Source organism: Mycolicibacterium holsaticum DSM 44478 = JCM 12374 (assembly GCF_019645835.1).
GTDB classification, from domain to species: domain Bacteria; phylum Actinomycetota; class Actinomycetes; order Mycobacteriales; family Mycobacteriaceae; genus Mycobacterium; species Mycobacterium holsaticum.
Genome location: NZ_CP080998.1, coordinates 4,333,772 through 4,389,649, shown reverse-complemented (window position 1 = coordinate 4,389,649; position 55,878 = coordinate 4,333,772). Strand labels below are relative to the sequence as shown.

Annotated in this window: 60 protein-coding genes (2 of these 60 only partly in view); 47 read left to right on the top strand and 13 right to left on the bottom strand. The window is 67.1% G+C overall.

Annotated elements, in window-relative coordinates; genetic code table 11:
• The 16 genes from rpsC to K3U96_RS21060 form a co-directional block, all read left to right on the top strand.
• Positions 1-679 carry the 3' portion of a 30S ribosomal protein S3 gene (rpsC, locus tag K3U96_RS21135; RefSeq protein ID WP_220690979.1) on the top strand. The gene continues 188 nt to the left of window position 1, outside the view, so the window shows 679 of its 867 coding nt (coding positions 189-867); its start codon lies beyond the left edge, outside the window; the stop codon is at positions 677-679.
• A gap of 2 nt (positions 680-681) precedes the next feature.
• Positions 682-1,098, top strand: coding sequence for a 50S ribosomal protein L16 (gene rplP / locus K3U96_RS21130; protein ID WP_046753689.1), 417 nt, complete (start codon positions 682-684; stop codon positions 1,096-1,098).
• Entirely contained in the window at positions 1,098-1,331 is a 234-nt protein-coding gene (rpmC, locus tag K3U96_RS21125; RefSeq protein ID WP_064345597.1) for a 50S ribosomal protein L29, read from the top strand. The genes rplP and rpmC overlap by 1 nt, the downstream gene beginning before the upstream one ends.
• Positions 1,331-1,645, top strand: coding sequence for a 30S ribosomal protein S17 (gene rpsQ / locus K3U96_RS21120; protein ID WP_069407588.1), 315 nt, complete (start codon positions 1,331-1,333; stop codon positions 1,643-1,645). Before rpmC ends, rpsQ begins: the two co-directional genes overlap by 1 nt.
• A gap of 261 nt (positions 1,646-1,906) precedes the next feature.
• The gene (locus tag K3U96_RS21115) at positions 1,907-3,505 is read left to right on the top strand and encodes a ferritin family protein (protein ID WP_220690978.1); all 1,599 of its coding nucleotides are present in this window, start codon (positions 1,907-1,909) and stop codon (positions 3,503-3,505) included.
• 6 nt (positions 3,506-3,511) lie between these two features.
• Entirely contained in the window at positions 3,512-4,663 is a 1,152-nt protein-coding gene (locus K3U96_RS21110; RefSeq protein ID WP_220690977.1) for a ferritin family protein, read from the top strand.
• Complete coding sequence (locus tag K3U96_RS21105) at positions 4,660-5,073, top strand: MmoB/DmpM family protein (RefSeq protein ID WP_069407585.1); 414 nt, start codon at positions 4,660-4,662, stop codon at positions 5,071-5,073. The genes K3U96_RS21110 and K3U96_RS21105 overlap by 4 nt, the downstream gene beginning before the upstream one ends.
• The gene (locus K3U96_RS21100) at positions 5,070-6,098 is read left to right on the top strand and encodes a 2Fe-2S iron-sulfur cluster binding domain-containing protein (RefSeq protein ID WP_220690976.1); all 1,029 of its coding nucleotides are present in this window, start codon (positions 5,070-5,072) and stop codon (positions 6,096-6,098) included. The genes K3U96_RS21105 and K3U96_RS21100 overlap by 4 nt, the downstream gene beginning before the upstream one ends.
• Positions 6,095-6,640, top strand: a complete 546-nt coding sequence (locus tag K3U96_RS21095; protein WP_220690975.1) for a methane monooxygenase — start codon at positions 6,095-6,097, stop codon at positions 6,638-6,640. The genes K3U96_RS21100 and K3U96_RS21095 overlap by 4 nt, the downstream gene beginning before the upstream one ends.
• 17 nt (positions 6,641-6,657) lie before the next feature.
• Positions 6,658-8,184 (top strand): sodium:solute symporter family protein, encoded by a 1,527-nt coding sequence (locus K3U96_RS21090; protein WP_220690974.1) that lies wholly within the window; start codon positions 6,658-6,660, stop codon positions 8,182-8,184.
• Between the two features lie 25 nt (positions 8,185-8,209).
• Positions 8,210-8,563 carry a hypothetical protein gene (locus tag K3U96_RS21085; protein WP_220690973.1) on the top strand — a complete coding sequence of 118 codons (354 nt, stop codon included), beginning with the start codon at positions 8,210-8,212 and terminating at the stop codon, positions 8,561-8,563.
• 11 nt (positions 8,564-8,574) lie between these two features.
• Positions 8,575-9,879: an LLM class flavin-dependent oxidoreductase gene (locus K3U96_RS21080; protein WP_220693621.1), complete on the top strand. Its 1,305-nt coding sequence runs from the start codon at positions 8,575-8,577 to the stop codon at positions 9,877-9,879.
• 220 nt (positions 9,880-10,099) lie between these two features.
• The gene (locus K3U96_RS21075; protein ID WP_230982227.1) at positions 10,100-11,935 is read left to right on the top strand and encodes a hypothetical protein; all 1,836 of its coding nucleotides are present in this window, start codon (positions 10,100-10,102) and stop codon (positions 11,933-11,935) included.
• On the top strand, positions 11,932-13,458 hold the full coding sequence (locus K3U96_RS21070; protein WP_220690972.1) for a hypothetical protein: 1,527 nt from the start codon (positions 11,932-11,934) through the stop codon (positions 13,456-13,458). The genes K3U96_RS21075 and K3U96_RS21070 overlap by 4 nt, the downstream gene beginning before the upstream one ends.
• Entirely contained in the window at positions 13,455-14,933 is a 1,479-nt protein-coding gene (locus K3U96_RS21065; RefSeq protein ID WP_220690971.1) for a glycosyltransferase, read from the top strand. The genes K3U96_RS21070 and K3U96_RS21065 overlap by 4 nt, the downstream gene beginning before the upstream one ends.
• A gap of 47 nt (positions 14,934-14,980) precedes the next feature.
• The gene (locus K3U96_RS21060) at positions 14,981-16,615 is read left to right on the top strand and encodes a glycosyltransferase family protein (RefSeq protein ID WP_230982226.1); all 1,635 of its coding nucleotides are present in this window, start codon (positions 14,981-14,983) and stop codon (positions 16,613-16,615) included.
• Positions 16,616-16,629: 14 nt separating this feature from the next.
• Here K3U96_RS21060 and K3U96_RS21055 read toward each other — a convergent pair whose 3' ends face one another.
• Positions 16,630-17,319 (bottom strand): TetR/AcrR family transcriptional regulator, encoded by a 690-nt coding sequence (locus K3U96_RS21055; RefSeq protein WP_069405578.1) that lies wholly within the window; start codon positions 17,317-17,319, stop codon positions 16,630-16,632.
• A 274-nt stretch (positions 17,320-17,593) separates the two neighbouring features.
• Here K3U96_RS21055 and K3U96_RS27165 point away from each other — a divergent pair, with 274 nt between their 5' ends.
• The 15 genes from K3U96_RS27165 (at position 17,594) to sppA (ending at position 28,301) form a co-directional block, all read left to right on the top strand.
• The gene (locus K3U96_RS27165) at positions 17,594-17,890 is read left to right on the top strand and encodes a DUF2306 domain-containing protein (RefSeq protein ID WP_308206808.1); all 297 of its coding nucleotides are present in this window, start codon (positions 17,594-17,596) and stop codon (positions 17,888-17,890) included.
• 33 nt (positions 17,891-17,923) lie between these two features.
• Positions 17,924-20,275, top strand: a complete 2,352-nt coding sequence (locus K3U96_RS21045) for an arylsulfatase (protein WP_220690969.1) — start codon at positions 17,924-17,926, stop codon at positions 20,273-20,275.
• Between the two features lie 26 nt (positions 20,276-20,301).
• Entirely contained in the window at positions 20,302-20,994 is a 693-nt protein-coding gene (locus K3U96_RS21040) for a hypothetical protein (RefSeq protein WP_069405580.1), read from the top strand.
• A 4-nt stretch (positions 20,995-20,998) separates the two neighbouring features.
• Positions 20,999-21,883, top strand: a complete 885-nt coding sequence (locus tag K3U96_RS21035; protein ID WP_220690968.1) for a formylglycine-generating enzyme family protein — start codon at positions 20,999-21,001, stop codon at positions 21,881-21,883.
• 239 nt (positions 21,884-22,122) lie between these two features.
• Complete coding sequence (gene rplN, locus K3U96_RS21030) at positions 22,123-22,491, top strand: 50S ribosomal protein L14 (protein ID WP_069405582.1); 369 nt, start codon at positions 22,123-22,125, stop codon at positions 22,489-22,491.
• Positions 22,492-22,812, top strand: coding sequence for a 50S ribosomal protein L24 (rplX, locus tag K3U96_RS21025; protein WP_069405583.1), 321 nt, complete (start codon positions 22,492-22,494; stop codon positions 22,810-22,812).
• Positions 22,809-23,408 carry a 50S ribosomal protein L5 gene (gene rplE / locus K3U96_RS21020; RefSeq protein ID WP_069405584.1) on the top strand — a complete coding sequence of 200 codons (600 nt, stop codon included), beginning with the start codon at positions 22,809-22,811 and terminating at the stop codon, positions 23,406-23,408. The genes rplX and rplE overlap by 4 nt, the downstream gene beginning before the upstream one ends.
• Before the next feature lie 5 nt (positions 23,409-23,413).
• Complete coding sequence (locus K3U96_RS21015; protein WP_069405585.1) at positions 23,414-23,599, top strand: type Z 30S ribosomal protein S14; 186 nt, start codon at positions 23,414-23,416, stop codon at positions 23,597-23,599.
• Between the two features lie 128 nt (positions 23,600-23,727).
• On the top strand, positions 23,728-24,126 hold the full coding sequence (gene rpsH / locus K3U96_RS21010) for a 30S ribosomal protein S8 (RefSeq protein WP_069405603.1): 399 nt from the start codon (positions 23,728-23,730) through the stop codon (positions 24,124-24,126).
• A 13-nt stretch (positions 24,127-24,139) separates the two neighbouring features.
• Positions 24,140-24,679 carry a 50S ribosomal protein L6 gene (rplF, locus tag K3U96_RS21005; RefSeq protein WP_069405586.1) on the top strand — a complete coding sequence of 180 codons (540 nt, stop codon included), beginning with the start codon at positions 24,140-24,142 and terminating at the stop codon, positions 24,677-24,679.
• A 2-nt stretch (positions 24,680-24,681) separates the two neighbouring features.
• The gene (rplR, locus tag K3U96_RS21000; RefSeq protein ID WP_069405587.1) at positions 24,682-25,086 is read left to right on the top strand and encodes a 50S ribosomal protein L18; all 405 of its coding nucleotides are present in this window, start codon (positions 24,682-24,684) and stop codon (positions 25,084-25,086) included.
• A gap of 25 nt (positions 25,087-25,111) precedes the next feature.
• Positions 25,112-25,771, top strand: a complete 660-nt coding sequence (gene rpsE / locus K3U96_RS20995) for a 30S ribosomal protein S5 (RefSeq protein WP_110917329.1) — start codon at positions 25,112-25,114, stop codon at positions 25,769-25,771.
• Between the two features lie 2 nt (positions 25,772-25,773).
• Positions 25,774-25,956 (top strand): 50S ribosomal protein L30, encoded by a 183-nt coding sequence (rpmD, locus tag K3U96_RS20990; RefSeq protein ID WP_069405589.1) that lies wholly within the window; start codon positions 25,774-25,776, stop codon positions 25,954-25,956.
• Positions 25,953-26,396, top strand: coding sequence for a 50S ribosomal protein L15 (gene rplO, locus K3U96_RS20985; protein WP_220690967.1), 444 nt, complete (start codon positions 25,953-25,955; stop codon positions 26,394-26,396). The genes rpmD and rplO overlap by 4 nt, the downstream gene beginning before the upstream one ends.
• Positions 26,397-26,504: 108 nt before the next feature.
• Positions 26,505-28,301 (top strand): signal peptide peptidase SppA, encoded by a 1,797-nt coding sequence (gene sppA, locus K3U96_RS20980; protein ID WP_220690966.1) that lies wholly within the window; start codon positions 26,505-26,507, stop codon positions 28,299-28,301.
• A gap of 24 nt (positions 28,302-28,325) precedes the next feature.
• Here sppA and K3U96_RS20975 read toward each other — a convergent pair whose 3' ends face one another.
• Both K3U96_RS20975 and K3U96_RS20970 read right to left on the bottom strand, forming a co-directional pair.
• On the bottom strand, positions 28,326-28,979 hold the full coding sequence (locus K3U96_RS20975) for an L-fuculose-phosphate aldolase (RefSeq protein WP_220690965.1): 654 nt from the start codon (positions 28,977-28,979) through the stop codon (positions 28,326-28,328).
• Entirely contained in the window at positions 28,976-29,953 is a 978-nt protein-coding gene (locus K3U96_RS20970; protein WP_069405593.1) for an NAD(P)-dependent oxidoreductase, read from the bottom strand. The genes K3U96_RS20975 and K3U96_RS20970 overlap by 4 nt, the downstream gene beginning before the upstream one ends.
• Positions 29,954-29,983: 30 nt before the next feature.
• Between K3U96_RS20970 and K3U96_RS20965 the strand changes: the two genes are divergently transcribed.
• A complete protein-coding gene (locus K3U96_RS20965; protein ID WP_220690964.1) occupies positions 29,984-31,309 on the top strand; it encodes a xylulokinase in 1,326 nt (441 codons plus the stop codon).
• Between the two features lie 43 nt (positions 31,310-31,352).
• On the opposite strand, the gene K3U96_RS20960 is transcribed toward K3U96_RS20965, so the two are convergent.
• The 3 genes from K3U96_RS20960 to K3U96_RS20950 are packed head-to-tail and all read right to left on the bottom strand — an operon-like array spanning position 31,353 to position 34,078.
• Positions 31,353-32,249, bottom strand: a complete 897-nt coding sequence (locus K3U96_RS20960) for a class I SAM-dependent methyltransferase (RefSeq protein ID WP_220690963.1) — start codon at positions 32,247-32,249, stop codon at positions 31,353-31,355.
• 9 nt (positions 32,250-32,258) lie between these two features.
• Positions 32,259-33,155 carry a class I SAM-dependent methyltransferase gene (locus tag K3U96_RS20955; RefSeq protein ID WP_069405596.1) on the bottom strand — a complete coding sequence of 299 codons (897 nt, stop codon included), beginning with the start codon at positions 33,153-33,155 and terminating at the stop codon, positions 32,259-32,261.
• Positions 33,152-34,078, bottom strand: a complete 927-nt coding sequence (locus tag K3U96_RS20950) for a class I SAM-dependent methyltransferase (protein WP_220690962.1) — start codon at positions 34,076-34,078, stop codon at positions 33,152-33,154. The genes K3U96_RS20955 and K3U96_RS20950 overlap by 4 nt, the downstream gene beginning before the upstream one ends.
• Before the next feature lie 257 nt (positions 34,079-34,335).
• Here K3U96_RS20950 and secY point away from each other — a divergent pair, with 257 nt between their 5' ends.
• From secY to K3U96_RS20900, 10 genes are all read left to right on the top strand, one after another.
• Complete coding sequence (secY, locus tag K3U96_RS20945; RefSeq protein WP_069405598.1) at positions 34,336-35,673, top strand: preprotein translocase subunit SecY; 1,338 nt, start codon at positions 34,336-34,338, stop codon at positions 35,671-35,673.
• The gene (locus K3U96_RS20940) at positions 35,670-36,218 is read left to right on the top strand and encodes an adenylate kinase (RefSeq protein ID WP_069405599.1); all 549 of its coding nucleotides are present in this window, start codon (positions 35,670-35,672) and stop codon (positions 36,216-36,218) included. The genes secY and K3U96_RS20940 overlap by 4 nt, the downstream gene beginning before the upstream one ends.
• A gap of 3 nt (positions 36,219-36,221) precedes the next feature.
• On the top strand, positions 36,222-37,019 hold the full coding sequence (map, locus tag K3U96_RS20935) for a type I methionyl aminopeptidase (protein WP_069405600.1): 798 nt from the start codon (positions 36,222-36,224) through the stop codon (positions 37,017-37,019).
• A 148-nt stretch (positions 37,020-37,167) separates the two neighbouring features.
• Positions 37,168-37,692, top strand: a complete 525-nt coding sequence (locus K3U96_RS20930; protein ID WP_069405601.1) for a sigma-70 family RNA polymerase sigma factor — start codon at positions 37,168-37,170, stop codon at positions 37,690-37,692.
• Complete coding sequence (locus K3U96_RS20925) at positions 37,689-38,399, top strand: anti-sigma factor family protein (protein WP_069408218.1); 711 nt, start codon at positions 37,689-37,691, stop codon at positions 38,397-38,399. Before K3U96_RS20930 ends, K3U96_RS20925 begins: the two co-directional genes overlap by 4 nt.
• Before the next feature lie 74 nt (positions 38,400-38,473).
• Complete coding sequence (locus K3U96_RS20920; RefSeq protein ID WP_220690961.1) at positions 38,474-40,174, top strand: thiamine pyrophosphate-binding protein; 1,701 nt, start codon at positions 38,474-38,476, stop codon at positions 40,172-40,174.
• Positions 40,152-40,817: a DUF8713 domain-containing protein gene (locus K3U96_RS20915; protein ID WP_220690960.1), complete on the top strand. Its 666-nt coding sequence runs from the start codon at positions 40,152-40,154 to the stop codon at positions 40,815-40,817. Before K3U96_RS20920 ends, K3U96_RS20915 begins: the two co-directional genes overlap by 23 nt.
• Positions 40,818-40,823: 6 nt before the next feature.
• Entirely contained in the window at positions 40,824-41,834 is a 1,011-nt protein-coding gene (locus K3U96_RS20910) for a 3-oxoacyl-ACP synthase III family protein (RefSeq protein ID WP_220690959.1), read from the top strand.
• Positions 41,834-42,865, top strand: coding sequence for a pyridoxal phosphate-dependent aminotransferase (locus tag K3U96_RS20905; protein WP_220690958.1), 1,032 nt, complete (start codon positions 41,834-41,836; stop codon positions 42,863-42,865). The genes K3U96_RS20910 and K3U96_RS20905 overlap by 1 nt, the downstream gene beginning before the upstream one ends.
• 39 nt (positions 42,866-42,904) lie before the next feature.
• Positions 42,905-43,426, top strand: a complete 522-nt coding sequence (locus tag K3U96_RS20900) for a MarR family winged helix-turn-helix transcriptional regulator (RefSeq protein ID WP_275080528.1) — start codon at positions 42,905-42,907, stop codon at positions 43,424-43,426.
• A 51-nt stretch (positions 43,427-43,477) separates the two neighbouring features.
• Here the strand turns inward: K3U96_RS20900 and K3U96_RS20895 are convergent, their stop codons facing one another.
• The gene (locus K3U96_RS20895; RefSeq protein WP_069407361.1) at positions 43,478-44,719 is read right to left on the bottom strand and encodes a GAF domain-containing sensor histidine kinase; all 1,242 of its coding nucleotides are present in this window, start codon (positions 44,717-44,719) and stop codon (positions 43,478-43,480) included.
• Positions 44,716-45,381: a response regulator gene (locus K3U96_RS20890; protein WP_069407362.1), complete on the bottom strand. Its 666-nt coding sequence runs from the start codon at positions 45,379-45,381 to the stop codon at positions 44,716-44,718. The genes K3U96_RS20895 and K3U96_RS20890 overlap by 4 nt, the downstream gene beginning before the upstream one ends.
• A gap of 104 nt (positions 45,382-45,485) precedes the next feature.
• Between K3U96_RS20890 and K3U96_RS20885 the strand changes: the two genes are divergently transcribed.
• From K3U96_RS20885 to K3U96_RS20865, 5 genes are all read left to right on the top strand, one after another.
• Positions 45,486-46,289 carry an HAD-IA family hydrolase gene (locus K3U96_RS20885; RefSeq protein WP_069407363.1) on the top strand — a complete coding sequence of 268 codons (804 nt, stop codon included), beginning with the start codon at positions 45,486-45,488 and terminating at the stop codon, positions 46,287-46,289.
• A 48-nt stretch (positions 46,290-46,337) separates the two neighbouring features.
• Positions 46,338-47,024 (top strand): nitroreductase family protein, encoded by a 687-nt coding sequence (locus tag K3U96_RS20880; protein ID WP_069407364.1) that lies wholly within the window; start codon positions 46,338-46,340, stop codon positions 47,022-47,024.
• 158 nt (positions 47,025-47,182) lie between these two features.
• A complete protein-coding gene (locus K3U96_RS20875; RefSeq protein ID WP_220690957.1) occupies positions 47,183-49,426 on the top strand; it encodes a molybdopterin-containing oxidoreductase family protein in 2,244 nt (747 codons plus the stop codon).
• 127 nt (positions 49,427-49,553) lie between these two features.
• Positions 49,554-50,519, top strand: a complete 966-nt coding sequence (locus K3U96_RS20870; protein ID WP_084223659.1) for a spirocyclase AveC family protein — start codon at positions 49,554-49,556, stop codon at positions 50,517-50,519.
• Positions 50,520-50,542: 23 nt separating this feature from the next.
• Positions 50,543-51,097 (top strand): TetR/AcrR family transcriptional regulator, encoded by a 555-nt coding sequence (locus tag K3U96_RS20865; protein ID WP_131815163.1) that lies wholly within the window; start codon positions 50,543-50,545, stop codon positions 51,095-51,097.
• 28 nt (positions 51,098-51,125) lie between these two features.
• Here the strand turns inward: K3U96_RS20865 and mmsB are convergent, their stop codons facing one another.
• The 5 genes from mmsB to K3U96_RS20840 form a co-directional block, all read right to left on the bottom strand.
• A complete protein-coding gene (gene mmsB, locus K3U96_RS20860; RefSeq protein WP_220690956.1) occupies positions 51,126-51,998 on the bottom strand; it encodes a 3-hydroxyisobutyrate dehydrogenase in 873 nt (290 codons plus the stop codon).
• A gap of 12 nt (positions 51,999-52,010) precedes the next feature.
• Positions 52,011-53,189, bottom strand: coding sequence for an acyl-CoA dehydrogenase family protein (locus tag K3U96_RS20855; RefSeq protein WP_220690955.1), 1,179 nt, complete (start codon positions 53,187-53,189; stop codon positions 52,011-52,013).
• Between the two features lie 7 nt (positions 53,190-53,196).
• A complete protein-coding gene (locus K3U96_RS20850; RefSeq protein ID WP_220690954.1) occupies positions 53,197-54,717 on the bottom strand; it encodes a CoA-acylating methylmalonate-semialdehyde dehydrogenase in 1,521 nt (506 codons plus the stop codon).
• Between the two features lie 78 nt (positions 54,718-54,795).
• Positions 54,796-55,428, bottom strand: a complete 633-nt coding sequence (locus tag K3U96_RS20845; protein ID WP_069408140.1) for a class I SAM-dependent methyltransferase — start codon at positions 55,426-55,428, stop codon at positions 54,796-54,798.
• A gap of 63 nt (positions 55,429-55,491) precedes the next feature.
• Positions 55,492-55,878, bottom strand: partial view of an AMP-binding protein gene (locus tag K3U96_RS20840; RefSeq protein ID WP_230982225.1) — the final stretch only. Its footprint extends 1,551 nt past the window's final position; only the last 387 of its 1,938 coding nucleotides appear in the window; its start codon lies beyond the right edge, outside the window; its stop codon occupies positions 55,492-55,494.

The following is a 55,878-nucleotide window of genomic DNA, read 5'->3' as shown; positions in this document are numbered from 1 at the left end:
ACGCGTCGACATCCACACCGCCCGGCCGGGCATCGTGATCGGCCGCCGCGGCACCGAGGCCGACCGCATCCGCGCGGACCTGGAGAAGCTGACCGGAAAGCAGGTTCAGCTCAACATCCTCGAGGTGAAGAACCCGGAGTCGGTGGCGCAGTTGGTGGCCCAGGGTGTCGCCGAACAGCTGAGCAACCGTGTCGCGTTCCGTCGCGCCATGCGCAAGGCCATCCAGTCCGCGATGCGCCAGCCCAACGTCAAGGGCATCCGCGTGCAGTGCTCGGGCCGTCTCGGCGGCGCCGAGATGAGCCGTTCGGAGTTCTACCGCGAGGGCCGGGTGCCGCTGCACACGCTGCGCGCCGACATCGACTACGGCCTGTACGAGGCGAAGACGACGTTCGGCCGTATCGGCGTGAAGGTGTGGATCTACAAGGGCGACATCGTCGGCGGTAAGCGCGAGTTGGCGGTGGCCCCGCCCTCGGAGCGGCCCCGCCGCGAGCGTCCGACGGGAACCCGGCCGCGCCGTAGCGGTGCGTCGGGTACCACCGCGACAGGCACCGAAGCCGGTCGCGCCGCTACCGGCGCCGAAGCCGCGCCTGCGGTGGCCGAAGCTCCAGCTTCGGCGGCAGACACCTCAGCCGCTGCCGGTGCCGCCGCGGAGACGACGACTGAGAACACGGAGAGCTGACAATGCTGATCCCTCGTAAGGTCAAGCACCGCAAGCAACATCATCCGAGGCAACGCGGTCTCGCCAGCGGCGGCACCACGGTGAGCTTCGGTGACTACGGCATCCAGGCACTGGAGCACGCCTACATCACCAACCGGCAGATCGAGTCCGCTCGTATCGCCATCAACCGGCACATCAAGCGTGGCGGCAAGGTGTGGATCAACATCTTCCCGGACCGTCCGCTGACCAAGAAGCCCGCCGAGACCCGCATGGGTTCGGGTAAGGGTTCACCGGAGTGGTGGGTGGCCAACGTCAAGCCGGGCCGGGTGCTGTTCGAGTTGAGCTACCCCGACGAAGAAACCGCGCGGGCCGCACTGACCCGTGCGATCCACAAGTTGCCGATCAAGGCCCGCATCGTTACCCGAGAGGAGCACTTCTGATGGCTGTGGGAGTGACGCCGGGCGAACTGCGCGAACTGACCGACGACGAACTCAAGGAGCGGTTGCGCGAGTCCAAGGAAGAGCTGTTCAACCTGCGCTTCCAGATGGCGACCGGCCAACTGAGCAACAACCGGCGGCTTCGCACGGTGCGTCAAGAGATCGCGCGGGTGTACACCGTGCTGCGCGAACGTGAGTTGGGCCTGGCTTCCGGGCCCGTAGGTGAGGATTCGTGATGGCTTCCAAACAAGACCAGGCAAAGCCCAAGGGGCCCAAGCGCACTCCGCGCGCCGAAGAGCAGCGCGGGCGCCGCAAGACCGCCATCGGTTACGTGGTGAGCGACAAGATGCAGAAGACGATCGTGGTCGAGCTGGAAGACCGTAAGAGCCACCCGCTCTACGGCAAGATCATCCGCACCACCAAGAAGGTCAAGGCGCACGACGAGAACGGCGACGCCGGCATCGGCGACCGCGTCTCGCTGATGGAGACCCGTCCGCTGTCGGCCACCAAGCGCTGGCGGCTGGTCGAGATCCTCGAGAAGGCCAAATAACCACATAACGTCCAGCGCGCGCTGGACGACTGCGACAGCCCCCGGCACCACGGTGTGCGGGGGCTTTTCGCGCTCCGAGGTGTCGGGTTGACGCTCACCTTCTGCCGCCTCGCGTAACGAAACCGACAATCTTCCCGCACCGGGCAGAAACGCGCCACTTGGACGGCCGGTTCGGTTCATGACGAATCAAACGATTACCGTGCGACCGCTTGCTGCCTAACGTCGCTCTGGTTACGTCGCCGTCCCAAGCTAGGAGCGTTGATGACTGTCATTCCCGGTGGATTGAGGGTGCCCACCCCGCGTGAGGTCAAGGTGGGCGCGCAGGACGTTCACCGCTGGATTCAGGACATGGGATGGGAAGTTCCCGACGGTCGCTCCAAATACCCGACCAAGTACGAGTTCGACGGCGGAACGCGTGAACAGTTCAAGCTGATCGTCGGTGAGTACTGCCGGATGGAGACCGAAAAGGACGACCGGCAGTACGGTTCGCTGCTGGACAGCCTGGCCCGCCTGCAAGCCGGCAGCCGCATCGAGCCCCGGTGGGCCGAGGCGATGAAGTTCGTCACCACGTTCCTCGAACTCGGCGAGTACTCGTCGATCGGGGGTTCGGCCATGCTGTTGGACGCCGTGGTCTCACCCGAACAGCGCAACGGCTACCTCGCCCAGGTCGAGGACGAGGTGCGGCACACGAATCAGCTTGGTTACCTGAAGAAGTACTTCGCATCCCAGTACTACGACCCCGCCGGGTTCACCGGTTCACGCGGTCACCGGCACGGCAACCCGCTGTTCTGGAGCAACCGCCAGCAGGCATGCGAGACGTTCGTGTCCGGCGACCCGGTACTGATCTCACTGAACCTGCAGATGGTCGCCGAGGCGTGCTTCACCAATCCGCTGGTGGTGGCCATGACCGAATGGGCCGCCGCCAACGGCGACGAGGTCACCCCGACGGTGTTCCTGTCTATCCAGTCAGATGAGCTGCGCCACATGGCGAACGGGTATCAGACGATCGTCTCGGTCATCGAGAACGACCACAACATGCAGTACCTGCAGACTGACCTGGAGAACGCGTTCTGGATTCAGCACCGCGGGTTCAGCTCCATGGTCGGGCGCACGTTCGAGTACGGCGCGGTCAACCGGGCCGCACCGTGGGCGCAGACCTGGAACGATTGGGTGATCGAGGACTGGGGCGGCATCTGGATGGGCCGGTTCTCCAAGTTCGGCCTCGAGGCGCCGAGGAACCTCGCCGATGCCAGCCGCGATGCCTACTGGGCGCACCACGACGCGTTCGCGGTGGCATACGCGCTGTGGCCGTTCATCGGGTACCGGATCGAGCTGCCCAACGACACCGACAAGGAATGGTTCGAGCGCCACTACCCGGGTTGGTACAGCTCGAGTGGCCGAATCTTCGACCGTTGGAAGGAGATTGGTGTCGAGGACCCGGCGAACCGGACCAGTCCCGTCGAGCACCTCATCGAGCTCGGCAAGGTGCTGCACATCTGCCGGGTGTGCCAGTCGCCGCTGCTCGGGCTGACCCCGCAGCCCCCGCAGAGCACCGGGTCGGTACAGCGGCGCATCATCGAGTACGGCGGCCGCAAGCACGCGCTGTGCTCGGACTGGTGCGAACGGATGTACCTGCAGGAGCCGGAACGCTACACCGGACAGAACTTCCTGGAGATCTTCGACGGCTGGGAGTTGTCGGAGATCGTCCGCGCCACCGGTGGTGTGCGCAGTGACGGCCGCACGCTGGTGGCTCAGCCGCACCTGAGAAGCGACTGGCTGTGGACCCTGGACGATCTGGCCGCAACGCGCATCGTCGTTCGCGACCCGCACGTTGCCGGCGTCAGCTTCGAGAAGGGCTGACCGGCGGTGGCCAACACCTATCGGCGCAGTCTGCTCAACCCCGAGCACGACCTCGAGCGTGAGCCGATCGAGACACGGCGCACCGCGGTCTATTTCGCCAACCCGTACCGTCGGCGCCTCTCGGAGTACGAACAGGTCACGCTCTACGCCCAGCCCAACCCCGACTGGATCCGGGGCGGGATCGGCGTCGGCGGATGGTCCACTCGATTTCCCGGTGGCCGCGGCGCATGGGAGAACTACTTCACCGAGGCGCGGTGCACCGACTGGTTCGCGTTCCGCGACCCCGAAGGCCGCTGGCAGAAGCCATATGTCGCCGAGAAGGCCGACCAGTGGCGCAGCGCCGGCAGGTTGTTCAACAGCTCGGCCAGCCAGGCGTTGCTGCGCGGCGCCGATCAGGCATGGCTCAACACCGTCATCGCGGAACAACTCGGCGCGATGGTGTTGCACGACTACGGCGTGTTCATGGCGTTGACGTCGGGCATGCGCGACAGCCTTGTCGACACGCTCAGGGTGGCCATCGTGAACTGGGCGCTGGACTACCTCGACAGCGCCCAGCAGATCCAGGCCGAAAAGGTATATCTCGGCCAGGTCGTCGCCGAGTCGATCACCGACCTGGAACCGGCCAGGCGGATGTGGCTGAGCCATCCGTCGTACGCGGGTGCGCGCACGTTCGTCGAACATCTTTGGCGCGACGGTTACGACCACATCGAGGTGGTGTTCGCGCTGGCCCTGATCTATGAGCCGCTGTTCGGTCGCTTCGTACGCCAGGACTTCTTCTACCGGTTGGCGCCCCTGCACGGCGATCATCTGACCCCGCAGGTGCTCTGGCCTTCGCTGCGCTCCGCGGAGGCCGCCCACACCTGGAGCAACGAGCTGTTCGACCGAATCCTCGGCAGGGATCCCGAGTTCGGCGCCTACAACCGCCAGCTGATGGCCTGGTGGACGCAACGGTGGCTGCCGCGCGCGGTGGCCGCCGTCGCCGACGTCGCGACGCTGTTCGACGCGGCCGCGACCGGGGGCCGGTCGGCACGGCAGATCTTCGAGACGGCCGCGGGCGACTGGGGCCGCGAGGTGGCCCCGCTCTGGAATTCGGAGTTGACGGCAGCAGATCTGCTCAAGCTCTACGACGAGCGGACGACGGTCGGAGCAGCGCGATGACCGACGCGCTCAACCCGCACCACGCGTCGGTCGATCGGCGCGTCGCCGCCGTCGACGTCGACCAGCTCCGCGCCGACATGTACGGCGAGAACGGCGTGGTGGAGTCCCGCCGCGTCGTGCTGGCACTGACCAAGGCCGACGAGATCGAGGCCACGGTGGAGTGGCTCGAAGAACGTTACGAAGACGATCCCAGCTTCGTCGTCGAGGACTGCGGCACGTTCTACCGCATCGACTGCCTGGAGGGGTTCGAGATCGACGCCGACGAAATCGGTGAACTGCTCGGCCGGCCGTTCTCCGTGTACGACCTGCTGGTAAACGTCTCGACCACGATCGGGCGGGCCTACGTGAACGGCAATGTCTTTGCGATCACCACCGACCTCATCGGCTGGGAGCGGGAGGTGCCGCGGTGAGCGCCGAATTCAAGGTGGCGCTGACCTTCGAAGGCGCCGACCGCATCGACATCGGCTGCCGCGCAGACGAAGACGTCATCACCGCGGCGCTGCGCCAAGGTCATCTGCTGCTCAGCGACTGTCGAGAGGGTAGTTGCGCAACGTGCCGCGGGTTCCTGGTCGACGGCGACTACGACCAGTTGTTGCCGCACAGCCCGCATGCCCTCACGGACGCCGAGGAGGACGACGGCCATATCCTGGCCTGCCGGCTGCGGCCGTCCAGCGACCTCGAGATCGACTTCGACTATCCCGCCGACCGGGTGGGCCGCTACGAAGACGGCACCCGAAACGGTCAGATCGTCGCGGTCGACCGCGTCAGCGCGACGGTGGCTCGGATCACGGTGCGCACCAACGCCGCCCAAGATCCATTCGACTGGGACCCGGGCCAGTACCTGCAGGTCACCCTGCCCGCGATCGGCGCCACCCGGGCCTACTCGATGGCCAACGCCCCCGACGGCAGTCGAGAGCTCGAGTTTTTGATCCGGTTGCTTGCCGACGGCCAGTTCTCCGGTCACCTCGCCGCCGGCCGGGCGCTGGGGGAGCCGGTCCGGCTTCGGGGTCCCTACGGACAGTTCGTGTTTCGCGACGACCCCAAGCCGGTATTCGTGGCGGGTGGAACGGGGCTGGCTCCGGTGCTGGCGATTCTGCGGTCCCTGGCCACCACCGCTCCCAGCACCCAGGCGCAGGTGGTGTTCGGCGCGGCGCGGGACTCGGACCTGTTCGCCCTCGACGAATTGGCCTCCCTGCGGCGCGCACTGCCCCACCTCGATGTGGTGGTCACGGTCGAGCACCCCACCGAGAGCTGGACAGGCCCAACGGGTCTGGTGACCGATCAGCTGGATCCGATCGACCCGGCACGGCCGTACTACCTGTGCGGCCCGGCGGCCATGATCGCCGCCGCCGAACAGCGGCTGCTCGCCGGCGGAGTGGCCCGCGAGCACATCCACGCCGAGCGATTCCTCGAGACGGGAGACGATCAGCCGTGACGCGCGCCATCAAGGCCGCCGCCGGGGCGGCCCCGCGCACCGAATATCCACCCTTCGGTGACCAGTCGTTGCGCAAGCAATGGACCGACCGCCTCGCCGAGGTGGCCGCCCTCGGCCAGGCTCTCGGGCTGCTGACCGGCTGGCGCGACGCCCGGACGGGCAACCCGCTCGAAGAGGCCGACTTCCTGTGGATCGAGGCCCGCATCGAGGACAAGGTGGCGGTGCTGCACTTCGCCGAACTGTCCGGTGAGTACATCGACACCACCGCGCTGACCGGAGAACCGATCACCGCGGTGTGTGAAGCGGCGCTCGCGCAGGCCCGGGCCGCGGCCGACGTCGCGGCGCTGGAGACAGCAATCGCCACGTTCCGGCGGCGCTACAAGCCCCCGGTGATTCCGACCGTGCCGTTCATGCGCACCGAAACCGAACTCGTCGAGCTGCTCATCCGCCGCCGCACCAAGGGCTGGTACGACGAGCCGCTGGCCGAGCTGCGCGCCAGGCGCGACGCCGTTGTCGTCGCCGAACCAGACACCGCCCAGTAGTAACCAAGGAGACACTGATGCCTACTCTCGAATTCTTCCAACAATCAAGCAGTTTGGGGTATCTGCTGCTGTTCGGCCCGGGGATCGTGCTGCTGCTGATCGCCCTCGTCGTGCGGGGCGCGGTGAAAACCACCCACAACTACGTCATCTCCGGTCGCCTGTTGGGCTTCGGATTCGGTGTGGCGTCGCTGATCTCGGTGTGGACCTGGTCGATGGCGGTGATGTTGTCCTCCGCGCAGGCCTACACCTGGGGCACCTCCGGGCTGGTCTGGTTCATCGTGCCCAACGGGCTGGCGGTGATCATCATGGTCCCGTTCGGCCTGAAAGTACGAAAGAAGATGCCGTCCGGATACACGTTGGCGGAGTTCATCCGTGCCCGCTTCCAGACCGGTTTCAGCAGTGTGGCCACGCTCATCTTCCTGATCGGCACCCTGCTCGGCGTCATCATGATCAACCTGGCCGGGCTGGTGTTGGTGATGCACACCATTTTCGGGCTGACCCCGATCAGCATCGTCGTCACCGGCATCGTCGTGGTCACGGTCTACTCCTACTTCGGCGGCCTGACCACGTCGGCCATCACGGGTACAGCGAACACGCTGCTGCTCGGGGTCGGTTCGTCGGTCGTGGTGCTGTACGCCCTGGCCAAGGCCGGGGGAGCCGAACTGGTCTTCACCGAGGTGCAGGCACAGGGCAACGACTACCTCAACCCGCTGAACCCGGTTGCCGCAGCGAGCTTCGGTCTGGCGCTGGCGCTCGGCCTGCTCACCAATGTCATTGCCGACCAGTCGTTCTGGCAGCGGGTGTGGGCCATCCGTCCCCGCGATCTGGGCCGCAGCTTCCTGTGGGCGGGCGTGTGGTTCTACCCCATCCCGCTCGCGTTGGGCCTGCTCGGGTTCATCGGGTTGGCCGCCCACGTCGCACCCGAACAACTCGGGCCGCTCGGCAACGGCGCGATCGGACCCTACGTGATCGCCAGCCTCGGCCTGCCCGTCATCATCATCGCGCTCTACACCCTGGTGGTGGTCAACGCCTGCTTCGCGGCCATCGACGGCGCGTTGTCCGGTGTCACCTCGCTGGTGGCCGTCGACATCGTGCACCGGTACTGGCCGCGGGTGTCCGAGCGTCGCCTGCTCACCATCACCAAGAGCAGCATGATCGTGGCGGCCGCCATCGCCGGGGGAGTCGTGCTGACCGGCATCGACTACGTCAACCTGGTCACCACCGTCTATTTCTACGTGACCAGCTTGCTGGTGCCCGTCACCCTGAGCATCTTCTGGCCGCGGATGACCGGGGCCGGTTACGTGGCCGGCGTCGTCGCAGGCATCGTCGTAGGCGGACCCATCCGCGAAACCCTCGGCCCGACCTACGGGCCCCTGTTCGGGATCATCGCGTTGATCGCCGCCTCGGCGGTGGTGTCGGTGGTCGTCAGCCTGCGGGAGGACACCGTATTCGACTACGACAGCTTGGCGGGCAAGCCCGCGTTGCTGGGCGCGAAAGACACTGCGGCGTCACAACAAATCGGCGAACCGGCCGGTCAGGCCTAGCAGCCACGAGCAGAAAGGCAATTCCGTGGTCCTCTTCTACATCGGTGCCGCCATCGGCGCCGTCCTCGCCGTCACATATCTGACGGTCGCGACGCGAAGCTTCCTCCGGATTCGGCGAGAGCTCCTCGACAGCAACCATCCGGTCGTTGCCGACACCGTGCACGGCGCCGACACGGCCGAGGAGGTCTCGATGGTTCCCGGGTTCAGCTGGAAGGCGTCGCTGGCCGTGGCGACATCGTTCATCGTGTTGGTCGTCGCGTCGTACACGGGCCTGTTCTGGTACGTGCTCGCCTTTAGTGGGCTCGGCACCGCCGCGGCGGTGATCGTCGCGTTCGTCCTGGAACTGCGGGCCGACCGGGTGAGGGGCTTGGCGCCGTGACGAAAACGAAGATGCACCTGCTGGGTTTCGTCCAGCACGGCGTGATGAACCACGCGTCGACGATGTGGGCGCACCCTCGCGACAAGGTCGGCTATCACTGGTCACGCCCGGAGTACTGGCGCGATCTCGGCCGCATCATGGAGCGGGGCCTTTTCGACGCGATGTTCATCGCCGACGAACTGGCGCCGTACACCACCTACAAAGGCACCTCGGACCCCGTCGTCAAGTACGCAGGCCAATGCCCGGTGCACGAACCGGCCACGCTGGTGCCCATCATCGGGGCGTTCACCAAACACCTCGGTATCGGCATCACGTTGTCGACTTCGTTTGTGCCGCCGTACATGATGGCTCGCCATTTGTCGACGCTGGATCACCTCACCGGCGGGCGCGTCGGCTGGAACATCGTCACCTCGTACTCCAAGAGCGAATTTCAGGCGATGGGCAAGGAGAACCTGACACCGCGCGACAAACGCTATGAAGTCGTCGAGGAGTACATGGCGTTGTGCTATCAGCTGTGGGACTCGTGGGATGACGACGCGATCGTCTACGACCGCGAGAACGGCGTGTTCGCCGACCCGGCCAAGGTCCGCGAAATCGATTTCCAGGGCGAGTTTTTCCGCTCCAAGGGCCGCCACTTCGTCGCGCCCTCACCGCAGAAGCGGCCGGTGCTCTGGCAGGCCGGCTCATCGGATCAGGGCCGGGCGTTCGCCTCCAAACACGCCGAATCCGTATTCGGCATCTTCCCCACGCCGAAAAGCATGCGTGCCTACGCTGACGACATCCGCACCCGGGCCGACGATCACGGGCGGGATCCGGATTCGGTGAAACTGATCTACGGACTGCAAACGGTCATCGACCGCGACAAGTCGCGCGCCAACGACCGGTACGCAGAATTGGTGGAGAAGGTGCAGATCGAAAGTGCGCTGGGCATCCTGTCCGGCCACACCGGCTTCGACTTCTCCACGCTGGGCCTCGACGACAACGTCGTCGACGCCGACGTGCAGGGCATCCGCGGCCTGTTCGACGCGATTCTGGAGGCCAAGGACGGTGCCCCGGTGACCGTACGGGAAGCCGCGCAGATTTACGGCGTCTCCATGGGCGCGCCCGTGGCGGTCGGAACACCGGCTGACGTTGCCGACCAGATGGAGCAGTACATCGACGAAGGCGGTTGCAACGGTTTCATGTTGTTGGCCACCGACACGCCCGGCTGCTTCAACGACGTCACCGAACTGCTGGTGCCCGAGCTTCAGCGCCGCGGACGCTACCGCACCCGCTATCCGGGTACGACATTGCGTGAAAGTCTTCAGGAGTACTGACAGCGGTTCTGTCGACGGTCAATTGGTGTGCTGGTAGCTGCTGGAAACGCCGAATATCCGTATTTGATAATTGCCGTCTGAATTCCAGGCATACTGATTTGCTGTGACTGGGGGGATTCATCGGCTTTGGTTGCAGTGCGTCACGGCGGTATGCGGTGTCGGGCTTGCATTGACGTTCTCGGCGCCACCGGCCTGGCCTCAACCGGGTCAGGGCGGAGCGGTGGCCGACGCGCCCACCGTCGGCCTGGATGTCCTCGGCGCGACGTCGACGTTGGCGTTCTACGGCGACCAGGGCGTGATGTCGATTACCGTCCCGGTGCCGCAAGGCCTGACGCCCGAGAGCGTCGACGCCTTCGTGGAGATGCCGGTCAACGTGGGTGTCGGCACCATCACCGCCATGCAGGACGACCGCACCCTTTCGCGGGTGCCGCTGCCTCCCGAAGGCGGGCCGATCGCCATCCCGCTGACCGGCGTTCGGATCGACGACAACGCGGCGACGGTGACGTTGCGTAGCTACCTGGTCCCGATCGAAGGTTACTGCCTGGAGCCGTCGAACCCGCTTCGGCTCGTCAACACCGCGGTGCGCTACGGCGGGGTGGAAGCCGCGCCCACCACGGTCGCCGACTTCCTGCCACCGGTGTTACGGCAGCTCAACATGTATCTGCCCGCATCGCCGACACGCGCGGAGTCCGAGGCCGCGATGCGGTTGGCGACCGCGGTCGTCGCGCACTACGGCCAGCAGTATCCCGGCGTCACGGTGAATCCACTTGGTGCCGAGACGAATGCCGCCATCGAACCGTCCGCGCCGATGCAGCGCCACGTCGTCATCCGGGAGAGCCCCGAGGCAGGAGTCGCGCTGCAGGGCGACGTCGGTGTGCCGGTTCTGCAGATAACCGGACCCGCCAACGCGCTTTCCGATCAGGTGCGGATGTTGTCCAGCGACGTCGGACGGATCGCGCTCAGCTCGAAAGCGGTAGCCGGACCGCTCCAATCGAGTCCGGTGCTGCCCGCCGATGTGACGTCGTTGCGGCAACTCGGTCAACCGGGCGTCAACGCGACAGCGCTGGCCCCGCAGGTGACGATCGGGCTGGACCAGACCCGACTCGGCCGGTCAGCCCACCACATCCGGGTGCACCTGCGCGGCTCATATACGCCGCTGCCTTCGTCGGTGGGCGGCGACCTCGTCGCATCCATCGCCGGCGAGACGATCGACCAGTGGTCCACCGACGGGTCCGGGACGATCGACCGCTGGGTCAACGTCCCAGATCGGCTGCTGCAGCGCTACATCAACCTCGGTGTCGCGGTGCGGATCGCCGGAAACACCGGCCGCTGCGGTGAATTCCAGCCGATCACCCTCACCATCGACGGCGACAGCCCGGTGCAGAGCGAGGCCGCACAGCCACCGCAGCCCGGCGGGTTCCAGTCGGTGCCGCAAGCGCTGATGCCGCGGCTGAACGTCGGCATCGACGACGGATTCGACGGCACCCGGCGAGCGGTCACGCTCCTGGTCGCCCTCCAACGGCTCAGCGCGCTGCCCATCGGCACCACGGTCACATCACTTGACGACGCGATCGCGTCGACGAACCCCGCGGTGCTGGTGAGCTCGGATGGGTGGTCGGATGACCGGATCACCTTGCCCGTCAGTATGGATTCGCAAGGACAGCTCACCGTGACGAATGTGGACGGCACGGCCGAGGAAGGCACCGTCACACTGGACCCCGCCCGCCCGTTCGGAGCGCTGCAGACGGTGTACGACGGTAACCGCACCGTGCTGATCGCCACCTCGAACAACGCCCCCGCGCAACTCGACGAGCTGCTGGACTGGATCAACTCAGACGTCGAACGTTGGTCACGGATCAGTGGGACCGCGCTCATCTCGACAACGGACCGGGCGCCCGTCGTGGTGGGCACAAGCACCGTCGCGCAACCGGAAGCGGTGACCGCCGAGGACAGATTCCCGTGGTCGTGGGTCTTCCTCGGCGCCGTCGCAGGGTTGCTCGTGGTGGGCGTCGCGCTGATCGTGTTGCGCAACAGGCGGGCCCGAGGTCGGCCATGAGTACCGCGACGGCGGAACCCGCGGCTTCGCCGGTGCGGGCATTGCTGTCGCGGTGGTATGCACTGCACCCGTCGTACCGGTTGGTGATGCGCTGGGGTCTCATCGTGACCTGCGCCGTCGTGGCGTTTCACGAGACCGTCGGAAGCGTCATTCGCATCACCCGCAACGAAGGCATCGGCGGATACGTGTGGGTGGTTCCGGCGGCAGCTGTGCTGGTGGCGATCGGCGTAACGCGTCGGCACCGCAGCGAACTGCCGATTCACGACCGCCAGACCGACATCATCGTCGGAACCATGGGACTGGTACTGGCCGTGCTGGTCCAGGCAGTGCTGGTGCCGCGGTTCGCAACGTACTTCTACCTGCTGCGGCTCGATCTGGTGGCGATGTGGTTGTTCGTGCTCAGTTCGAGCATCGTGCTTTTCGGTCTCCGGCCGGTCATCCGCTTCGCGTGGGTGTGGGGGCTGATGTTCATGGTGTTCTCGCTGCCGTACTACCTGTCGGTGGTGTTTCTGGGCGGCGGGAAATTCGCCGCGGGGGCATCCACTCTGATCATCGCGGCGATCGGCACCGGTATCGGTGTCGGACGCACCTTCAGGCGCGGGTTCATCGGGTCGGCGGCGTCATGGGGTGTCGGCTTCGCCACGCTCATCACGATCGGGTTGTTCTTCAACTCCGCGCCTGTGTGGGTTTACCAACAGGTGCCTGCGCTCACCGCCATATCGGTCGTCGGTCTCACCATGTACTTTCAGGCCCGCCGTGGGGCTCCCAAACGCATCCTCGACCGTAAGGTGGAACCCCTTGCCGCCGGCCAGGTTTGGAACGGTGTTCCGCTGGTGATCGCGATGACGATCGTACTGACATTCGTTCCGTTACCAGCCGACGCCACCGCGTCGCGGCTCTCGGCCACCGCCCCGGGCCGGCCTGTCCCGGGTCAGCCGCTGGTCGCACCGCCGGACTGGATCTCAACCGGTTACGAGAATTTCGGCTGGGTGCACCGGTTCTACGGCGGCGGCAGCGTGCTCACCCGACAACGGATGACGGCCAGCGTCGGGGATCCCCGCTTCGACAAGTACGCCCGGCCACGCACGCTCGTGGTCGACAACATCGTGACCGAGCGGCCGTTCACGTTCGAAATCTATCCAATGCGAGTGCTCTACGACCTCGCCGAAGCGCGTATCAGCCCGGCAAAGCGCGTCGAGCTCGGGTTCGGTGTCAAGGGAAACATGTTCTCGGTCGTCGACGACAAGCTGCTGATCACGTGGAACGCATTGACCTTCGGGTGGGGCGACACGAAGCTCGGCCAGCGCGTCACCATCTTCGCAGTCGACAACCATGAACCCGACGCGCAATTCCCAAGACCCTCCGACAGCATGGTGTCCACACTGCGAACGCTGATCACCATGTTGTTTCGCGGTAACGCGGTACTCGCCGAGGACGCACCGCGGTTCAAGGACGGTGATCTGTTGACCGAGTTCGGCCGTGCGCTCGTAGCAGCGCAGTTCCGCGCGGCGGAAGCCCCGTGACCGCCAACATCGACGACCACACCGCGGGTGGGATATCCGAGGCGGAGCAGGCGTACGCGCTGCACCGCGCGGTCGACGGCCTGCGTGAAGACAACCCGATGCACTCGGCGTCCACGTCGATCGTGCGGTGGCAACGATGGCTGCTGTGGGGTGCCCTGACCACGGTGCTCGTCGGCGCTGTGTGGCACCCGATGCTGACGGCGGTGGTGCTCGTCGGCGCGTGTACGGCCGCGTACCTGTTGACGATGCTTGACCGGCTCCTGATCTTCCGCGAAGGGCTCGCGTCACGCGCGATCGTCATATCCGACGACGAGGCGCGCGCGTTGACCGACGATGAGCTGCCGCGCTACACCATCCTGGTCCCTGCCTACAACGAACCCGAGGTCGTGGGGGACCTGATCGGGGCGATGGCCGCGCTGGAATATCCGCGAGACAAGCTCCAGGTGCTGTTGTTGCTGGAGGCCGACGATCTGGTGACCATCAAAGCCGCCGAAAACTGTGCCCAGTCCGATGCGATCACCATTTTGCTGGTTCCCCCTGCAGAACCACGCACAAAACCCAAGGCGTGCAACTACGGTTTGCATTTCGCCACCGGCGAGATCGTCACGATCTACGACGCCGAGGACATGCCCGAGCCGCTGCAGCTACGCCGGGTCGTCGCGGCGTTTCGCCGGCTGACCGACAAGACGGCGTGCGTGCAGGCCAAGCTGGTGTACTACAACGGCCACCAGAACATGCTGACCGCGTGGTTCACCGCCGAGTACGCGCTGTGGTTCGGCTACCTGCTGCCGGGCATGATGATGAGCACCTCGCCGATCCCGTTGGGGGGCACGTCGAACCATCTGCGCCGCAGCGTACTGGACGAGATCGGCGCATGGGACCCGTTCAACGTCACCGAAGACGCCGACCTGGGACTGCGCATCGCCGCACACGGATACCACACCGCCGTCATCGACTCGAGCACCCTCGAGGAAGCCAACAGCGATCCGATCAACTGGATCCGCCAGCGATCCCGTTGGTACAAGGGCTATCTGCAGACCTGGCTGGTACACATCCGTCGGCCCGTACAGTTGTTCCGCACCGTCGGACTGCGCGGGTTCGTCCGATTCAATTTGGTGCTCGGTGGAACGCCGATCGTCGCGGTCTTGAACCTGGCGTTCTGGCTGATCACCATCCTGTGGTTCCTCGGCCAGCCCGCGGTCGTCGAGGACGTATTCCCGTGGTTCGTCTACTTTCCCGCGCTGGTGGCGCTGATCCTCGGCAACGCCGCCACCTTGTACATGAACCTGATCGCGCTGCGCGAAGACGACCGCTCGGACCTGTTGCTGGCGGCGTTGACCGTGCCGGCCTTCTGGCTGATGATGAGCATCGCCGCCGCCAAGGGCTGCTACCAGTTGATCCGCCAGCCGTCGTACTGGGAGAAGACCTTTCACGGGCTGACCGAACAACCCGATGACGCCGACGGGCAGACGTGACCATGGCCGGGTGGTCGAACCGTCGGCTCCGCGGAACGGTCTTTGTGATGGCGCTGACCGGCTACCTGGCCGTCGGCTACTGGCTTCAGATCCAGCACGGGTTCATCCTCGGTGACGCCCTGTCCCGGGTGTCGGCGGCACAGGCCGTGCTGTTCAGCCGTGAACCGCATTTGGCTGCAATCGGATTCATCTTCACACCGCTGACTGCGGTGGTGCAGATCCCGGCGATCGCGATGAGCCCGCTGTGGCCGGAGATGTCCGAACGGGCGTTCTCGGGCACGATGATGTCGGCTGTGTTCATGGCCGGTGCGGTGGTCCAGATCATGAGCATGGGCACCGACCGCGGGCTGCCCCGCAGCTACGTGCTGACGATAACGGCGTTGTTCGCGCTGAACCCGATGATCATCTTCTACGGCGCCAACGGCATGAGCGAGGCTCCGTTCGTCTTTTTTATGACCTGGGCGGTGCGCCGGCTGATCATGTGGATGGTCGACGACGACGTGCACCACCTGGTGACCGCGGGCGGCATCGCGATGGGTCTGGCCTACCTGACGCGCTACGACGCGGTGGCCTGTATCGCGGCCGCAGGCGTGCTGGTCGGAGCGACCACATATCTGCGCGCGCGTCCGGCGCCGAGGATGCGCCGCGCGCTGCTGGACCTGCTGATGGTCAGCGGTCCGGGGTTGGTGGCCTTCATCGGATGGGCCGCGGTCAGCTGGCTCATCACCGGACAGGCGTTCGGCCAGTTCACCTCGCAGTACGGCAACGCCGCGATTCTCGAACAAACCGGCCACAGCGCGCCGGGACTCGGCGGAGGGCTCGTTTTCGCAGCGGTCTGTATCACCCTGCTGGCGCCGACATTGATCCCGCTTGCGGCGTGCGTCGCGGTGCGTCGACGGCACAGCCCCGACTGGTACGTGATCGCCGCGCCCCTGGCGATATACGGTGCCGCGCTGACGTTTCAGGCCGTCAGCTACGCCACCGGCTCGACGTTTCCGTTCCTGAGGTTCTACATCATCGCGGTCCCGCTGGCGGCGTGCCTGGCGATGCTCGCCGTGCCCGACGGCGTGCTGGCGCAGGCCAAGCGCCGCGGAAAATACGCCCCGGCGCGGCCCGTCGAAGATGCCGAACGGCGCCGGTCCTGGGCCGCCTACGTGCCGGTGGCAGCGTTGTTCGCGGTGGCGCTACCGGTCACCGGGTGGGGGATGATGCAACCTGAGTACGCACCGCAGGAGTACGCGCTCGGCGCGGTGCTCTCACCCCAACCCGACAGCGTCAGCGAGCGCAAGGCCATCGAGCACCGCATCGCCGCCAGTTTCTCCACCGAACGCGACATCGCCGATTATTTAGAGCGGCTCGACCTTCCGGACGGCTCGGTGATCGTCGACACCGAATACGGGTTCGCCATCCTGGCGGCGTCGAAACGCCCGCGAACGTTCGTGGTGCCCTCCGATCCGGACTTCACCGCAGCGCTGAACGAGCCGACCGCCCATGGCATCAAATACTTGCTGGCGGTACCGCGGTCGGGCCGCGGTACCGCGGATGCGCTGAACCTGCGCTATCCCACGCTGTACGACACGGGTGCCGATATCGCCACGCTCGCATTGGAAGTGCCCAACAACGGTGACAGCCAGCCCGATTGGCGGCTGTACCGGGTCCACGAATCCTCACCGAACACCTAGCCCCCGGGGCGCGGCTACTTCACCCGGGTGGCGATGCCGTCGAGCAATTGGCGCAGCCCCGAGCGGAAGTCGGCTTCACGGTCGTTGTCCGCGTCGTCGAAGACCCCGTCGGCCAGTGCGGCGCTCAGGGCGGGTAACCGCTCTGCGTCGACGACACGTCGAAGCAGCGCGGGGTAGTCGGGACCTTCGACGTGTGCGGCTTCGATGTGCACCGCCGCCGCGCCGCGCACGAAGTGCAGCACGACCATCACCGCAGCGAGCTTGTCGCGTTCGGCCAGCCTGGTATCACCCAACGCCGCCAGCCCGGCGTCAAACCACCCCAGCTGCCCGGGATCTGCCGGCGGACCCGCCGTGCTGGCCTGCAGCATCCACGGGTGCCGGTGGTAGAGCCTCCATAACCCAGTGGCCCAATCATCCAGCGCCGCACGCCAATCAGACGGATCAAGGGCAGGTGGTGGTCCGGTGGCTGCCGAGAGCATAAAGGTCACCAACTCGTCCTTGTTGGCGACGTGCCGGTACAGCGACATCGTGCCGCAGTCGAGTCGCGCGGCCAATCGGGCCATCGAAAGCGCGCCGAGGCCGTCGGCGTCGGCCAGTGCGATGCCCGCGGCGACGATGCGTTCCCGGTTCAGCCCTGCTGTCCGTCTTGGCGCGCTCGGCTCATGCCACAAGATTTCCAGCGCGCGGGGCAGTGGCTCGCTCATTTGTCGTCAGCATAACCGATTGCAAGAGGACGTGCGTATAACGTACGCTTCATGCGTATGTCATACGCAAACGTGGCTCGCGGTCGGCGGTCGGCCGCAGCCTTGGTCCTGATTGTCGCCGCATTCCTGGTGTACTCACTGCCGCCGTACTTCACCGGCGGCACCCCTGTACCGGCACGGCGATCCCGGCCGCCGCGTCGGCGATGGTCATCGGGGCCGCCACCCCGTTCGGTCCGTTACTGGCCGCCAGCAACGTCGTGTTGGCGCACTGTGGTTGTGGTTCACGGTCAACGGCTACACCGCGGCCCGGCGGCGCGACTTCGCCGAGCATCGACGACATATGATTCGCAGTGCGACACTGACATTTTCGATCATCACCAACCGAATCTGGTCGCCTGTCGTGTTCATCGTTTTCCATCCGTTGCAGCCCACTGTTTTTGGCGGGAGCGAGGAGCACTACCTGTGGTTCGTGGCCGGCACCGTGGGATGGCTGGGCTGGACCTTGCCGCTGGCCGCCGTGGGTTGGTGGCTCAACAGAAAGACGGTTATGGCATCGTCGTCAATTCCTTAGCAAACCGCCGCTACGCGCGTGTAGCCTGCGGCCATGGCGACGGAGTTCAACGGCAAGATCGCGCTCGACATCCGAGATTCCGAACCGGATTGGGGACCGTACGCCGCGCCGGTGGCGCCCGAGGGCGCCCCCAACGTCTTGTACCTCGTTTGGGACGACGTCGGCATCGCCACATGGGACTGCTACGGGGGGTTGGTCGAGATGCCCGCCATGCGGCGCATCGCCGAGCGCGGCGTGCGGCTCACGCAGTTTCACACCTCCGCGCTGTGCTCACCGACCCGCGCGTCACTACTCACCGGCCGCAACCCCACCACGGTCGGCATGGCCACCGTCGAGGAGTTCAGCGACGGTTTTCCCGGCTGCAGCGGGCGCATCCCGCACGATTCCGCACTGCTGTCGGAGGTGCTCGCCGAGAACGGCTACAACACCTACGCCGTCGGAAAGTGGCATATGACGCCGTTGGAGGAGTCGAATTTGGCGTCCACCAAACGACATTGGCCGCTGTCGCGGGGCTTCGAGCGGTTCTACGGCTTCATGGGCGGCGAGACCGATCAGTGGTACCCCGACCTCGTCTACGACAATCACCCCGTGACGCCGCCGGGCACACCCGAGGACGGCTACCACCTGTCGAAGGACCTCGCCGACAAGACGATCGAGTTCATCCGCGACGCCAAGGTGATCGCGCCGGACAAGCCGTGGTTCACCTATCTGTGCCCTGGCGCCGGACACGCGCCACACCACGTGTTCAAGGAGTGGTCCGACCGCTACGCCGGCAAGTTCGACATGGGCTACGAACGTTATCGCGAGGTCGTGCTGGAGAACCAGAAACGGCTCGGCATCGTGCCACCCGACACCGAACTCTCGCCGATGAACCCGTATCTGGACGTCACGGGACCGGACGGCCAGAAGTGGCCGGAGCAGGACACCGTGCGGCCGTGGGATGCGTTGAGCGACGACGAGAAGAAGCTGTTCAGCAGGATGGCGGAGGTGTTCGCGGGATTCTTGTCCTACACGGACGCCCAGATCGGCCGCGTACTGGACTATTTGGAGCAGTCCGGTCAGCTCGACAACACCATCATCGTGGTCATCTCCGACAACGGGGCCAGCGGTGAGGGCGGCCCGAACGGCTCGGTGAACGAGGTCAAGTTCTTCAACGGCTACATCGACACCGTCGAGGACGGCTTGCGGCTCATCGACGAGCTCGGCGGGCCGGAGACCTACAACCATTATCCGATCGGCTGGGCGATGGCTTTCAACACGCCCTACAAACTGTTCAAGCGTTACGCCTCCCATGAGGGTGGCATCGCCGACACGGCGATCATCTCCTGGCCCAAGGGCATCCACGCGCACGGAGAACTGCGGGACAACTATGTGAACGTCTGCGACATCACGCCGACGGTGTACGACCTACTCGACATCACGCCCCCGGCGACCGTCAGAGGTATTCCGCAGAAGCCACTCGACGGAGTGAGCTTCAAAGTGGCCCTTACCGATCCGGATCTGCCAACCGGCAAGGAGACGCAGTTCTACACCATGCTGGGTACCCGCGGGATCTGGCACAAGGGGTGGTTCGCGAACGCGGTGCATCCCGCTTCGCCGTCGGGCTGGTCGCACTTCGACAAGGATCGCTGGGAGCTGTACCACATCCAGGCCGACCGCAGCCAAACCCGCGACCTGGCCGACGAGCACCCCGAGAAGCTCGAGGAACTCAAGGCGCTGTGGTTCAGCGAAGCCGACAAGTACAACGGTCTTCCGCTCGGCGACTTGGACGTCTTCGAGACGATCGGCCGGTGGCGGCCCAGCCTGTCGGGCGCGCGGGACAGTTACCGCTACTACCCCGGCACCGCGGACGTCGGAATGGGTGCCGCCGTGGAGATCGCGGGCCGGTCGTTCGTCGTCATCGCCGACGTCACCATCGACACCGAGCAGGCCGAGGGCGTGGTGTTCAAACACGGTGCCGCACACGGTGGACACGCGTTGTTCCTGCAGGGCGGCCGGTTGCACTATGTCTACAACTTCCTCGGTGAGGAGGAGCAGCGGCTGTCCTCGTCAGAGGCCGTTGCGTTGGGCAGGCACACGTTCGGTGTCGCGTTCACCCGAACCGGCACGGCCGAGGGCAGCCACACCCCGATCGGTGACACCGTGCTCTACCTCGACGACGCCGAGGTGGCGACCATGACCGGGATGAAGATCCACCCCGGAACGTTCGGTCTGGCGGGGGCTGCGCTCGGTGTTGGCCGCAATACCGGGTCACCGGTATCACGCTCGTACACACCACCTTTCGCGTTCACCGGCGGCACCATCGCGCAGGTGACCGTCGATGTCTCCGGTCACCCGTACGTCGACGTGCAACGCGAGTTTGCGCGCGCATTTGCGAAGGACTGAAGCGATTTGACAGTGGCCAGGGACTGATGCGTACCGGGTGGGCGGCGCTGGTCGCACTGAGCCTGACGGGGGGCGTCGTCGCGGCCTGCGAGCGCACCAGCGACGGCGTGCCGGTGCCCGCCGATGTGTCGATCCCCGCCACGTCGACGCCGTCGACGCGGGCCATCCCCACCCCGCAGACCGGTCTCACCGAACCGGGCATCCTGCCCACCACACGCACGCCGGTGCCCGCCGGAGAAGTCACCTGTGCGGCGCCGGATCCGCCGCCGGTCGGGGTGGTGGCGTCTGTCGCCGACCCGGCCGCCCCGAAGATCACGGTCGCCCTACCCGAGGGCTGGTCCACGTCGGCCGGTGACGGCGACGTCGGCGCGAAGCTTCAGGGCCCGGACGGAGTGTGGGCGACGGTGACGATCGCGCGGACCCAGTTGGACCCGGCCGAGGCGTTCGAGAAGTACGTCAACGACGCGATGGCGGAGTCCGCCGTGAGCAGCGTCAGCGTGCTGCCCGCGGAGGTCTGCGGATACAGCGGTCAGAAACTGCTCGGCATGTGGTCGGATTCACCCGAGCACGCGGTCGAATTCGCCGACCGCATCGCCCACATCTGGACCAACACGAACAACTATTTCGTCGCCGTGCACGTCGAAGGGCCGACCGACATCCCGGATTTCGAACCGATGGCGTCGCCGCTGATGGCGGACTTCGCGGTCGTTCTACCCTGAGGTCATGCTCACCGAGCTCGTCGAGGTGGCGGGCGGCCCGTTTCGGATGGGCTCGACGCAGTTCTATCCGGAAGAGGCTCCGTCGCACACCGTTGAGGTGGCCGGGTTCGCCGTCGAACGCCACCCGGTCACCAACGCCCAGTTCGCCGCGTTCGTCGAACAGACCGGTTACCGCACCGTCGCCGAGCAGCCGTTGGACCCGGCGCTCTACCCGGGTGCCGGCGCCGAAGACCTGGTGCCCGGGGGTCTGGTGTTCCGGCCGACGTCTGGGCCCGTCGACCTGCGCGACTGGCGGCAGTGGTGGGCGTGGACGCCGGGGGCCTGCTGGCGGCACCCGTTCGGGCCCGCCGGTCCGTCGTGGCGGGACCGGCCCGACCATCCCGTCGTGCAAGTGGCCTATCCCGACGCCGCCGCCTACGCGCGCTGGGCCGGCCGGCGGCTGCCCACCGAGCCCGAATGGGAATACGCCGCGCGCGCCGGCACGACGTCCACCTATCCCTGGGGTGAGGAGGTGAGCCCGGGCGGGCAGTTGATGGCCAACACCTGGCAGGGCGACTTCCCGTACCGCAACACCGGAGCCCTCGGCTGGGTCGGCACCTCACCCGTCGGCACGTTCGCGCCCAACGCGTTCGGCCTGGTGGACATGATCGGCAACGTGTGGGAGTGGACGGCGACGCGGTTTTGGGGCCATCACCGCCTTGACCAGCCGCCGAAGCCCTGCTGCACGCCCAGCGGAGCCGCCGATCCGACCGTGTCCCAGGCGCTCAAAGGCGGCTCGTACCTGTGCGCACCCGAGTACTGCCACCGCTACCGGCCCTCGGCGCGCTCGCCGCAGTCACAGGACAGCGCGACCACCCACATCGGCTTTCGCTGCGTGGCCGACGCCTGAGTGTCGAGTGTGGGGTCGACGCACGCCTACCACGCGCAAAGCGTGCTGGTAACCCACGTTCGGCGGTGAGGTGACGGATTTGGTTCAGCGCAGGTCGTGACCTAGTATTAGGCGGTTGCCTTGGGCAGACCTCGGCCGATCCATCCGGATTGGCCCCGCGTGCCCTTCGGTGACAGCAAGACCGCGCACGTCCAGGTCGGTATCTGGCGTGCATACAAAAACCAGGTCGAGGAGATCGAGTGATTCAGCAGGAATCGCGGGTGAAGGTCGCCGACAACACGGGCGCACGGGAGATCCTGTGCATTCGGGTGCTCGGCGGCTCGGGGCGGCGCTACGCCGGCATCGGCGACATCATCGTGGCGACCGTCAAGGAAGCCATCCCCGGCGGCAACATCAAGCGTGGCGAAGTTGTCAAGGCCGTCATCGTGCGCACCGTCAAGGAGCGCCGCCGCGCCGACGGCAGCTACATCAAGTTCGACGAGAACGCCGCCGTCATCATCAAGGCCGACAACGATCCGCGCGGCACACGCATCTTCGGCCCGGTCGGCCGTGAACTGCGCGAGAAGCGCTTCATGAAGATCGTCTCGCTCGCCCCGGAGGTGTTGTAGATGAAGGTCCACAAAGGCGACACCGTGCTGGTCATCTCCGGCAAGGACAAGGGCGCCAAGGGCAAGGTGCTGGTGGCTTACCCGGCACGTAACAAGGTGCTCGTCGAGGGCGTCAACCGGATCAAGAAGCACACCGCGGTGTCGAGCAACGAGCGCGGCGCACAATCCGGCGGCATCGTCACCCAGGAGGCCCCGATCCACGTCAGCAACGTGATGGTGGTCGACTCCGACGGCAAGCCGACCCGCGTCGGGTACCGCAAGGACGAAGAGACCGGCAAGAAGGTCCGCATCGCCAAGACCAACGGCAAGGACATCTCATGACCACCGATACCGATCCCGGCGCTTCGCTTGCCCAGGAAGGAAGCGTGAAGACCCTCCCGCGCCTCAAGCAGCGCTACCGCGAGGAAATCCGCGACGCCCTGCAAAAGGACTTCGGCTACGCCAACGTCATGCAGATCCCCGGCGTCGTCAAGGTCGTCGTCAACATGGGCGTCGGTGACGCCGCCCGCGACGCCAAGCTGATCAACGGCGCCGTCAACGACCTCGCGCTCATCACCGGCCAGAAGCCGGAGGTGCGGCGGGCTCGCAAGTCGATCGCACAGTTCAAGCTGCGCGAGGGCATGCCGATCGGCGCGCGCGTCACCCTGCGCGGCGATCGGATGTGGGAGTTCCTCGACCGGCTGATCTCGATCGCGCTGCCGCGTATCCGCGACTTCCGCGGGCTCTCGCCCAAGCAGTTCGACGGCACCGGCAACTACACGTTCGGGTTGACCGAGCAGTCGGTGTTCCACGAGATCGACGTGGACAGCATCGACCGCCCGCGCGGCATGGACATCACCGTCGTCACCTCGGCGACAAACGACGACGAAGGACGAGCGCTGTTGCGGGCGCTGGGCTTTCCGTTCAAGGAGAACTGAGCTAGATGGCAAAGAAGGCATTGGTCAACAAGGCCAACAAGAAGCCGAAGTTCAAGGTGCGCGGCTACACCCGGTGCAGCAAGTGCGGCCGCCCGCGCGCGGTGTTTCGCAAGTTCGGCCTCTGCCGGATCTGCGTGCGCGAGATGGCACATGCCGGCGAACTGCCCGGCGTCCAGAAGTCCAGCTGGTAACAGCAGACCACTACTAGAACAGGTGCGCGGCAGGCCCTGACTGGGAACCGCCGCGAGGAAGGTGAACCTCCTGTCATGACCGCGATGACGACGATGCGGAGCGCAGCGACGATGTGGAGCAGCGCCCGATGACTATGACGGATCCGATCGCAGACTTCTTGACACGTCTGCGCAACGCCAATTCGGCGTACCACGACGAGGTGACGTTGCCGCACTCGAAGCTGAAGGCCAACATCGCCGAGATCCTCAAGACCGAGGGCTACATCTCCGATTACCGCACCGAGGATGCTCGGGTCGGCAAATCGCTGGTGGTGCAATTGAAGTACGGGCCGAGCCGGGAACGCAGCATCGCGGGCCTGCGCCGGGTGTCCAAGCCCGGTCTGCGGGTATACGCAAAGTCCACCAACCTGCCCCGGGTGCTCGGCGGCCTCGGCGTGGCGATCATCTCCACGTCGGCTGGGCTGAAGACCGACCGCCAGGCAGCCCGAGAGGGCGTGGGCGGCGAAGTCCTCGCGTACGTGTGGTGAGGAAGGTTTAGACATGTCCCGCATTGGAAAGCAACCAGTCCTGGTTCCCTCCGGGGTCGACGTGACGATCGACGGTCAGCGCGTGTCGGTCAAGGGGCCCAAGGGAACTCTCGAGTTGGCAGTCGCCGAGCCGATCAAGGTCACCCGCGACGACGAGGGCGCCATCACGGTGTCACGCCCGGACGACGACCGGCACAACCGGTCGCTGCACGGGTTGTCACGCACGTTGGTGGCCAACCTGATCACCGGGGTGACCGAGGGTTACACCACCAAGATGGAGATCTTCGGCGTCGGCTACCGCGTGCAGCTCAAGGGCAACACGCTCGAGTTCTCGCTCGGTTACAGCCATCCCGTCACCATCGAGGCACCCGAGGGCATCACCTTCGCGGTGGAATCGCCCACCAAGTTCTCGATCTCGGGTATCGACAAGCAGAAGGTCGGTCAGATCGCGGCGAACATCCGCCGGTTGCGCCGCCCAGATCCCTACAAGGGCAAGGGCGTTCGCTACGAGGGTGAGCAGATCCGCCGCAAGGTCGGAAAGACAGGTAAGTAGACATGGCTTCTCAGACAGAGTCCGCGAAGCGCGTGGCCGTGGGACGCAACATCTCCGAGGTCCGGCGTACCTCGCGGCTGCGTCGGCACGCCCGGCTGCGCAAGAAGATATCGGGCACGGCCGAGCTGCCGCGCCTAGTCGTGCACCGGTCGTCCCGGCACATCCACGTTCAGCTGGTGAACGACCTCAACGGCACCACGCTGGCCGCCGCCTCCTCGATCGAGCCCGATGTGCGCGCGGTCGACGGCGACAAGAAGGCCCACAGCGTACGGGTCGGTCAGCTGATCGCCGAGCGTGCCAAGGCCGCCGGTATCGACAAGGTCGTGTTCGACCGCGGTGGATACACCTACGGTGGACGGATAGCGGCACTGGCCGACGCGGCGCGCGAAGGCGGGCTGAAGTTCTAATGACTGTCAACGGAAGGACTGCATGATGGCCGAGCAGGCAACAGCCGGCGGCCCCTCAGACGGCCGCCCGGCGCGCGGTGAGCGCGAGGGGCGGGGTCGCCGCGACGACCGTGGCGGCCGTGGCCGCGACGGTGACAAGAGCAACTACCTCGAGCGGGTCGTCTCGATCAACCGGGTTTCCAAGGTGGTCAAGGGTGGCCGCCGGTTCAGCTTCACGGCGCTGGTGATCGTCGGCGACGGCAACGGCATGGTCGGCGTCGGCTACGGCAAGGCCAAAGAGGTTCCGGCCGCCATCGCCAAGGGCGTCGAGGAAGCGCGCAAGAACTTCTTCCGGGTTCCGCTGATCGGCGGCACCGTCACGCATCCGGTGCAGGGTGAAGCCGCAGCCGGTGTGGTGATGCTGCGTCCGGCCAGCCCGGGTACCGGTGTGATCGCCGGCGGCGCCGTGCGTGCGGTGCTGGAATGCGCTGGCGTGCGCGACATCCTGGCCAAGTCGCTGGGCAGTGACAACGCGATCAACGTGGTGCACGCCACCGTCGCCGCGCTCAAGCTGCTGCAGCGTCCCGAGGAGGTTGCCGCCCGTCGCGGTCTGCCCATCGAGGACGTCGCACCGGCGGGCATGCTGCGGGCCCGGCGCGAAGCCGAGGCACTGGCCGCAACGGCTGCACGAGAAGGGTCGGCCTAGCCATGGCAGAGCTGAAGATCACCCAGGTGCGCAGCACCATCGGTGCGCGCTGGAAGCAGCGCGAAAGCCTGCGCACCCTGGGACTGCGCCGTATCCGCGATTCGGTGGTCCGTGAGGACAACCCGCAGACACGCGGGCTGATCAAGACCGTGCATCACCTCGTACAGGTGGAGGAGGTCTCATGACACCCATCAAGCTTCACGACCTGAAGCCCGCCCCGGGCTCCAAGACCGCCAAGACCCGGGTGGGTCGCGGTGAGGGCTCCAAGGGCAAGACGGCAGGCCGCGGTACCAAGGGCACCAAGGCCCGTAAGAACGTTCCCGCGACGTTCGAGGGCGGCCAGATGCCGATCCACATGCGGCTGCCGAAACTCAAGGGCTTCCGCAACCGGTTCCGCACCTCTTATGAGGTCGTCAACGTCGGCGATCTCAACAAGCTGTTCCCCAACGGCGGCGAGATCGGCGTGGACGACCTGGTGGCCGCCGGTGCGGTGCGCAAGAACACGCTGGTGAAGGTGCTCGGCGACGGCAAGCTGACCGCCAAGGTCAACGTCACCGCGCACAAGTTCAGCGGTAGCGCACGCGAAAAGATCACCGCCGCAGGCGGTTCCGCGACCGAACTCTAGCCTCTAGACACGAAGGGCCCCGCGATCGCGGGGCCCTTGGTGTTGGCGGGCGAACCTGCGTGCCCGTCGAGCCGGAGGCGGCCCGCCCGGCGTCGGTACGCTCGAAGCATGTTCGCATTCCTGCCCGGCGTCCCCGGCACCGACGACATTCGCGCGCTGGTCCAGCGCCTCGACACCGCGCGGCACCGCGGCGTTCCGGACGGCTGTGTGCTCGAACTCGACCTGCTGGCGCTGCCGAACGAAAGCGGCGGGTTCGACCCGTTCGCCTTCATCGCAGGCGGTGGCCGGCCGGTGGTACTTCGGGCGGCCGTCGAGGCCATCCACCGCGCCGCCGAGGACCCCAGGGTGGCCGGGCTCATCGCGCGGATCCAGCTTCCGGCCGCCGCGGCGGGGCCGGTGCAGGAACTGCGGTCGGCGATCGCGGCGTTCAGCGACGCGAAACCGAGCCTGGCGTGGGCGGAAACCTATCCGGGCACCATGTCGTACTACCTGGCATCGGCGTTCCGAGAGGTGTGGATGCAGCCGTCGGGCACCGTCGGGTTGGTCGGGTTCGCCACCAGCGCGCTGTTCCTGCGTGACGCGCTGGACAAGGCGGGGATCGAGGCGCAGTTCGTCGCCCGCGGCGAATACAAATCGGCGGTAAACCGTTTCACGCAGAACAGCTACACCGATGCGCACCGCGAAGCCGACACCCGGTTGATCGAAAGCCTGCACGCCCAGGTTCTGCAGGGGGTGGCCGAGTCGCGGCACCTCGATCCTGGTGAGGTCGACGCGCTTGCCGACAAGGCTCCGTTGCTGCGCGACGACGCTGTCACGGGCCGGCTCGTCGACCGGGTCGGCTTCCGCGACGAGGCCTACGCACGCATCGCCGAACTTGTTGGTGCACCGGGCATCTCACCGGAGTCCGGTGACGCCGATTCACAGGACGCGCCGCCGCGGCTGTACCTGTCCCGGTATGCGCGGGCCACCGCCGCGCGGTCCGGGCCGCCGCTACCCGCGATCGCCGGGCGCAAGAGCAGACCGGTCGTCGCGGTCGTGACCCTGGACGGGCCGATCGTCAGCGGCCGCGGCGGTCCCGGGCTGCTGCCGCTGGGCAACTCCAGCGTGGGCGCCGACACCATCGCCGCGGCGTTGCGCGAGGCCGCCGCCGACGATGACGTCGTGGCCATCGTGCTGCGCGTGGACAGCCCCGGAGGTTCGGTCACCGGGTCGGAAACCATCTGGCGCGAGGTGGTCAAGGTGCGCGAGGGCGGCACGCCCGTCGTCGCGTCGATGGGTGCGGTGGCCGCCTCCGGTGGCTACTACGTGTCGATGGCCGCCAACGCCATCGTCGCCAACCCGGGCACGATCACCGGGTCGATCGGGGTGCTGGCAGGCAAGCTGGTGGCCCGGGAGCTCAAGGACCGTCTCGGGCTGGGCTCGGATTCGGTACGCACCAACCGCAATGCCGACGCGTGGTCGGTCAACCAGCCGTTCACCGATGAGCAGCACGCGCACGTCGAGGCCGAGGCGGACCTGTTCTACACCGACTTCGTCGAACGGGCCGCCCAGGGCCGCGATATGAGCGTCGAAGACGTCGACGCCGTCGCCCGCGGCCGGATATGGACCGGCGCGGACGCGCTGGAGCGCGGTCTGGTCGACGAACTCGGCGGGCTGCGCATCGCGATCACCCGCGCCAAGGTGCTGGCCGGCCTCGACGCCGACGCCGATGTGCGCACCGTCGGATACCCCGGTTCGTCGTTGATGGACTTGTTGCGGCCCAAGCCGTCGTCACAACCGGCGGCGGCCTCGCTGCCCGATGCGTTCGCCGCGCTCGTGGGCCGGTCGGTGGTCGGTGTGCTGGAGAACGCGCAACGGTCGCTCACCGGGGTGAGCGCGCTCTGGCTGGGGGACTACCGCTTCTAGCCGCCGGCGCCCGGGACCGGCGAGTTACGCCTGCTGTCGCAGGTACCCGTACACCGCGGCGAAGTTACTGTTGATCTCGTCGGGGATCGGTACCGCACCACCCAACGCCCGTGCACCCCAGGCGATCTGGGCGGTGCGCTCAACGAGGGCGGTGACGTGCAGCGCCTTGTCCGGTCGCGGCGCGACGGCGACCAGGCCGTGGTTGGCGATCAGCGCGGCCGCGCGGCCCTGCAACGCCTTCACCGCGTTGTGGCCGACGTCGACGGTGCCCGATGCGGCGTAGTCGGCGCAGCGGATGTCGCCGCCGCAATACACCGCGAACTCATCGATACAGGCCGGAATCGGTTGGTGCGCAACGGCGAACATCGTCGCCCACACCGGATGGCTGTGGATCACGCTGCCGACGTCGTCGAACGCGCGATAGCACGCCAGATGCAGCGCCATCTCCGATGACGGCGCCCGACCGTTTTTGGCCGACACCACCGCGCCGTCCGGGTCGACGACCACCAGATCGTCGAGCGTCATATCGCGGTAGTCCACTGACGACGGCGTGATGACGACGTTGGCGTCCTCGCGCCGCGCCGAGATGTTTCCTGCGGTGCCCTCGACCAGTCCGCGCCGCAGCATGTCCTTGGCCGCCGCGAGCACCGCGTCCTCGGGGTTGTCCACGAATTTCATGGCCTGAGCACCTCCGGATTGACGATATGTGCGGGGCTGCGTCCCGCCAGCAGCGCCTCCAGGTCGTCGGCGACCATCTGCGCCTGCCGTGCCTCAGTGTTCCACGTCGCCCCGCCGATGTGCGGGGTGAGCACCACGTTGTCCATCGCGGTCAACGGGTGATCCGGCGGCAGCCATTCCCCGACGAAGTGGTCCAGGCCCGCCGCGGCCACCTTGCCCCGGCGCAGTGCGTCGACGAGCGCGTCGGTGTCGTGCAGTTGAGCGCGTGCGGTGTTGAGGAACACCACGCCGTCGCGCATCGTTGCGAACTGTTCGGCGCCGATCATCGCGGCCGTGTCGTCGGTGACCGGTGCGTGCAGCGACACGATATCGGCCTCGGCGAGTAGTTCGTCGAGGCTGTGCAGGGCCTCCTCCTGGTAGGGGTCACAGGCGATCACCCTCAGGCCGAGGCCCTCGAGGCGCCACCGCAGCGCGCGCGCCACCGCGCCCAGCCCGACCAGACCGGCCGTCCGCCCCGCGATCTCCCACGCGCGGAACCGCTGGTAGGGAATGGTCCCGTCGCGAAACACCTCGCCCGCGCGGACGTCGGCGTCCGCGGTGAGCACATGGCGCGTCGCCGCGAACAACAGGGCGAGGGCCATCTCCGCAACGGCGTCGGCGTTGCGGGCGGGGGTGTGCAACACCGGGATTCGAGCGGCGGTGGCCCCGTCGACGTCGACGTTGTTCGGGTCGCCGCGGGTGGAGGCCACCGCCCGCAGCGGCAGGTCGAACACCGGTCCGCTCACCGAATCACCTTCCACGACAAGCACATCGGCACGCTCAGCCGCTGCGCGCTCGGCGAGCTGTTCGGCCGGGTAGATCCGCAGTGGGCGCAGGTCGATCCACGGGTCGTAGACCACGTCGACCAGCTGCTGCAGTTTGTCGAATCCCGGACCGCGAAGCGGTGCGGTCACGAGCGCGCGAAGTCGGGTCACGGTTGCTCATGCTGGCGTACGGTGACGCCCGTGTCAGCCAAAGAGGCCACAATCGGCATCGACATCGGCACCACCGCCGTCAAAGCCGTTGCCGCCGACGCCGACGGCACGGTGCTGGCCAGCGCCCGGATACCGCACCAGCTGCGGGTGCCGGCCCCCGACCGGCTCGAACACGACGCCGACGAAGCGTGGCGACGCGGTCCGCGCCGCGCCCTCGCCGCACTGGACCGGCCCGACGCCGCCGCGGTGACCGTCACCGCCATGGTGCCGTCGCTGACCGCTGTGGACGCCGACGGGCACCCAGTGACCCCGGGCCTGCTCTACGGCGACAGCCGCGGACGCTCCGGCACCGGTTCTGGCACCACGTTCCTCACCGGTGAGTCCGTCGAGTTCCTGCGCTGGACCGCGCGGCAGGCGCCCGACGCACACGGCTACTGGCCGGCCGCGGCCGTCGCCAACCACGCGTTGGCGGGGGAGGCGGTGGTGGACACCGCGACGGCAGGCACCACCTATCCGTTGCACGACGGTGCCGGCTGGAGCGAAACGGTCTGTGCCGATTGTGAAGTCACGTCGGCTCAGCTGCCGCGCGTCGCGGCGACCGGCACACCGGCCGGGCGGGTGCACGGCTCCGACGCGGTGCTGGGCGCCGGTGCGGTGGACGCGGTGTGCGAGCAGCTGGTCGCCGGCGCCGACGACATCGGCGATGTGCTGGTGCTGTGCGGCACGACGCTGATCGTGTGGGCGACGATCGGGGAGTACCGCGAGGTTCCCGGGCTGTGGACGCTGCCGCACACCGCGCCGGGCAGATACCAGATCGGCGGGCCGAGCAACGCCGGCGGACTGTTCCTGGGCTGGGTGGACCGCCTGGTGGACCGGGGCGGTAGGGCCGTCGACCCTGCCGGCGTGCCGGTCTGGTCGCCCTACCTTCGCGGTGAACGCGTCCCGTACCACGACCCCGATCGTCGTGGCGTGCTCGACGGGCTCGACCTGACGCACGACGGCGCATCGGTGCGGCGGGCCGCCTATGAGGCGTCCGGGTTCGTCGTCCGCCAACTCGTGGAGCGCAGCGGCGCACCGGCGTCTCGCATCGTCGCCACCGGCGGCGGCACCCGCGTCGCGGCGTGGATGCAGGCCCTCGCCGACGCCACCGGACTGCCGGTACACCTCAGCGCCATACCCGAGGGCGCCGCTCTGGGGGCGGCGTTTCTCGGGCGGATGGCCGCCGGGCTGGAATCGTCGCTCACCGACGCGGCCCGCTGGGCGCGCACCGCACAGGTCGTCGAACCCGACCCGCAGTGGACGGCGCCGACGCGGGACCGCTACGACAGGTTCCTCGAACTCGCGGAGCGAACCTAGTGGTGCTGACGGATAATCGAGCGAGAGTTGTCGGCCAACCGCCTCAGCGCACCGCGCTGACGTAGCTCATGTCGGCGAACATCCCGATGGTTTCCTCTTCGGGAAACTCGAACCCGTTGGCGGCGTAGGCTTCCCGCATCGACTGCGCCGAAGGCCGCCAGCCGTGTGCGATCAGATACTCCAGAACGTCGTTGCGCTCACCGTGATAGATCAGCTCGCCCATCTCGATTTTCGACCCGTATTTCTTCATCCGGTCGGAGATGCGTTGGGAGCGCTCGTCGGAGAACATCGTGATGTCGGGGATGTGTTCGGTGGCCACCCGGCTGCCCGGTGCGCTGAGCGCGGTGATCCGGTCGAACAACAGATCCTGCGCCTCGGGCGGCAGATAGATCAGCAACCCCTCGGCGATCCAGGCGGTCGGCGCAGACGGGTCGAACCCGTTGTCGCGCAGGGCCTCGGGCCAGTCTTCCCGCAGGTCGATCGCGACGGTGCGCCGGTCGGCGGCCGGCTGCGCGCCGAGCTCGGCCAGCGTCGCGGTCTTGAACTCGATGACCTCGGGTTGGTCCACCTCGTACACCGTCGTCCCGGCGGGCCACGGCAACCGGTAGGCCCGTGCGTCCAGACCCGCCGCCAGGATCACCGCCTGACGCACACCGGCCGCGGCGGCGTCGGTGAACAACCGGTCGAAATGGCGGGTGCGAACCGCCATCCCCTCGGCGGCCCTGCGCACGTTGAACTCGGGATCGACGGAGTCCAAGTCGATCTCGCCGTCGATGGCCTGGGTGAAGAACTCCAGCCCGACCGCGCGCACCAGCGGCTCGGCGAACGGGTCGTCGATCAGCCCCTCGCGGTGGGCGAGCACGCGTTGCGCGGCAACCATCGTCGCGGTGGCGCCGACGCTGGACGCCAGGTCCCAGGTGTCGTTATCGGTACGTGCCATCAAGCCCTCCTAGTCGAGGATCGCACAGAGGTAACCGGAGTCGCCGACCAGGGCCAGCAGATCGTCGTCGGGCAGCTGGAATCCGTTGTGGGCAAACGCGTCCCGGGCGGTGCGGACATCCACCCGCCAGCCTTTCGAGCCGAGGTAGTCGCGTGCGCTGTTGCGCTCACCGGCGTAGAACAGGTCGGTCAGGTTGATGGGTGAGCCCATGCGCCTGGACCGCTCGCTGAGCTTCTGAGCCCACTTGTCCGAAAGGCCCGCGATGTCCATGTGTTCGGTGGCCAGCCGGCTGCCGGGCGCGCTGAGCGCGGTGATGTGGTCGAACAACCGGTCCTGTGCCTCGGGCGGCAGATAGATCAGCAGCCCCTCGGCGATCCACGCCGTCGGCGCCTCGGTGTCGAACCCCTTGTCGCGCAACGCCGACGGCCAGTCATCGCGCAAGTCGACGGCGACGGTGCGGCGCTCGGCGGGCAGCGCGGCACCGAGCCACTCCAGCACCGTCGACTTGAACTCGATGACCTGGGGCTGGTCCACCTCGAACACCACCGTGTCGGACGGCCACGGCAATCGGTACGCGCGGGTGTCCAGCCCGGCGGCCAGGATGACGGCTTGGCGGATACCCGCCGAGGCAGCGCTGAGGAAGAAGTCGTCGAAATAGCGGGTCCGCACGGCGATCTGCTCGCACATGCGTTGGCGGTCCAGCAGCGGATCGTCGACGGGCAGGTCGCCGTCGGCGATCCGGATGCAGTGCTCCAGCCCGACCGCCTTGACCAAGGCGTCGGCGTAGGGGTCCTCGATCAGCGGATCGGGCGCACGGGACGCCAACGCCCGCTGAGCCGCCACCGACGTGGCCGTCGCGCCCACGCTGGACGCCAGATCCCAAGTGTCGTTGTCGGTGCGCCTCATGTCGAACGTGTCCCGCTGACGTATTGCAGCTCGCCGAAGTCGACGGCCTCCTCGTCGTCGAGCGGCGGCAGGCCGTCGGCCACCAGCAGGTCCCGGACGCTCTGGCGGGTCAGCTGCCACCCGCGGTCATCGAGGTACGCGGCCGCCTCGTTGCGGTCACCGAGGTACACCAGCTCGGCGAAGTCCAGGTCGAATCCGTGCTCGCGCCACTGCTGCGATGCGGTGCGCATCCGCTCGACGGCCTTCTCGTGGCGGTCGGGATCGATGTTGGGCACGCTTTCGACCGCGATCCAGCTGCCGGGCGCGCTCAGCTCGGTGATCGTGTCGAGCAGGCGGTCCTGGGCGTCGGGCGGCAGGTAGCCCAGCAGGCCCTCGGCGCTCCACGCCGACGGTTGGCTGGGGTCGAAGCCCGCGTCGATCAGCGCGGCCGGCCAGTCGAAACGCAGGTCCACCGAGACCGTGCGACGCTCGGCGGTGGGTTTGGTGCCCAGCTCCGCCAGCACCCTGGTCTTGAAGTCGATGACGGCGGGTTGGTTGATCTCGTAGACCACGACGCCGGCGGGCCAGGCCAGCCGGTAGGCCCGCGCGTCCAGCCCGGACGCCAAGATCACGGCCTGCCGCACGCCGGCGCGTGTCGAGTCGAGAAAAAACTTGTCGAAGAACTTGGTCCGCACCGCCATGTTGTCGGTCATCCGCTGCATTCCGGCCGTCGCGCCGTCGTCGAGATCCTCGGGGCGCAGCTCACCGGTGACCAGCCGGGTGAAGAAGTCGACCCCGACCGCGCGCACCAGGGGATCGGCGAACGGGTCGGCGATCAACGGCTGCTCAGCCTTGGTGGCCAGCGCCCTGGCAGCCGCAACCATGGTGGCCGTCGCCCCGACACTGGAGGCCAGATCCCAGGTGTCGTTGTCGGTCCGCGTCATATGTTTCCCCTCACCCAATTTGATACTTAGCAGATATAACGAGATGCCTGACACGGTATGTTCCCGAGCTGAGAGGCCGCTGTGAGTCTGGGATGCACGGCAGGGCATTTCCAACTGTTACTCTCGTAGACTGTTTGACGGGTAACTTCGCAGGCTGCGCGCTCGGCGGAGGTCCGCACACGACTTAACCAAGACGCTGGTCAGACCAGCCCCGTTCGCACGCTGCGGCCACTTAGGTCGGCTGCGCAGGAGGAAGAGTGCTCTCGGCTTTCATCTCATCGCTGCGGACAGTCGACCTGAGGCGAAAGATTCTTTTCACCCTGGGCATCGTCATCCTGTACCGAGTCGGCGCCACGATCCCATCGCCTGGCGTGAACTACCCGAACATCCAGAAGTGCATCACCGAGGTCAGCGGCGGCGAGGCCGGACAGGTCTACTCGTTGATCAACCTGTTCTCCGGTGGCGCGCTGCTGCAGCTGTCGGTGTTCGCGGTCGGCATCATGCCCTACATCACCGCCAGCATCATCGTGCAGCTGCTGACCGTGGTGATCCCGCGGTTCGAACAGCTGCGCAAGGAAGGCCAGGCCGGCCAGACCAAGATGACGCAGTACACGCGTTATCTGTCGATCGCGCTGGCGATCCTGCAGGCCACCAGCATCGTGGCGCTGGCCGCCAACGGCGGGCTGCTGCAGGGCTGCTCGCTGGACATCATCCAGGGCCAGAGCGACGGGATCGACATCTTCACCCTCGTCGTCATCGTGCTGGTGATGACGGCGGGCGCGGCGCTGGTGATGTGGATGGGCGAGCTGGTCACCGAGCGCGGCATCGGCAACGGCATGTCGCTGATCATCTTCGCCAGCATCGTCTCGGCGATGCCCGGCGAGGGCCAGATGATCCTGGAGAGCCGCGGTGGCCTGGTGTTCGCACTGGTCTGCGTGGGCGCGCTGGCCATCCTCATCGGTGTCGTGTTCGTCGAGCAGGGCCAGCGGCGCATCCCGGTGCAGTACGCCAAGCGCATGGTCGGGCGACGGATGTACGGCGGCACGTCGACGTATCTGCCGCTGAAGGTCAACCAGGCCGGCGTCATCCCCGTCATCTTCGCCTCGTCGCTGATCTACATCCCGCAGCTGATCACCCAGTTGATCCAGAGCGGCAGCTCCAACCCGGGCACCGGCTGGTGGCAGCGGTTCGTCGCCGAGAACCTGTCCAACCCGTCAGACCCCATCTACATCGCGGTCTACTTCGCCCTGATCGTGTTCTTCACGTACTTCTACGTGTCGATCACGTTCAACCCCGACGAACGCGCCGATGAGATGAAGAAGTTCGGCGGCTTCATCCCCGGCATCCGGCCGGGCGCGCCGACCGCCGACTACCTGCGCTACGTGCTCAACCGGATCACCCTGCCCGGGTCGATCTACCTCGGCGGTATCGCGGTGCTGCCCAACCTGTTCCTGTCGATCGGTGGCAGCGGCCCGGTGCAGAACCTGCCGTTCGGCGGCGTTGCGGTGCTGATCATGATCGGCGTCGGGTTGGATACGGTCAAACAGATCGAAAGCCAGCTCATGCAACGCAACTACGAAGGGTTCCTGAAGTGAGGGTTGTTCTGCTCGGGCCGCCCGGTGCCGGTAAGGGCACCCAGGCCCAGAAGCTCTCCGAGAAGCTCGGCATCCCGCAGATCTCCACCGGGGACCTCTTCCGCCAGAACATCGGCGACGGCACACCGCTGGGGCTGGAGGCCAAGCGCTACCTCGACGCCGGTGACCTGGTGCCCTCGGAACTGACCAACAAGCTCGTCGAGGATCGGATCACCCAGCCCGACGCCGCGCAGGGGTTCATCCTCGACGGCTATCCACGCTCGGTCGAGCAGGCCGAGGCGCTCGACGAGATGCTCACCCAGCGCAACACGAAGCTCGACGCGGTGCTGGAGTTCGTGGTGTCCGAGGAGGAGCTGTTCACCCGGCTCAAGGCCCGAGGTCGCGCTGACGACACCGAAGAGGTCATCCACAACCGGATGCAGGTGTACCGCGACGAGACCCAGCCGCTGCTGGAGTACTACCGCGACAACAACCTGCAGACCGTTGACGCGGTCGGCGGGCTGGACGAGGTGTTCGCCCGCGCGCTGCACGCCCTCGGCAAGTAGCAGATGATCGGATTGCCCGGTCTGCGCAACCGAAGGGTCGTCGCCCAACGCACCCCCATCGAACTGGACGCGATGGCCGCCGCGGGTGCGCTGGTCGCCGCCGCGCTTGCGGCCGTGCGCCAGGCCGCCGCGCCGGGGGTGTCCACGCTCGAACTCGACGAGATCGCCGAATCGGTGATCCGCGACGGCGGCGGGGTGCCGTCGTTCCTGGGTTACCAGGGCTTCCCCGCCAGCATCTGCTCCTCGGTGAACGACCGTGTCGTCCATGGCATTCCGTCGGCCGACGAGACCCTGGCGGCGGGGGATCTGGTCTCGATCGACTGCGGGGCGATCGTCGACGGCTGGCACGGTGACTCCGCGGTCACGTTCGGCGTCGGGCAGCTGATTTCCGTCGACGAGGCGCTGTCGCAGGCCACCAGGGAGGCCATGGAGGCCGGCATCGCCGCCATGGTGCCCGGTAACCGGCTCACCGACGTCTCGCACGCCATCGAGGTCGGTACACGGGCCGCCGAAGAGCGTCACGGCCGCAAGTTCGGCATCGTCGCGGGCTACGGCGGCCACGGCATCGGCAGGCACATGCACATGGACCCGTTCCTGCCCAATGAGGGCGCGGGAGGCCGCGGACCCTATCTGGCGGCGGGATCGGTGCTGGCCATCGAGCCCATGCTCACCCTGGGCACCACCAAGACGGTGGTGCTGGCAGACGAGTGGACGGTGGTCACCGCCGACGGTTCCCGCGCCGCGCATTGGGAGCACACCGTCGCGGTCACCGAGGACGGCCCGCGCATCCTCACGCAATAGCTGTCTTTCTCTGGCGCGAACGTGGATTACCGACACGCTTCGAGCGCTGAAGGCGTGCGGGTAACCCACGTTCGGCGACAGGGACGGCGAAATGCGCGAATACTGAACCGGACGACCGGCAACCTCGTATCCATGGTGGAGGTTGAGTTTGGACGACCCGGAGGCCCTGGATGCCAACGTCATGCGGCTGCTCTACGACGAGCACGCCGCGGCCATCTGGCGCTACGCCGTGCGGCTGACGGGGGATACAGCCCGGGCGGAGGATGTCGTGCAGGAGACGCTGATGCGTGCTTGGCGCCATCCCGAGGTGACCGCGGACAGGGACAGATCGGCGCGGGCGTGGTTGTTCACCGTCGCGCGTAACCTCGTTATCGACGAGCGACGCAGCGCCCGATTCCGCAGTGAAACCGGGACCCCGGACATGGAGAAAGCGGCGGACCGCGCTGGTCCCGACGAGGTGGAGACGGCGCTGGACCGGATGTTGCTTGGCGAAGCCCTTCGCGAACTGTCCGAAGAACACCGGGCGGTCATCCGCCGCGCCTACTACCAGGGGTGGTCCACGGCGCAGATCGCCGCCGACCTGCAGATCGCCGAGGGCACGGTGAAGTCGCGGCTGCACTACGGAATGCGCGCCCTGCGGCTCAAGCTGCAGGAGATGGGGGTGACGCGATGACCGAATTCAATTCCCCCCGAGGCGAAGACGATCGCTTCCTGACCTGGGACGCCGCCTACGTGTTGGGTTCGCTGTCCAGCGACGAACGCCGCGAATACGAAACGCACCTGCAGACCTGCGCGCAGTGCCGGACCGCGGTCGCCGAACTGAGCGGAATACCCGCGCTGCTGGCCAAGGTCGACGTCGCCGATCTGGACCGACCCGACATCCCCGAACTCCGCCCCGACGTGCTCGACACCCTGCTGGACAAGGTGCATGCCCGGCGCAGGCGCGCCCGCTGGATGACCACCGCCGCCGTCGCGATGGCCGCCGCGCTGGTGGCGATCGCGCTCGCGCTCGTCCTGCGCCCTGACACCCTGGGCAGTCAGACCCCACCGCCGCAGGCCTCGGGTGCCCAGCTCGAGATGTCCAAGGTGTCCCAGACGCCGATCAACGCCACCATCACCGTCACCGGTTACGGCTGGGGCAGCCGCATCGACATGGCGTGCACGTACGGCGACTGGGGCCGGCGCGACGCCCCGCCGCAGAACCTGGGCATGGTGGTGATCGGCCGCGACGGCAGCCGTGAGCAGATCGCCACCTGGCTGGGCCTGTCGGGTGCCACCGCACTGCCGAGTGCCAACACCCCGATGCAGGCCGACGAAATCGCTACCGTGCAACTGGTTTCGGTCGATTCCGGCCAGGTGCTGCTGGAGCGCCAGCTGTGAATCCCGCCGCGGGTTGAACTCATCCGTGCAGCGCGCCGTATCACGGGGGTAAGGCGCGCGGAAGCAGGTGAGCAATGGCCCATCGAGTGGTCGACCACATCGTCGAATCCCTTTCGGCGATCGGCATCGAGTACATCTTCGGGGTCGACGGCGCCAACATCGAAGACCTCTACGACGCCGCGCACTTCTGCGACGGCATCACCGCCGTCCTGGCCAAGCATGAGTTCTCCGCCGCGACGATGGCCGACGGCTACAGCCGCAGCGGCTCCGGTCTGGGTGCGCTGGCCGCCACCTCGGGCGGGGGCTGCCTGAACACAGTGCCCGGGCTGGGTGAGGCGTTCGCCAGCCGGGTTCCGTTGCTGGCGCTGATCGGGCAGTCGCCGACGACGCTCGACGGCCGCGGCGCGTTCCAGGACACCAGCGGACGCAACGGAGCGCTCGACGCGCATGCGCTGTTGTCCGCGGTGTCGGTGTACTGCCGGCGGGTACTGACGCCCTCCGACATCGGCTCGGCGCTGCCGGCGGCGATCGTGGCGGCCCGCACCTTGCGTGGCCCGGCAGTGCTGTTGCTGCCCAAGGATATTCAGCAGGCCGAACTGCCTGTGAACGGCGGTGTCGCGGTGTCCGGTGAGCCGGGTGGTCAGCTCGGCAACCCGCATCCGATCGTCCGCGCGTTGCGGCGCGCCGACGGGCCCATCACGATCATCGCCGGCGAACAGGTCGCGCGTGACGATGCGCGCGCCGAACTCGAAGGGCTGCGCGCCTTGGTGCGCGCGCGGGTGGCCTGTGTGCCCGACGCGAAAGACGCCGCGGGCACACCCGGTTCCGGATCGTCGTCGTCCCTCGGGGTGACGGGCGTGATGGGACACCCCGGTGTCGCCGAAGCCGTCGCGGGCAGCGCGCTGTGCCTGCTGGTGGGCACCCGCATGACCGTCACGGCCCGCGCCGGGCTCGACGGCGCGCTCGGCGCGACGGCGGTGTACTCGATCGGATCCGACCCGCCGCATCTGCCGTGCACCCACGTGCACACCGACGACCTGCGCGGCTCACTGACCTTGTTGACCGCCGCGCTGACGGGTGACGGCCGCGCCACCGGCGTGCGGGTGCCGGATGCGGTGCCGCGCAACTGCCTTGAGCCGCCCCTACATGACGGCCCCGGGGTGCGTTACCCCGACGCGATGACGGTGCTGGACGCTGCGCTGCCCGACGGCGCCGACATCGTGGTCGACGCCGGGAATATCGGCGCGTCGGCCATCCACCATCTGCCGGTGCGCCGCGACGGCAGGTTCCTGGTCGCGCTCGGCATGGGCGGTATGGGTTACAGCTTCGGCGCTGGCGTCGGGATGGCGTTTGCGCGGCACAGGCGCACCGTCGTGATCGCCGGTGACGGCGCATTCCTCATGCACGGCATGGAGATTCACACCGCGTTGCAGTATCGGCTGCCCGTGACGTTCCTGTTGTTCGACAACCACGCGCACGCCATGTGTGTGACCCGCGAACAGCTGTTCTACCAAGGCCGCTACAGCTACAACCGGTTCGGCCCCAGCCGGCTCGGGGCCGGCCTGGCCGCGATGTTTCCCGGGCTGCCCTCGGTCGACGTCGACGACCTCGAGCACCTCCCCGCCGCGTTGGACGCCGCGCTGAGCGCAGCTGGTCCCTCCGTCGTCAGCATCGAATGCTCGGCAGACGAAATCCCGCCGTTCGCGGCCTTTCTCACGCCAGACCGCACCCGCACAAAGGAGAGCAGATCCCATGTCGTTGCCCGCACTCGATGACATCACCACCCATCGCGGTACCGCCGACCCGCTCGACGGGCTGATCCGCGTCGAGACCTCGCCGCGGGAGAAGGCCACCCCGATCATCATGGACATGATGCGATCGGTCTATCCGCACGACGCCGTGTTCGGCGAATTCTGCACGGTCAACAGCTATATCGACTGCCCGCCGGGCGAGCTGTTCGACTACATGTCCGATACCCGCAGCCTCGAGGAGTGGACCTACAGCCTGCGTGGCTTCACCACCACCGAGGAACCCGGACTGTGGCTGGCCTACGACCGCCTCGGCGCGGAGACCAGGATCTTCACCCGCACGCACGCCAACAGGCAAGCGATGACCGTCGATTACCACTGCGCGTGGGACCAGGGCACGCACCTGTGGATGATCTACCTGATGCGGATCGTCGACGCGCAGTCGGTGTTCGACAAGCCGGGCTCGGTGGTGCTGTGGACCAACTGCCATCACCCGTTCTACGACCGGAATCCCTACCCGCAGTCCGCACCGCCACAGCGGCCGGTGTGGGTCGGCGACTTCTGGGACATGTTCAGCGCGGGCCATCTGCTCGAGCTGCAGAACCTCAAGGCAATCGCCGAATACCGGTATCGCAACGGGCTTCCCGTCACGCCCGACTGGATGAAGTGAGCACCCATGACCGTCAGCCTTCTTGATGTCTCCACCTATCTGCCCGGTGACCCGATCGGTGCCGGCTACTACGCGCAGTTCAGCGAATCGGATGCGCTGCGTGACAACGTGATGTTCCGCGCGCCGCGCTACCGGCATCACGTCGGACCGGACGAGACCGCGGTCGACATGGTCGAGCGCGCCACCGCCGGGCTGGTGCAACGGCACGGACCCGACATGATCGCAGGCGTCGACGTGCTGATCACCCATACCCAGTTGCCCGACATGCCGTTCTACGGTGGCGGCGGCGCCATGGCGCATCGCCTTGGCCTGAAACCGAATTGGGTGCTGGATCTGCACAACGGCGGCTGCGCAGCGTTCGTGCTCGGCCTGCAGGTGGCGCGCCAACTGCTGTCATCGGGGGCGGGGCACACGGCGTTGATCGCCGTCGCGCAGAATGCCGCGGGCCAGGTGTTCGACCAGCCGGGGGTGCGGCGCAAGGCGCAGGCCTCGGTGCCGGGGGACGGCGCCGCGGTGGGTCTGGTCGCGGTGTCGGAACGCTCACCGATCCTCGACGTCGAGTGCCGCACCTACGGGGAGTTCGCAGGGGACATGACCATGGCCGTCGACCCGCCGCGCAAGTGGTGGCAACCCGGTCCCGGCGAAGGCTACATCGGGTTCACCGAAAGCAAGATCACCAAGGTGCTCGCGCGCGGCAACCGTCAGGTCCCCGAGGTGTCGTATGCCGTGTGCGACCGGATCGGTGTCAAGCCCAGGGATCTCGACCTGCTCGTCACCAACCAACCCAACCGGGTGTTCCTGCGCAACTGGCGCGACGCGCTCGAACTGCCCGAGGAGCGCCACGTCGACACCTTCGACGACTGCGGAAACCTGTTCGCCGCGGGTATCCCGATCAACTTCGACCGGGCCGTCACCGAGGGCCGGCTTCAGGCCGGGGATGTGGTGATGATGGCGGCGTTCGCGCACGCTGGTGACTTCGCGGGGGCCGCCGCCGTGCGCTGGGGCGGTCGGCCCTGATGACCACCCCGGACCGCGGCCCGGCCCAGGTCGTCGCTTCACCCGACGCGCTGGATCCGTTCGCGTTGTCGCTCAACGAGAATCCGTTCCCGCCGCTGCCCGCGGTGCGGATGGCGCTGAGGGCCTCGATCGACTGCGCCAACCGCTATCCGGAGTACCTGCCGCAGCGGTTGCGCTCGATGATCGCCGCGCACCTCGGGGTCCGCGACGAGCAGGTGGTCATCGGCGTCGGCGCCACCGGTGTGATCATGCAGGTGCTGCAGGCGGTGACACGCCCCGGTGAGGCGTTGGCGATGGCCGCCCCGACGTTCGACGGATATCCCATCTTCGCGCGGATGGCCCGGCTGGTCCCGGTGAGCGTGGGCCTGGACGGACACGGCCACCACGATCTGGACGCGTTGGCACGCGCCGCCGCCGACGCCCGGGTGGTGGTGGTGTGTCGACCGCACAACCCGACCGGCACCATCGAACCCGCCGCCGACATCGAGGCCTTCCTGCGCCGCGTACCCCCACAGACGGTGGTGCTGCTCGACGAGGCCTACGTCGAGTTCCTGCCCCCGGAGTCGCGGCTCGACGCTGCAGAACTGGTCGCCCGGTATCCGAATCTCGTGGTGTTGCGGACATTCTCGAAGGCCTACGGTCTCGCGGGGCTGCGCATCGGCTACGGGTTCTGCGCCCCGGAGCTGGCCCGCAGGCTGTGGACGATGCAACTGCCGTTCGGTATCGCCAGCACCAGCCTGGTGGCCGTCGCCGCATCCTATGACTCGGAAGCAGAGCTGCAGCAACGTATCCGGATGATCACCAACGAAAGCCGCTACCTGCGCACGCGGTTGGGCTCGATGGGGGTGTACAGCACCGACAGCCACGCCAACTTCGTCTACCTGCCCAAGCGCGACCGGCCCTGGCCGCAGGTGTTCGACGGCACCGGGCCGCGGGTGCGCCACTGCGCCGACGGCGGCGTGCGCATCACCGTCGGCGACCGCCGCTCCACCCGCGCGGTGCTGGGCGCGGTGGCCGCTGCGGTGAGCTGAAATCGGCAGCCGGCGCCGGTTGGTGCGGTATGAAGAGGCGTGGCCTCCCAACCGTCGGACCCCGATCACGTGGATCACCGCGACCCGATCGCGCTGGCCCGCGCCAACTGGGAGCGCTGCGGCTGGGGCGACGTCGCCGACGGCATGGTCGCGGTCACGTCGGTGATGCGCGCACACCAGATCCTGCTCGCCCGCGTGGAAAACTCGCTGCGCCCGTACGACCTGAGCTTTTCCCGCTACGAGCTGCTGCGGCTGTTGGCGTTCAGCCGCAACGGGGAGCTGCCGATCACCAAGGCCTCCGACCGGTTGCAGGTGCACGTCACCAGCGTCACCCACGCGATCCGGCGGCTGGAGGCCGACGGCCTGGTGGAGCGGACCCCGCATCCGACCGACGGCCGCACCACGCTGGTGCGCATCACCGACCTCGGCCGCTCGACGGTGGAGGACGCCACGGTGACCCTCAACAAGGAGGTGTTCGCCGACATCGGGATGTCCGAAACCGAATCGCGGGCACTGGCCGACTCCATCGAGACGCTGCGCAGGAACTCCGGCGACTTCTGACGGCGATTTGTGTGCGTTCGAGCGCGCTCGGCGCAACAAAACGCACACAAATCACTGGGGTGGGGCCGACGGCAGGGGAATGGTCGCCGTGACGGCGGTACCTGCGCCTGGCCGTGACCGGATGTTGAGCCGGCCGCCGACGATCTCGGCGCGTTCGGCCATCGACAGCAGCCCGTAACCGCCCATCTCGTCGCTGCCCAGTGGATGTTCGAAAGTGTCGAAACCGACTCCGTTGTCGACGATTTCGAGCCGGGCCACCGGCGCGGACTCGCCCGTGTCGACGGCGAAGGTGAGCCGCGCCGTCGTGGCGTTGGCATGCTTGACGACGTTCTGCAGACATTCCTGCGCGATCCGGTACAGCGCAAGCTCGATGTGGTCGGGCAGCCGGGTCTCCTCGAGGTCGACGTCGATGCCCACCTGCGGGATCGACCGGGCCAGGCTGGCCAGCCCGCCGGCCAGGCCGAGGTCGTCGAGAACGGGGGGCCGCAACCCGCTGATCGCCGCCCGCGCCTCCTCCAGCGTCAGCTTGACCAGCTCGCGGGCCATGCCGAGCTGTTCGGCGGCGATCCCCGCGTCGTCGGCACGGCTGGCGGCGTCCAACCGGTACGACAGCGTGACGAGCCGCTGCGAAATGCCGTCGTGGATGTCGCCTGCCAACCGGCGCCGTTCAAGCTCCTGCGCCTCGATCACCTGCTCGACGAACACTTCGTGCGCGCGTTCACGGGCGACCAGTTGGCGGTGCAGCCGGGCCTGGTGCATCGCGCCGGCGATCAGCCTGCCGATCACCAGCAGCAGCTCGACGTCGCGTTCGGTGAACTCGCGCCGCTCGACGGTGTGCACGTTGAGCACACCGACCAGACCGCCGGGATCGGTCTCCATCGGAACCGACACCATCGACGTGAAGTCCGAGCCGCGCAGCGACTGAAACGGCATGTACCGCGGATCGGACTCCTTCTCCTCGGTGATCACCACGGGTTTGCGGTGACTGGCCACCCAACCGGAAATCCCTTGCCCGAGTGGCAATCTGATCTTGCCGACCTCCGAGTCGAACGGCGGCGTGGCGCCGGCAAGCGTCAGCGAGCGTTCGGTGTCGTCGAGCACGTGCACAAAGCACACGTCGCTGGCGGTCGCCGCGGTGATCATCCGCGCGGCCGCGGCGGCCAGCGGCTCGACCCCCGGTCCCTTCGAGGCGGCCTGGATCAGTTCGCGCAGCAGCGCCAGCTCGCGGTCGGCGGCCAGCGCGTACTCGCTGAGGTCGCGGACCGCGTCGCCGGGTTGTGCGGCCGAGGTCATCGGTAGATCCCTTCGCGTAGCGCCGTGGCCACCGCGCCGGTGCGGTCGCTGACCCCGAGCTTGCGGTAGATCGAGCTCAGGTGGCTCTTGACGGTTTCCTCGCCGATCACCAGTTTGGTGGCGATCGCACGGTTGGACAGGCCGTTGACGACGAACGACAGGATCTCGCTCTCGCGTTGGGTCAGACCCTGCCGCGCGCCTGGCCAGAACTCGTCGCGCTGTAACCGCGCGGCGGTGTCGGCGGCCCTGGCCGCCATACCGGGATCGATCGCGGTCTCGCCGCGATGCACGAACTCGAGTTGACGCACCAACTCGTCGCTGCTGATGCTTTTCAGCAGGTATCCCGACGCGCCGACGCGCAGGGCCTGAAAGAGGTACTGCTCGTCGTCGTAGACCGACAGCATCACGACCTTGCGCTTCGCGTGGCGCTCACGCAGCTCCAGGCACAGGTCCAGACCGCTGGAGCCCTCCATCCGGACGTCGCACAGCACGATGTCGGGATCGAGTTCGTCGATCACGCTGAGCGCGCGCTCAGCGCCGACGGCCTGGCCGACTACCACGACGCGCTCAGAAAACGCCGCGAGCATGGCCTTGAGCCCCTCGATCACCATCTCGTGGTCGTCTACCAGCACAATTCGCACTGGTTCGGCCGTTGCGGTCATGCCAACACCTTATGGCGGGCCCGCGTGGCGGTTGGGCAAGTTGACCTTGGTTATCCCCCCTGTGGGGGAGGCGCAGCGGCTGTGACATGAGACACCCTTGAACCATGCCGATAACGCAGGAGAAGACCTGGCGCGCCGGACGCTTCTGGTGGGACAACGCAGCACCGGCCGAGGCGGGAAGTCAGCTGCGAGCGGTCGTCTTCGACCTCGATGCGCTGACCGACATCGAGTGCGACGGCCACCGCGTGGCCTACAACGCCGCGTTCGCCGCGCACGGCCTGGATTTCGAGTGGTCGGTGACGCGGTACCGCCAACTGCTGGCGTTGATCGATGAGCGTCAGCGGGTCGCCGCCGAATTGCGCAAGCGCTGCGTGGCCACCGAGTCCGACGTGCTGACCGCACTGCTCGCCGACGACATCTACACGACCAAGACGATGATGTTCGACGAGTTGGTGCTCGAGCGCGACCTTGCGCCGCGGCCCGGCCTGGTCGATCTGCTCGTGGACGCGTTCGCCGTCGGCGTGCAGGTGGCTGTGGTGACCAACGGGCAGCGCAGCTGGGCCGAGCCGCTGGTACGCCAGCTGGCCGGTGAGGGACTGGTCGAGACCGTGGTGACCGTCGACGACGTGAAGAAGACGATGCCCGATCCCGACGCGCACCGGCACGCCCTGTGGGAGCTGGGGCTGTCGGCCGAAGACGCGCTCGCGGTCAGCGGTTCGGCGTCGGGGCTGCGCGCGGCGAACGCCGCGGGACTGGCCACCGTCGTCATCACCGGCGAAGGCACCCCCGACATCCCGACGGCGGTGGCGGTACGGCCCGACTTCGGTGGCAGCGAACCGCTGCGGGTCGCCGAATGTCAACGGCTGCATGCCAGCTGGTGGAAGACCCACAAGCCGACCGCTGCCTAGCACCCGATCAACGCGTGCAATCGTAATTCGGCGCGGTAGTTTCATGGGATGACCGACATCCCCAGCGCCGATGACGCGCTAGCTCGCCTCGATATGCCGCTGGCCGAAGCGATGATGACGCAGCGAGCCGTGCGTCGCGTCCTTCCCGATCCGGTCGACGACGCAGTGGTGCTCAAGTGCATCGAGTTGGCGCTGCGGGCCCCCACCGGGTCCAACGGGCAGAACTGGGAATTCATCGTGGTGAAGGACCAGAGCGTCAAGGACAAACTCGCCAAGCGCTATCGCCAGGCGTGGTCGCTGTACGGCGGGGTCGGCAGGCGCGTGGCCGCCGGTGACGAACCGATGCAGAAGATCCTGCGGGCCGTGCAATGGCAGGTCGAGCACTTCAGCGAGATTCCGGTCCTCGTCGTGCCGTGCCTGCGCGGCGGGACGCGGGTGCCGTACATGCCCTCCCCGTTCGTGGGCGAGTCGTCGTTCTTCGGTTCGATTTACCCCAGCGTGCAGAACCTGCTGCTTGCCGCACGGGCGATGGGGCTGGGCGCGTCGCTGATCACCCTGCCGCTGTGGAGCGTGACGTCCGCCCGAAGGACGCTGGGCCTGCCGCTGACGGTGACACCTGTTTGCGTGGTGCCGCTGGGGTGGCCGCGCGGCCGGTACGGCCCCACGACCCGCAAGCCGGTCGGTGAGGTCGTCCACCTCGACGGGTATGGCAACCGCGCGTGGCGCGACACGTAGGCCCGGCGCCGTCTCCTCAATAGTCCGCACGCCGATATCGCACTGACCCACCGACCGGCTTCCTGCGTAGACTGCAGGGTTTCTCTATTCGCATCCTTGTGCCTGTAGCTGACTTAGCATAAATTATGCGTTTTCAATACCACAGGGAGCGGTCGGCGATGACAGACAGAGCACCACGGGCGGACGACGGGCCGGCGCGGCAAACGCAGGCGACCTACTGTCGCATCTGCGAACCGGCTTGCGGGCTGCTCGCCACCACCGAAAACGGACGTTTGGTCGACCTGGGCCCCAATAGAGACCACCTGCTGTCGCAGGGTTTCATGTGCGTGAAGGGCCGGTCGATGGTCGATGTCGTCAACGACCCCGACCGGGTGCTGCAGCCCATGCGGCGCGTCGGCCCGCCCGGGTGTTTCGAACCGGTCAGCTGGGACGACGCGATCGCAGACATCGGCGCGCGCTTGAAGAAGATCCGGCGCAGCCACGGACCGCGGGCGTTCGCGATCTCGGCGGGCAACCCGCCGGCATTCGACTACTCGGCGTACATGTGGTTGGAGGGCTTTCAGAAGGCCGTCGGCTCACCGTGGAAGTTCGGCGTGAATGCCGAAGACGCGGCGGCGCGTCAACTCGCCACGATGATGCTCTACGGTTCGCCGGCCATTCTCATGATGCCGGACTGGTGGCATACCGACTTCGCCGTTCTCATCGGAGCCAATCCTTTCGTGTCGCACGGTTCGCAGGTCACCGAGCCGCGGGTGCGTGATGCCCTGCGCTCCATCGTCAACCGCGGCGGACGCGTCGTGATCGTGGATCCACGACGCACCGAAACCGCGCGCCACTTCGAGCATTTCGCCTTGCACGCGGGGTCGGATGCTTGGCTGCTGGGAGCCATCGTGCACGTATTGTTGGCCGAAGGCCTTGTCGATGAGGCCTTCGTCGCGCGGTGGACGCGCAACATCGACGACCTTCGTGCGGCGGTCCAACACCTCACCCCTGAGCGCGCAGCGCAGCGATGCGGATGTCCACCCGACCGGATCGTCGACCTTGCCCGTTCGCTGGGCTCCGCGCGGTCGGCGGTGGTCTATGGCCGCACCGGCACCTGTACGCAGGGGTTCGGCACGCTGAACAACTTCCTTCAGGACGTCATCAACATCCTGACCGGAAACCTCGACTCCCGTGGTGGCTGGCTATTCCCTTGGGGACCAGTTGATTTCGCGAAGTTTGCCGCGCTGGCCGGTTTGGACACCTACGGAAAGGTGCGTAGCCAGGTCAGCAACCTGCCGGACGTCAACGGTATGTTGCCCTCCAGGGCGCTGGCAGAAGACATCATGGCGCCGGGAGGCGACCGCATACGCGCCCTGTGTTCGATGGGAACCAATCCCGTGCTGAGCAGTGCCGGCGGTGGCGATCGCCTGGAAGCGGCGCTCGAGCAGCTGGATCTGCATTTCAGCATCGATCTGTATCAGAACGAGACCAACCAGCACGCGCACTACCTGCTGCCCGCGACGACGATGTACGAGCGGGAAGACCTACCGTTCATGATGATGGGAAACATGCTGCGGCCAACGGTGTTCGCCACCAAAGCGGTGATTCCGCCGCGCGGGCAGTGCCGTCCGGAGTGGCGGATTCTCAACCAGATCGCCCGCGCCGCAGGCCTCGGCGGAGCCTACAGCTTTGCATCGTTGCGTTGGTTGGCCAAGATCGGAATCGAGGTTTCACCCAGGACACTCGTCGACGCACTCCTACGAACCAGCCGGGTCGGAGATCTGTATGGCCTTCGGAGAGGCGGTATCTCGATCACCAAGATGCAGCGTAATCCCAACGGCATCCGGTTGCGCGACGAGTTGCCGACCGGTGTCATCGGCCAGCGGTTGCGCACTGCGGACCGTCGGATCAATCTGGCGCCCGAGCCCATTCTCGAAGAGTTGACGCGGCTGGCGGCCACCCGCTCCCCGGACCACCCCCTACGGCTGACCGGGATGCGTGAGACGCATACGCACAACACGTGGATGCACAACAGTAAGCGGTTGGTCGGCGACGGTCACGTGCAGAAGTTGAGAATGCATCCGGATGATGCTCAGGCCGTCGGCCTTCGCGACGGTGACCGGGCGGCAGTGCGGTCGCCGGCGGCAACCCTCGAGGTGGTCGTCGAGGTCACCGACGAGATGTTCCCGGGCAACGTGGCCCTGCCTCATGGGTGGGGACATTCGGGAGGTGGCGGCTGGCACCATGCCAACGCGCTGGGCGGTGCCAACTCGAACTCGCTGGCCGGCCCCTACGACGGATGTGTCGAACCCCTGGCGGGGATGAGCGTGCTCAACGGTATCCCGGTGACTGTCAAGCCGGTTGAGGCAGCTGCCGAGGTGGCCGGTGGCAGCACCGCGCACTCGACCCCCGCACCCTGACGCTGGCCGGCTGAGCACCGCGTCGATCGGCGGTGCCCAGATCGAGATACATCTTGACCGGCCCCAGCCATAAGTGCGACACTGCTGTCGCATATATGGTGGCGAGGTTACGAGGAGGCCGGGTCGAATGACCGCATCACCACGGCACGGAGTCGAGGTACGGGGCGGCAGATTTCGTGCCGCAGCGCTGGCCTGGCCGATTCTCGGGGGAGTGTCACTGGTCTTTGCCGTCGTCACGATCGGACGTTGGCTCGCCGGCGGCGTGTCGTCGGTCAAGCCCGGTGATGACCCCATGCCGTTTGCCAAACAGCTGCTCATGCACGTACTCGAGTGGGGCCAGTTCACGGCGTTCGTGGTGATCTTCGGGTGGGTGGTGGTCCGGCCTCTGATCCAGCGCCGCCCACTGGGTTTCGACGGTCTGTTCGTGATCGCGGCCCTCGCGCTCAACTTCTGGGACGTGTTGGACAACTACTGGCTGTTCGCGTTCCAGTACAACGCGCACCACCTCAACGTCGGATCCTGGGGCGGCTACCTACCGGGCTGGCAGAGTCCCGAACCGCAATTGTGGGTGGTGCCACTCGGATTCGTCTTCGGCGCCTATACGTGGGCGTTCTTCCTCGCCGTCACCGCCGGATGCCGCTTGTTGAGCTATGTCCGGGACAAGCATCCGAGCTGGGGACCGGTCGGCGGGTACGCGCTGGTGTACCTGTGCAACATGGCGATTGCGGCGGTCGCGGAGAATGTCTACCTGAGGATCGGTGCGATCGCCAACATCCACCCGTGGCAAGCGCTGACGCTGTGGGACGGCACGCCGAATGCGTTTCCGCTCTACAACCCGTTCATGTTCGCGGCCGTGTGGACGGTGCTGACCGCGTTGAGGTGGTCGCTCGACCAGAACGGGCTGACGTTCGTCGAACGCGGTCTGCCGATGATGGGCGCCCGTGCACAGCCCGCGACATTCCTTCGGTTCCTGGCGATCTTCGCGTTCCTCGAGGTGACCTATATTTTGCTGTACTTCTTGCCGTTCAACCTTTTCGCCATCCTGCGCAACGTTCCACCGAACGTCGTACCGTCGTACTTCCCGGTGCCGTGACGCGGCCTTGCGATAATGCCGCAGTGGTCCAGAGTCCGCGGCGCAGGGCCGACGCCCGTCGCGTCGAAGAACGCATATTGCAGAGGGCGACCGGAGTCCTTCGCGCCGACGCCGAGGCGTCGATGGCGAGCCTGGCGGCAGGCATCGGCGTTCACCGCGCCACGCTGTACCGCCATTTCCCGACCCGAGATGCACTGATCACCCGTCTGGCTGAACTCGCGACGGCCGAGGGCCGGGCCATCGTCGCGGATGCCACCCGGGCGAAACCGAGTGCCAGCGACGTCCGCCGGTTGTCCGACGCCATCACAGAGTTCGGGGACAGATATCGTTTCCTCATCGGTACCGCACCTGTGCTGAATACCGGCGCGGACCCGATCGGCTTGGCGCCCCTGATGTCTCGCTGGCAGGACGCCGGGGTGCTGCGGACCGACGTTCCGCCCGAATGGCTCGCCGCGTCGTTCACGGCATTGGCGATCGCCCTGCGCGAGGAATCCGGGCCGCTGTCGGCCAACCTGGGATCTGCGGACCGTTCCGAACTGCTGTTCACCACCTTCCTCCGCGGGTCCGCGGCGCGGTGAAGGCTCACCAGCCGGCGCTCACCGGCCGTCAGCTGCGTAGCTGTTCGATGACCGCGCTGAAGTCCTTGTCCGCGTTGTCGGCCGCGAACTCGGCGTAGATCTCGGCGGCGTGGCTGCCCAGCGGCGCCTTGGAACCCGTCGAGTTCACCGCGGCCATCGCCAGGCCGAGGTCCTTGTTCATCAGCGCGGTGGCGAATCCGGGCTTGAAGTCGTTATTGGCCGGTGAGGTCGGAACCGGGCCCGGCACCGGGCAGTTCGTGTGCACGGACCAGCAGTTGCCGGTCGCACCGGTGATGACGTCGAACAGGGACTGCGCAGACAGGCCGAGCTTCTCGGCCAGCACGAACGCCTCACCCACGGCGATCTGCTGTACCGCGAGCACCATGTTGTTGCACAGTTTGGCGGCCTGACCCGTTCCGGAAGCCCCGCAGTGGATGATCTTGCCCGCCAACGGTTCCAGCACCGGGCGGGCCCGCTCCACGGCGTCGTCCTCACCGCCGACCATGAACGCCAACGTGCCCGCGGTCGCACCCTTCACCCCGCCGGACACCGGCGCGTCGAGTTGGCCGAAACCGCGGTCCGCGGCCTGCTGGTGGACCGAGCGCGCGTCGTCGACGGAGATCGTCGAGGTGTCGATGAACAGCGCACCGTCCTTGGCCGCAGGCAACACCTCGGCGTAGCACGCTTTGACGACGTCCCCGTTGGGAAGCGAGGTGAGAACGACGTCCGCGTCAGCGACGGCCGCTGCGCCGCTGTCGAAGAGCTGAGCGCCCTTCTCGGCGGCCGCGTCGCGCAAGCTCGGGACCGGGTCGAAACCGTGTACGGTGTGGCCGGCGGCCACGAGATTCGCCGCCATCGGCCCGCCCATGTGGCCCAACCCCAGAAACGCGACCGTCGCCATGTGTTCTCCCTGCTATGCCGACGCGCGGGCCCGGGCGGCTTCGCCCCGACCGATCACCACGCGCATGATTTCGTTGGTTCCCTCCAGGATCCGATGCACCCGCAGATCGCGGACGATCTTCTCCAGGCCGTACTCGCGCAGATATCCGTAGCCGCCGTGCAGCTGCAGCGCCTGGTCGGCGACCTCGAAGCAGGCGTCGGTGACATAGCGTTTGGCCATCGCGCACAACTCCACCTTCTGCGGGTGGTTGTCGTCGAGCGCGGTGGCCGCACGCCACAACAACACTCGCGACGTCTGCAACGCGGTGGCCATGTCGGCGAGGGTGAACCGGATGGTCGGCTCGTCGAGCAGCGCGCCGCCGAACGCCTGACGGTCCGCGAGATATCGCGTGGTCTTGTCGTGCGCGGCCTGCGCGCCGCCCAGCGAGCACGCGGCGATGTTGATCCGCCCGCCGTTGAGTCCGTTCATCGCGATACCGAAGCCCGCGCCCTCACCGTCGGCGCCGCCGAGCATCGCGTCGGCAGGCACCCGCGCGCCTTCGAAGATCACCTGCGCGGTCGGCTGCGCGTTCCAGCCCATCTTCAGCTCGTCGGCGCCGAAACTCAGCCCCGGCGTGTCCTTTTCGACCAGGAACGCCGAGATGCCGCGGTGGCCCGGCTGTGCTTCCTGGCCTCCGGTGCGGGCCATCACCACGTACACGTCGGAGGACCCGGCGCCGGAGATGAACTGTTTGACGCCGTCGAGCACGTAGTCATCACCGGCGCGGACAGCCTTGGTGCGCAACGCGCTCGCGTCGGACCCCGCGCCGGGCTCGGTCAGGCAGTAGCTGGCGATGGCCTCCATCGACGCGAGCCTGGGCACCCAGGACTTGCGTTGTTCGGGGGTGCCGAACGTGTCGACCATCCATGCGCACATGTTGTGAATCGACAGGAACGCCGCGACGGTGGGATCGGCCTTGGCGAGCTCCTCGAAAATCCGCACCGCGTCGAGCCGGCGCAATTCGCTGCCGCCGACGTCGTCGCGGCAGTAGATCGCCGCCATGCCGAGCTCGGCCGCCTCGCGCAACACGTCGGTGGGGAAGTGCTTGGTGGCATCCCACTCCAAGGCGTATGGCGCGAGGCGCTTTTCGGCGAACGCGGCCGCCGTCTCGGTGATCACGCGCTCGTCGTCGTCGAGCCCGAAGTAATCCACGGGATTACTACTTCATCGTCGGCAGGACGAACTCCGCGCCGTCCTTGATGCCCGACGGCCACCGCTGTGTGACGGTCTTGGTCTTGGTGTAGAACAGGATCGAATGCGGCCCGTGCTGGTTGAGGTCACCGAATCCGGAACGCTTCCAGCCGCCGAAGGTGTGATAGGCCACCGGAACTGGGATCGGCACGTTGACGCCGACCATGCCGACCTGTACGCGTGACACGAAGTCGCGGGCCGCGTCGCCGTCGCGGGTGAAGATCGCGACGCCGTTGCCGTACTCGTGCTCGGTAGGCAGCCGCAGCGCCTCTTCGTAGTCGTGGGCTCGCACGATGCACAGCACTGGGCCGAAGATCTCGTCGGTGTAGATCGACATGTCGGTGGTGACGTGGTCGAACAGGGTGGGGCCGATGAAGTAGCCACCCTCGAGGCTGTCGTCACCGAATTGCAGTTCGTCGCTGGCGCGTTCGCGACCGTCGATGACGAGCTCGGCACCGGCGTCGACGCCCTGCGCGATGTAGTCGCGCACCCGCGCGAGGGCGGCCTCGGTGACCAGCGGCCCGTAGTCGGCCTTGGGATCGAGGCTGTGCCCGACCCGCAGGTTGTTGATGCGTTCGACGAGCCGGGCGCGCAGACGGTCCGCGGTGCCCTCACCGACCGGTACGGCGACGCTGATCGCCATGCAGCGTTCTCCGGCGCTGCCGTAGCCCGCCCCGATCAACGCGTCGACCGCCTGGTCCAGGTCGGCGTCGGGCATGACGATCATGTGGTTCTTCGCGCCGCCGAAGCACTGTGAGCGCTTGCCGTTGGCGGCTGCGCCCGCGTAGATGTACTGCGCGATGTCGGAGCTGCCGACGAAGCCGACGGCAGCGATGGCGGGGTGCTCGAGGATGGCGTCGACGGCTTCCTTGTCACCGTGCACGACCTGGAACACGCCGGCCGGAAGGCCCGCCTCGAGGAACAGCTCGCCCAGCCGCAACGGAACCGACGGGTCACGCTCGGACGGTTTGAGGATGAATGCGTTTCCGCAGGCAAGGGCCGGGCCTGCCTTCCACAACGGGATCATCGCCGGGAAGTTGAACGGGGTGATGCCCGCGACCACCCCGAGCGGCTGGCGCAGCGAATACACGTCGATACCGGGACCGGCCCCCTCGGTGTACTCACCCTTGAGCAGGTGCGGGATACCGATCGAGAACTCGATGACCTCGATGCCGCGCTGGACGTCACCGCGCGAGTCGGCCACCGTCTTGCCGTGTTCGAGGGAGAGCAGTTCGGCGAGCTCGTCGATGTTCTGGTTGACCAGGTCGATGAACTTCATCATCACGCGGGCCCGGCGCTGCGGGTTCCACGCCGCCCAGTCCTTCTGCGCTTTGATGGCGCCGGCGACCGCGGCGTCGACGTCGGCGCTCGAGGCCATCGGCACGGTGGCCTGCACCTGTCCGGTGCTCGGGTTCAGCACGTCGGCGGTGCGCTTGGACTCACCGGTGGTGCGCTGGCCGTTGATGAAATGCGGAATCTGCTTGGTCATGAGCTTGCCCCTCGTCACTAGATAGTTGGATATCCTAGTAATGCCGCGGAGGCGCGCGCAAGGGGGTGCCCGCCTGGGTCAACGCCGCAGCGCGCGCAGCACCGCGTCGGTGCGGGTGATCGGCTTGCCGTCGGGGTCGTCACCGGGGCGCACCCGGGTCTCGGCGACGACGACATGCCACTGGGCCGGATCCAGGGCGTCGAGCAGTTCCTCGACCCGGAAGAACGCCTCCAGCGGAGGCGCCGCGGGGTCATCGGGACGGTCGTCGGGATGATGGCCGACGATCAGCAGCGTGCCGCCGGGTGTCACTGCCGACCCGAGGCGGCGAAAGACCGACGTCCGTTGCGGCACACCGTGAAGGTAGTGGCTGGTCACCAGATCGAAGCGGGCGGCGGGCGGCGTCCAGATACTGAGATCGGCGTGTAACCAATCGATTTGGTCAGCCATGCCCGCGTGGTCGGCGCGCATCCGCGCGTGCTTCAGCGCGGTGGTGGAGAAGTCCGCAGCGGTCACTCGCCAGCCCTTCGTGGCGAGCCAGATCGCATCGGATCCGTTGCCGCAGCCGGCGTCCAGCGCCCGGCCGGGGGGCAGCGCATTGACCTCTGCGCGTAGTTGCGGGTTGGGCTCGCGGCTGTCGGCGATGGCCTGGCGGGTGCGATACACCTGTTGCCACCGCCCGTCCCAGTAGGACTGATCAAGTTCGCTCGTCATACCACCACCTTGCGGCGAAGATCGCGGTATGGCAATGAACCTTGCCGTATTGGCAAGCCCGGTTCAGAGGCCGAGCAACCGGATCGTCTCGGCGCGCATGTCGACCTTGCGCACCTTGCCGGTAATGGTCATCGGGAACTCCTCGACGATGTGCACATAGCGCGGGGTCTTGTAGTGCGCGAGCTTGCCGGCGGTGAATTCGCGCACCGCGGTGGCGTCCAGCGGCTCAGCACCCGAGCGCATCTTGATCCAGGCGCAGATCTCTTCGCCGTAGTTGGCGTCGGGTACGCCGATCACCTGGACGTCCTCGATGTCGGGGTGCGAGTGCAGGAAGTCCTCGATCTCCCGGGGATATACGTTCTCACCGCCGCGGATCACCATGTCCTTGATGCGCCCGACGATCTGGCAGTAGCCGTCATCGCGCATCACGGCGAGATCGCCGGTGTGCAT

What these genes read in the sequence shown, in the direction of transcription:
- rplP (WP_046753689.1), top strand. Translation starts at nt 682, where the DNA reads ATGCTGATCCCTCGTAAGGTCAAGCACCGCAAGCAACATCATCCGAGG.
- rpmC (WP_064345597.1), top strand. Translation starts at nt 1,098, where the DNA reads ATGGCTGTGGGAGTGACGCCGGGCGAACTGCGCGAACTGACCGACGAC.
- rpsQ (WP_069407588.1), top strand. Translation starts at nt 1,331, where the DNA reads ATGGCTTCCAAACAAGACCAGGCAAAGCCCAAGGGGCCCAAGCGCACT.
- K3U96_RS21115 (WP_220690978.1), top strand. Translation starts at nt 1,907, where the DNA reads ATGACTGTCATTCCCGGTGGATTGAGGGTGCCCACCCCGCGTGAGGTC.
- K3U96_RS21105 (WP_069407585.1), top strand. Translation starts at nt 4,660, where the DNA reads ATGACCGACGCGCTCAACCCGCACCACGCGTCGGTCGATCGGCGCGTC.
- K3U96_RS21090 (WP_220690974.1), top strand. Translation starts at nt 6,658, where the DNA reads ATGCCTACTCTCGAATTCTTCCAACAATCAAGCAGTTTGGGGTATCTG.
- K3U96_RS21080 (WP_220693621.1), top strand. Translation starts at nt 8,575, where the DNA reads ATGCACCTGCTGGGTTTCGTCCAGCACGGCGTGATGAACCACGCGTCG.
- K3U96_RS21070 (WP_220690972.1), top strand. Translation starts at nt 11,932, where the DNA reads ATGAGTACCGCGACGGCGGAACCCGCGGCTTCGCCGGTGCGGGCATTG.
- K3U96_RS21060 (WP_230982226.1), top strand. Translation starts at nt 14,981, where the DNA reads ATGGCGCTGACCGGCTACCTGGCCGTCGGCTACTGGCTTCAGATCCAG.
- K3U96_RS21055 (WP_069405578.1), bottom strand. Translation starts at nt 17,319, where the DNA reads ATGAGCGAGCCACTGCCCCGCGCGCTGGAAATCTTGTGGCATGAGCCG.
- K3U96_RS21045 (WP_220690969.1), top strand. Translation starts at nt 17,924, where the DNA reads ATGGCGACGGAGTTCAACGGCAAGATCGCGCTCGACATCCGAGATTCC.
- K3U96_RS21040 (WP_069405580.1), top strand. Translation starts at nt 20,302, where the DNA reads ATGCGTACCGGGTGGGCGGCGCTGGTCGCACTGAGCCTGACGGGGGGC.
- K3U96_RS21035 (WP_220690968.1), top strand. Translation starts at nt 20,999, where the DNA reads ATGCTCACCGAGCTCGTCGAGGTGGCGGGCGGCCCGTTTCGGATGGGC.
- rplX (WP_069405583.1), top strand. Translation starts at nt 22,492, where the DNA reads ATGAAGGTCCACAAAGGCGACACCGTGCTGGTCATCTCCGGCAAGGAC.
- rplE (WP_069405584.1), top strand. Translation starts at nt 22,809, where the DNA reads ATGACCACCGATACCGATCCCGGCGCTTCGCTTGCCCAGGAAGGAAGC.
- K3U96_RS21015 (WP_069405585.1), top strand. Translation starts at nt 23,414, where the DNA reads ATGGCAAAGAAGGCATTGGTCAACAAGGCCAACAAGAAGCCGAAGTTC.
- rpsH (WP_069405603.1), top strand. Translation starts at nt 23,728, where the DNA reads ATGACTATGACGGATCCGATCGCAGACTTCTTGACACGTCTGCGCAAC.
- rplF (WP_069405586.1), top strand. Translation starts at nt 24,140, where the DNA reads ATGTCCCGCATTGGAAAGCAACCAGTCCTGGTTCCCTCCGGGGTCGAC.
- rplR (WP_069405587.1), top strand. Translation starts at nt 24,682, where the DNA reads ATGGCTTCTCAGACAGAGTCCGCGAAGCGCGTGGCCGTGGGACGCAAC.
- rpsE (WP_110917329.1), top strand. Translation starts at nt 25,112, where the DNA reads ATGGCCGAGCAGGCAACAGCCGGCGGCCCCTCAGACGGCCGCCCGGCG.
- rpmD (WP_069405589.1), top strand. Translation starts at nt 25,774, where the DNA reads ATGGCAGAGCTGAAGATCACCCAGGTGCGCAGCACCATCGGTGCGCGC.
- rplO (WP_220690967.1), top strand. Translation starts at nt 25,953, where the DNA reads ATGACACCCATCAAGCTTCACGACCTGAAGCCCGCCCCGGGCTCCAAG.
- sppA (WP_220690966.1), top strand. Translation starts at nt 26,505, where the DNA reads ATGTTCGCATTCCTGCCCGGCGTCCCCGGCACCGACGACATTCGCGCG.
- K3U96_RS20975 (WP_220690965.1), bottom strand. Translation starts at nt 28,979, where the DNA reads ATGAAATTCGTGGACAACCCCGAGGACGCGGTGCTCGCGGCGGCCAAG.
- K3U96_RS20960 (WP_220690963.1), bottom strand. Translation starts at nt 32,249, where the DNA reads ATGGCACGTACCGATAACGACACCTGGGACCTGGCGTCCAGCGTCGGC.
- K3U96_RS20955 (WP_069405596.1), bottom strand. Translation starts at nt 33,155, where the DNA reads ATGAGGCGCACCGACAACGACACTTGGGATCTGGCGTCCAGCGTGGGC.
- K3U96_RS20950 (WP_220690962.1), bottom strand. Translation starts at nt 34,078, where the DNA reads ATGACGCGGACCGACAACGACACCTGGGATCTGGCCTCCAGTGTCGGG.
- map (WP_069405600.1), top strand. Translation starts at nt 36,222, where the DNA reads ATGATCGGATTGCCCGGTCTGCGCAACCGAAGGGTCGTCGCCCAACGC.
- K3U96_RS20925 (WP_069408218.1), top strand. Translation starts at nt 37,689, where the DNA reads ATGACCGAATTCAATTCCCCCCGAGGCGAAGACGATCGCTTCCTGACC.
- K3U96_RS20920 (WP_220690961.1), top strand. Translation starts at nt 38,474, where the DNA reads ATGGCCCATCGAGTGGTCGACCACATCGTCGAATCCCTTTCGGCGATC.
- K3U96_RS20915 (WP_220690960.1), top strand. Translation starts at nt 40,152, where the DNA reads ATGTCGTTGCCCGCACTCGATGACATCACCACCCATCGCGGTACCGCC.
- K3U96_RS20910 (WP_220690959.1), top strand. Translation starts at nt 40,824, where the DNA reads ATGACCGTCAGCCTTCTTGATGTCTCCACCTATCTGCCCGGTGACCCG.
- K3U96_RS20905 (WP_220690958.1), top strand. Translation starts at nt 41,834, where the DNA reads ATGACCACCCCGGACCGCGGCCCGGCCCAGGTCGTCGCTTCACCCGAC.
- K3U96_RS20895 (WP_069407361.1), bottom strand. Translation starts at nt 44,719, where the DNA reads ATGACCTCGGCCGCACAACCCGGCGACGCGGTCCGCGACCTCAGCGAG.
- K3U96_RS20890 (WP_069407362.1), bottom strand. Translation starts at nt 45,381, where the DNA reads ATGACCGCAACGGCCGAACCAGTGCGAATTGTGCTGGTAGACGACCAC.
- K3U96_RS20885 (WP_069407363.1), top strand. Translation starts at nt 45,486, where the DNA reads ATGCCGATAACGCAGGAGAAGACCTGGCGCGCCGGACGCTTCTGGTGG.
- K3U96_RS20880 (WP_069407364.1), top strand. Translation starts at nt 46,338, where the DNA reads ATGACCGACATCCCCAGCGCCGATGACGCGCTAGCTCGCCTCGATATG.
- K3U96_RS20875 (WP_220690957.1), top strand. Translation starts at nt 47,183, where the DNA reads ATGACAGACAGAGCACCACGGGCGGACGACGGGCCGGCGCGGCAAACG.
- K3U96_RS20870 (WP_084223659.1), top strand. Translation starts at nt 49,554, where the DNA reads ATGACCGCATCACCACGGCACGGAGTCGAGGTACGGGGCGGCAGATTT.
- mmsB (WP_220690956.1), bottom strand. Translation starts at nt 51,998, where the DNA reads ATGGCGACGGTCGCGTTTCTGGGGTTGGGCCACATGGGCGGGCCGATG.
- K3U96_RS20850 (WP_220690954.1), bottom strand. Translation starts at nt 54,717, where the DNA reads ATGACCAAGCAGATTCCGCATTTCATCAACGGCCAGCGCACCACCGGT.
- K3U96_RS20845 (WP_069408140.1), bottom strand. Translation starts at nt 55,428, where the DNA reads ATGACGAGCGAACTTGATCAGTCCTACTGGGACGGGCGGTGGCAACAG.